Here is a 57,671-nt window from a genome sequence, read left to right as displayed (position 1 = left end):
ATGGATTGGTCAAGTAGCGCCGTCTTGATGGCGCGGACGTTCATCCGGCTCAGCCGTCTGTGTAACGCTTCGGCCGTGACATCCGGATCGAACGGCTCGAGCGCGAGAAGCGACAGCGGGGGTGTGACGAATAGTTCCTCATTCGTCTTCAACTCCATCGTCCCGAACTTTCGGACGTCATTGTAATGGAGCGTCGTCCCGTCCGTGAACGTGAAGACGACATGCGAATGTTTGACCGGACTGACTCTTTCGTCATGCGGGAAGAATTTCCCTTCCATCCGTAAGTGCGAAACGAGATATCCGTTCGTCAATTTGAATAAGATGAACTTTCCACGCCGCTCGACGTCTAGAATCGTCTCACCGAGCAAGTGCTCGACGAACTGATCCGGCTCGTGCCCACGGATGATTTTTGCGTCAAACACGTCTACGGCTTCAATCGTTTTTCCGGAGACGAACGGCCGTAATCGACGACAGACCGTCTCCACTTCAGGTAGTTCAGGCATAACAAGTTCCTTTCTAGTCTTTATTTTGTATCAAACCACGTCTCGCCGAACGAGCCGTCGGCGCGAAGCGGTACATCGAGTTGAATCGTGTGCTCCATCGCCTGTTTGACGAGCTTCTCGAGCGCCTCGGTCTCTTCTTTCGGTCCTTCAAAGATGAGTTCATCGTGCACTTGTAACAATAACTTCGACTGGAGTGTCGAGGTTCGAAGCGCCTGATCGACGTCAATCATCGCTTTCTTGATGATATCAGCCGCTGTCCCTTGAATCGGGGTGTTGATGGCTGTCCGCTCCGCGAACCCACGCAGATTGAAATTGCGTGAATGGATGTCTGGGATGTTGCGACGACGCTTCAGCATCGTCTCGACGTATCCGTGTTCACGTGCCCGTTCAATCGCCTCGTCCATGAATCGTTTCACGCCCGGGAACTGTTCGAAATACGTGTCGATGAACGTTTGCGCTTCTTTTCGACTAATCCCAAGGTTTTGTGACAATCCATAATCACTGATGCCATAGATGATGCCGAAGTTGACCGCCTTCGCTTGGCGGCGCATGAGTGACGTCACATCCTCTTTGGCGACTTTGAAAACGTTCGCTGCCGTCGAGGTATGGATGTCTTCGTCATGCAAGAACGCATCGAGCATCTTCTCGTCTTGGGACATGTGCGACATGATCCGTAACTCGATTTGTGAATAGTCGACAGCGTACAGTACCCAGCCCGGTTCGCTTGCTGTGAACGCCTTACGAATCCGGCGTCCCTCCTCGAGTCGAATCGGGATGTTCTGTAAGTTCGGGTTGACCGAAGAGAGACGCCCGGTTTGCGTCAGCGTCTGCGTGTAACGGGTATGAATCTTCCCGTCTTCCTTCACGACTTTTTGCAACCCTTCGACATAGGTCGATTGGAGTTTTCCGAGCTCTCGGTAATGCATGATGTGTTCGATAATCGGATGGAGCGGTGCCAGCTTCTCGAGCACGTCCGCCGCCGTCGAATAGCCGGTCTTCGTCTTCTTGACCGGCGGGAGCGCCAACTTCTCAAATAAGATGACGCCGAGTTGTTTCGGCGAGTTAATATTGAACGCTTCGCCGGCAAGATGGTGAATCTCTGACTCAAGTTGTTCGATCCGGCCACCTAAATCTTGCTCCATCGCCTGCAACGTCGCCACATCGATGTGAATACCGGCCCATTCCATTTCGGCGAGGACCGAGACGAGCGGACGTTCTAAGTCTTCATAGAGCGACGTCTGTTCGTTCTCGACGAGCGCCGCGGCGACATGGTCGAAGAGCGACAAGATCGCCATCGCTTTCTCGGCGAGATGTTGCTCGAGCACGTCACGTTCCGGGATGTGGCGCTTCGCCCCTTTGCCGTAGACGGCATCGTCTTCCGGTAACGTGTGTTCGAAGTGGGCCGCAATCGAATCGAGCGTCGTCCCACCTGACAAGTTGAGCAAATAACCGGCCACGAGCAAGTCCTCGTACCCGACAAGCGTGAGCCCGTTTCGTTTCAGCTGGATGATCGTCTGTTTCGCATCGAGACAGATCGTCCTGCGCGCTTCATCCGCCAGCCATTCTTTAACGATATCGGTCTTAAGGAGCGAGGCGTCACCGACCGTCACGCCCGCACTCGAGGCGATGGCGACACCGATCATCGGTTCTTCGAAATAATCTTCACGCAGTTGCTCGAGGAACAACACGGCACGCGACAAGTCCTGGGCGTCGAGCTCGATGTGCGTCACCTCCTGCCTCGGGGCAGGTTCGACTGCATCTTCATCCGTTTGAAGCTTGCCGATTAGCGATTTGAATTGCAGGCTCATGAAAAGTGGTTTCACTTTCGAGACGTCATACGGGTGGAACGCCAGCTGGTCGACGTCGACCTCAATCGGTACGTCCGTATGGATCGTGGCGAGCTGTTTCGACAGCTTCGCTTCATGCTCGTTCGCCTCTACCTTCTCTTTTTGTTTCCCTTTTAGTTCAGCCGTGTGGGCATACAACCCTTCGACCGATCCGTAGGCGTTCAATAGCTTCAGCGCCGTCTTCTCTCCGACACCCGGGATACCAGGAATGTTATCCGACTTATCGCCCATGAGTCCTTTTAAATCGATCATCTGGCGCGGGTTCAGACCGTCATAGCGCTCTTTAAAGGCCGTTTCATCCATCGTCTCGACATCGGTGATGCCCCGCTTCGTCAAGTAGACGGTGACGCGGTCATCAATCAGTTGTAACAAGTCTTTATCCCCCGTCACAATCGTCACGTTGTCGAACTCGTCTCGCTTCGAGAGCGTCCCGATAATATCGTCAGCCTCATAGTTGTCGAGCTCGAGCACTTGGATGCCAAACGCCTCACAAATCTCGCGGACGATCGGGAACTGTTCACGTAGCTCACCCGGCGTCTTCTCGCGTCCCCCTTTATAGTCCGCATATGTATCGTGGCGGAACGTCTTCTTCGAGGCATCGAACGCGACAGCGAAATGCGTCGGTCGCTCATCTTCCATCAATTTCAATAGCATCATCGTGAACCCGTACACCGCATTCGTGTTCCGGCCCGATGCATCCGTCATCGGAGGCAGCGCGAAAAATGCACGGTACGTCAGAGAATTCCCATCAAGGAGCAGCAATTTATTCATTCTAGTAACCTCCATTCGCTTCTGACTCCATCATATCATACGGGCACATGCGTTCGAAAAAAAAGACCCTTTTCTAGTGACTAGAAAAGGGTCTCCTTCGCGCCCGTGTGGAGATGAGCACCGGACACGACACGAGATGATGAAGAGGTCTCGTCTATAGAATAGCAAGTCTTTGTTAAGACGGTATGAACAGAACGTGAACTCCTTGTTAAGGCAAGGGGAATTCAATCGTGAACGTCGTCCCTTCCCCTTCCACGCTATCGACTTGAATCGTCGCATGATGGAGGTCGACGATGTGCTTGACGATAGCGAGTCCGAGTCCCGTCCCACCGGAGTTCCGACTCCGCGCCTTATCGACGCGATAGAACCGCTCAAAGATGCGGCTTATCTCTTTCTCGGCGATACCAATGCCATTGTCTTTGACGATCAACCTTCCTATCGCGTCATTTCGTTCGACAGCGATTTCGACCCGGCTGCCTTCCGGTGAATAGTTGATCGCGTTCGCGACGAGGTTTAAAATCACCTGCTTGATGCGGTTCATGTCGGCTTGGAGCATCACTTCCCCGTCGTGCCGCGTCTCGAGTTGAATCGATTTCCGCTCAGCCTTCTGGCTCAAGACGAGACTTACTTCTTCTACAAGTTGATTCAACTGCACTGGCGTGAACTCCAAATGAAAATCTTCCCGTTCGAGCCGCGACAATTCGAGTAAATCTTCGACGAGCATCTGCATCCGAGTCGCTTCTTTTTGAATGATATCGAGGAACTGGTCTCGCAGCTCCGGCACTTCTTTCGCCCCGTCGAGGAGCGTCTCACTGAAGCCACGAATCGACGTGAGCGGCGTCTTCAACTCGTGACTGACGTTGGCGACGAAGTCTTTGCGCATCTTCTCGAGCCGCTTCAGTTCACTAATATCGTTGAACAAGAGAGTCGTGCCACGGAGCATCCCCGTATCGCTGAAGATCGGCGCCGCCGATACCATATACGTCCGTTGATTGAATCCGGTCCGAATCGACAATTGACGCCGATGCGGTTCTTCGGTCAAATAGACGTCTTCGATTAACGTCTCGACGTCCGGACTCGGTAAAATCCCGTGATAAAACTGGCCAATCATCAACTCATCGTATTGGAACATGTCCCGATACGACCGGTTCACGAGTGTGACGATGCCGCGTTCGTCGACGAGTAAAAGACCGGCCCCCATATATTCGATGAGCGATTCGAGCCGTGCCCGCTGGACCGCCTCTCCGAGTGAAATCGTTTCGAGGTTCCGCGCGAGGACGTTAATCGATCCGGCCAGACTCCCCGTCTCGGCATCGTTTCGCAACTCATAGACGCGGGCCCGATAGTTCCCATCGGCGAGTTCGCGCAAGACGATCGTCGCCTCATCGATTGGCCGAATGAATTGGTTCGTCAAATTGTGGAGCACGAACAAGATGATGAAGAATGAAAAGAACAAGGCAAAAGCGATCGTCATCCAAATGCGGTTGTATACACTCTCTAAATCCGAGACGTAACGGATGAAGCTGAGGTACACCGTTTCCTCCGACGACAACGTGATCGGTTTCGTGAACTGAATCAAGTCGTCACGTGTGGCGTTCCCGAACTCCCCGTCACTCGAGATCGTCTCCGGGTCAACGCGATATTCGAACGACCCGACACGGAACGGGGTACCCGCGATGACTTGCATGTTTCGATTGAGCAGTAAGATATCGAAACTGCTCTCGTCATCGATTTGGCCCACATAATCTTGAATCTCGTTCAACTCCCCGCCATCGAGATATAGGGCGGCGAGTTTCGTATCTTCTTTCAAACGGTCGCGCTCCGAGTCCAAGTAGAAATCTTTGAACAGCTGACCGAGCACGATCCCGAGCGTGAGCAACACACCCGTGACAAGCAGGATGAGCGTCGTTAAAAAGCGCGAGCGATACGTCTTCATTCGGACATCGGCTCTTCCATCTTATAGCCGAGTCCACGAATCGTCTTAATATACGACGGTTTCTTCGTCACCGGCTCAATCTTTTCGCGCAAGTGGCTGATGTGCACATCGACGATTCGCGTGTCCCCGACAAAGTCGTAATTCCAAATCGCAGACAAGAGTTGATCTCGCGTCAAGACACGCCCTTTGTTCTTCGCCAAATAAGCGAGGAGTTCGAACTCTTTCGGGGTCAGTTCGAGACGTTCCCCTTTTTTGAACACCTCGTAATTCGATGTGACGATCTTCACGTCACCAATCTCGATGACATCCTCATCGACCGCGGCGACCTCGGCCGGGGCCGAACGTCGAAGAATCGCTTTCACGCGGGCGACGACTTCTCGTGGGCTGAACGGTTTCGTCAAATAATCGTCCGCCCCGAGCTCGAGACCGAGCACTTTATCAAACTCATCATCCTTTGCTGTCAGCATCAAGATTGGAGTATTTACTTTTTGTTGACGCAGTCGCTTGCATACCTCGAGCCCGTCCATCTCCGGCAACATCAAATCGAGCACGATGAGTACCGCGTCTTGTCTCTCCGCAAGCTCAAGACCGGTCTTCCCGTCATGGGCAGTCTCCACTTCAAATCCTGCTTGCTCCAAGTTAAATTTCAACAACGTCGCAATCGACACTTCATCATCGACAACAATCACTTTATCGGCCACACGTGTTCCTCCTCTAATGTCTTCTTCATGTTCCATTTTACAAAGCAATCGCGCCCGACACCAACTTCAAAGCAAATCTTTACAAAAACAAAACAAATCCACGTTCTATCCCAAGTGTAGCACGGTCCAATCCGTTTCATCTCCACAAAAAAGTCCTGCCCACGATTGTGGACAGGACTTCCTCGTCATGTAAGGACGTTCAAGACAGACCGGACGGAGTCGGCTGAACGCTGAAGCGCAGCCGTCTCGTCTTCCGTCAACTCAAGTTCGAGCACACGCTCAATCCCGTTCGCGCCAAGAATCGTCGGGACACCAAGGTAGAGGTCGTGGAAACCGTATTCGCCGTCGAGATACGCGATGGCCGGCAAGATTCGACGCTGGTCTTTTAAAATCGCTTCGACCATCTCGACGATGGCGGCAGCCGGCGCATAGTAGGCCGACCCGTTCCCAAGGAGCTGGACAATTTCTCCGCCACCTTTTCGAGTCCGATTCACAATCGCTTCGATTTGGTCATGCGACAACAGTTTCTCGAGCGGGATGCCCCCTGCATACGAATAGCGGATGAGCGGGACCATGTCATCCCCGTGCCCACCGAGCACGAAGCCGGAGACGTCTTTCACCGAGACGTTCAACGCCTCGGCGACGAACGTCCGGAATCTTGCCGTATCGAGGACACCCGATTGTCCGATGACACGTTCTTTCGGGAAGCCCGACTCTTTGAACGCGGCATACGTCATCGCGTCGACCGGGTTCGTCAAGACGATCAAAATCGCATCTGGTGAATATCGTGCCACTTCTTTCGTGACCGCTCGCATCACGTTGGCGTTCGTCGAGACGAGGTCGTCCCGACTCATGCCTGGCTTGCGCGCGATGCCTGCCGTGATGACGACGATATCTGACCCGGCCGTGTCCGCATAGTCTGACGTCCCGGTGATCCACGAGTCAAACCCTTGAATCGGCGCCGTCTCTTGCATATCGAGCGCCTTTCCTTTCGTCGGGTTTTCGTTGTCTTTCATATCGAGCAGGACGACGTTACCGAGTTCTTTTTGAGCCAAATACAGTGCCGTCGTGGCGCCTGTGAATCCGCTACCGATCACCGAGATCTTATTGCGACGAATCATTGTGCTCTCCCCCTTGGTTTGGCTGATGTCTTACATGTTTTTGATCAATTCATCCGCAAACTCTGAACACTTCACTTCTGTCGCGCCGTCCATGAGACGGGCAAAATCGTACGTGACGACTTTTGAAGCGATCGTTTTCTCCATCGAGTTGATGATGAGGTCAGCCGCTTCGTTCCAGTTCATATGACGGAGCATCATTTCTCCAGACAAGATGACCGATGACGGGTTGACCTTGTCGAGGCCGGCATACTTCGGTGCCGTCCCGTGTGTCGCTTCGAAAATGGCGTGGCCTGTCACGTAGTTGATGTTCGCTCCAGGTGCGATCCCGATTCCGCCGACTTGGGCAGCGAGTGCGTCCGAGATGTAGTCACCGTTCAAGTTCATCGTCGCGACGACATCGAACTCACGCGGACGTGTCAAAATCTGTTGCAAGAAGATGTCGGCAATCGAATCTTTTACGATGATTTTACCTTCTGCCTCGGCTTTAGCTTGTGCATCGTTTGCAGCCGCTTCGCCTGACTCTTCTTTGATGCGGTCATACTGTGCCCATGTGAAGACTTTGTCGCCGTATTCTTCCTCAGCGAGCTCGTAGCCCCAGTTTTTGAAGGCGCCTTCTGTGAACTTCATGATGTTGCCTTTATGGACGAGCGTGAGCGATTTACGGTTGTTCGCAATCGCGTACTCGAGCGCGGCACGAACAAGGCGTTTCGTTCCTTCAGACGATACCGGCTTGATGCCGATACCAGATGTTTCTGGGAAACGGATCTTGTTGACGTTCATCTCTTCTTTCAAGAAAGTAATCAACTTCTTCACTTCGTCGCTGCCTGATGCGTACTCGATCCCTGCGTAGATGTCTTCTGTGTTCTCGCGGAAGATGACCATGTCTGTATCCTCTGGGCGTTTGACCGGTGAAGGAACGCCTGTGAAGTAACGGACCGGGCGCAAGCATGTGTACAAGTCGAGTTCTTGACGGAGTGCGACGTTGAGTGAGCGAATCCCGCCGCCGACCGGCGTCGTCAATGGACCTTTGATGGCAATCAAATATTCACGGATTTCATCAAGCGTCTCGTTCGGGAGCCATTCACCTTTTTGGTTGAACGCCTTCTCCCCAGCGTACACTTCCATCCATTCGATTTTCTTCTCGCCGCCATATGCCTTCTCGACAGCTGCATCAAAGACGCGAACTGCTGCGTTCCAAATATCAGGACCTGTGCCGTCCCCGATGATGAATGGAATCGTTGGTACGTTTGGTACGTTGAGCGCACCGTTTTCTACAGTAATTTTCTGACCTTGTGTCAACATATGAATCCCCCTAAGTACATTACTGTAGGCCGACGCTTGCGCCGACCTACGTCACTTGTTAGTTTACCAAAGTTTATGTCTAAATTGTGACTCGATCTTTTTCGTTCGCCTTAGCGCTCGTTGACCGGCACGTAAGAACGATGCGCTTCGCCGACATATTCCGCACGTGGACGGATGAGACGGTTGTCTGCGTATTGCTCGAGGATGTGGGCGATCCACCCAGACATCCGTGACACGGCGAAAATCGGCGTGAACAACTCTTCGTCAAGACCGAGCGCATAGTATGTGGATGCCGAATAGAAATCGACGTTCGGCTTCAAGCCTTTTTCCGTCTCGACGAGGTGGTCGATTTTCTCCGACATTTCGTACCATTCCGGCTCACCGATTTGGGCTGTCAATTGACGGCTCATCTCTTTCAAGTGTTTCGCCCGTGGGTCGCCGTCCTTGTAGACGCGGTGACCGAAGCCCATGATTTTCTCACGACGCTCGAACTTGCCGCGAACGTAATCCTCGACTTTATCGACCGATCCGATTTCATGCAACATCTTCATGACCGCCTCGTTGGCACCGCCGTGGAGCGGGCCTTTCAATGCACCCATCGCCGCCGTCACGCCCGAATACATATCCGAGAGTGTCGCGACACAGACGCGGGCCGTGAACGTCGATGCGTTCAATTCATGGTCGGCGTGCAAGATGAGCGCTTTGTCGATCGTCTTCTCAGCGACTTCACTCGGCTCTTCTCCGTTCAACATGTAGAGGAAGTTGGCCGCATACGACAAGCCTTGCTTCGGCGCGACGGGTTGCTCCCCTTTACGAAGTCGTGCGAACGCCGTCACGATCGTCGCGATTTGCGCTTGAAGCCGAATCGCTTTACGCATGTTCGCCTCGTCACTCATATCTTCTGACTCGTCGTCATAAAGAGCGAGTTGCGAGAGCGCTGTGCGAATCGTCGCCATCGCGTTCGCCGATTTCGGTGCCCGCTCGAGCGTCGCGATGACGTCTTCCGGTAACTTCGCCTCCTTCACGAGTGCTGCTGAAAGTGTATTTAATTCGTCCGCTTTAGGAAGACGATCGTTCCATAACAAGAAGACGACTTCTTCAAACGTGGCGTGGTCCGCCAAATCATCAATTGTGTACCCTCCGTAAGTCAATTGTCCATCGATAATCGAACTTACTTTCGAGGCTGCTGCCACAATCCCTTCTAACCCTTTTGTTGTTGACATCCATAACTCCCCCTCAGTCTTTAAAAGTGGTCGACCGTATGAAACCAGTCTATGTGTAGGGAATAAGAACGGCCGCCGAACGCTTTCCCCACGATCGTGTTTCGACGCCAACCCGTCCTGTCCTCCATTCAGTATAAACAATTTACTGAAAAAAAGAAATGTAAGCGTATCCAGTCGTCAAAATTTGTCAAAACCATTTCTCAAGCAGTTGATAGCCGCCTAAAATGAGGGCGGCGATCCCTGCCCCGACGAGCGGCCCGACCGGTACACCTTTCATAAAACCGACCGCTAAAATCGTTCCGGCAAGGAGCGCCGTCGTCACGACCGGGTCGACGCGCATGAGTTGAACGCCCTGGCCAGCAGCGACGGCGACGAAGATCCCGGAAGCGAACGCGATGACCCCGACCGGCCCTTTAATACTATTCCACAATTCACGAAAACCTATGTCTCCCGTTGCAATCGGAACGAGGACGGCGATGGTGATGATTGTCACGCCCCAATGGATCCCTTTCGAGGCGAGCGTCGGGAACAGTTGATCACCGAACCCGACCGCCTTGATAATCAACAAGACGCTGCTGGCGATGATGACCGATTGGTTATGCGAGACGATCCCAATTAAGACGAGCAACAATAAGAATAGATACGCACTCATATGACTCCTTCTTTCTGAATGGAAAAAGAACCGACCTCATCGCTAAGGTCGGTTCGATTGGCATTCGATTACGCGTTGTAGATTTTACCAGTGAGTGGGTCGATCGAAATCATCTGACCATCACGGAGCGTTGATGTCGCAGACTCGACACCGACGATGACTGGTTTACGAAGCGATGGTCCGACGATGCCGGCATGGCTCGTCAATCCGCCGTCTTCCGTGATGATTCCAGCCGCTTTCTCGATCGCTGGCATCATTTCTTTATCTGTGAACGGTGCGACGAGGATCATACCCTCTTTCGCTTTCGCGTTCGCTTCTTCCGCATTGTTCGCAACCACGACTTCGCCGACGAGACCGCGCTCACCGATGCCGCGTCCGTTCGCGAGGGCGTGACCGACGATGTGAACTTTCATCATGTTCGTCGTTCCAGCAGTCGCAGCCGGGATTCCTGCTGAGATCACGACGAGGTCGCCATCTGTGACAAATCCAGCGTGACGTGCTGCCTCAGAAGCCTGTACCAACATCTCATCCGTGTTGTTCGGCATCGTGTCGGCGACGATCGGGTATACGCCCCAAACGAGGTTCAATTGACGTGCCACGCGCTCTGATTCCGTCACCGCGATAATGTTCGCCTCTGGACGATACTTCGCTGTACGGGCAGCCGTGTAACCTGATTGTGTCGGCGTCAAGATTGCTTTCGCGTTCAAGTTGATTGCCGTGTAGGCAACCGCTTGTGAGATTGCATCCGTCACCGTGTGCTCGCTGCGCTTCTGGCGATCTTTGAGCAAGTTTTTGTAGTCGAGCATTTGTTCCGTGCGAACAGCGATCGCTGCTTGCATTTGAACTGACTCGATTGGGTAGTCCCCGGCAGCCGTCTCACCAGAGAGCATGACTGCATCTGTCCCATCAAGGATGGCGTTGGCAACGTCCGACGCTTCCGCACGTGTCGGGCGTGGGTTGCGTTGCATTGAGTCGAGCATCTGTGTAGCCGTGATGACTGGTTTCCCGAGGTCGTTACATTTCTTGATCAATTCTTTTTGGACGGGTGTCACTTCTTCCGTCGGGATCTCGATACCGAGATCTCCACGAGCGACCATCAAACCGTCAGAAATCGCCAAGATTTCGTCGATATTGTCGACACCTTCTTGGTTCTCGATTTTCGGATAGATTTTGATGTGTGACGCGTTGTTGCGTTCAAGAAGTTGACGAATCTCAACGACGTCAGACGCACGGCGGACGAACGATGCCGCGATGACATCGATGTCTTGTGAAATCCCGAACTCGATGTCGGCGATGTCTTTGTCTGTAAGGGCAGGAAGGTTTACCTTGACGTTAGGCAAGTTGACACCTTTCTTCGTCTTGATAACGCCTTCGTTTTCGATGACGCAGCGAAGATCACGGTTCGGGAGCTTCTCAACGACAAGGAGACCGATGAGTCCGTCATCGAGCATGATGCGTGACCCGACTTCAACGTCTTCGTAGAGACCTTCGTACGTGACCGAGAAACGATCTTTCGTTCCGACGATTTCTTCTGTCGAGACGATGATGACTTCTTTTCCTTTTTCGAGGAGTGCTTTTCCGTCTTCAAACGTATGTGTACGGATTTCAGGACCTTTCGTGTCAAGAAGAACCGTCACGACTTTGCCGGCAGCTTTTGCTGCTTCGCGGATGTCGCGGATACGTGCGCCGTGCTCTTCATAGTCACCGTGTGAGAAGTTGAGACGGGCGACGTTCATACCGGCTTCAATCATTTCCGGAAGACGTTTCTCTGAAGCTGGTCCAATCGTACATACAATTTTCGTTCTACGCATAAATAAAAACCTCCTAGGGGATGTATTACATTTACACACAGAAAACGGGGGGTCAACCGACCTGATCCCGTCTCTGTGGAGTTCACTGGTACTCGTTAAATCGAAAGTTGGTTCGAAAGATCGATCAACTGCATATCGAGCGTGTGCTTGTTGTGATCGAGCGCTTCGTCGATATCGAGATCCATCAACTTACCGGCACGAATGCCGACGACACGTCCTGCCTTGCCTTCGAGCAAGATTTCGACGGCGTAAGCACCCATGCGGCTCGCAAGCACGCGGTCCGCAGCAGTTGGGGAACCGCCACGTTGAATGTGTCCAAGAATCGTCACGCGTGTCTCTGAGTTTGTCTTCTCAGCGATCATTTTTCCGATCTCTTCCGCACTGCCGGCGCCTTCAGCGACGACGACGATCGAGTGTTTCTTACCGCGAGCCACACCATGGTTGATGCGTTCCACGATCGCACTCAAGTCTTCTGGACGTTCTGGGACGAGGATTGACTCGGCACCACCGGCAAGACCGGCATAAAGTGCGATATCACCTGCGTCACGGCCCATCACTTCAATGACATACGTCCGTTCATGGGATGATGCCGTGTCGCGAATCTTGTCGATTGCGTCGAGCGCCGTGTTGAGCGCCGTATCGAAACCGATTGTCGCGTCCGTTCCTGGGATGTCATTGTCGATCGTACCTGGAAGTCCAATCGTCGGGAAACCGAGTTCCGTCAACTTTTGGGCGCCACGGTATGAACCGTCTCCACCAATTACTACGAGCGCGTCGATGTCGAATTTCTTCAACTGCTCGACCGCTTTCGCACGACCCTCTTCCGTTCTAAACTCAGGGCAACGGGCCGAACGTAAGAATGTTCCTCCGCGTTGAATGATATCGCCGACCGAACCGAGGTTCAATTCGACGAGATCTCCTTCGATTAGACCTTGATAGCCGTTATACACACCGTACACTTCTAGACCTTCGAAAATTGCTTTTCGGGTCACGGCACGGACTGCAGCGTTCATTCCAGGGGCGTCTCCCCCACTTGTCAATACCGCAATACGTTTTAAATTCACGTCACTCACCTCTTATGTGTTTTAACGAAATCTGAAAATAAAATACCATGTCTGACCTTTGTTTTACAACACAAGTATGTGAAAAAAAAACATGGGGTACGTTCGGAAACGGTCAACCGGTGAACGATTGAACGGTTTGGCTATGCGGTTGTTACCGTTTTCACGAGCCAATTGTGCCAATTTGATGATATTTGGCGGCACGACCGCTTAACAGCTCGTCTCGGCTCTGTTGTCCTAAGTCTTTGATGTGTTGTGTTAATACAGGCTTCAGAAGTGAAGACTGTAATGACACATCCATATGCGCGCCTCCGAACACTTCCGTGACGACTTCATCGACGATCCCCAATCCATACAAGTCTTGTGCTGTAATCTTCATCGTCTCAGCAGCACGTTCCGCAAGTTTCGCATCCTTCCAGAGCAATGCGGCCGCCCCTTCCGGCGAAATGACGGAGTACGTGCTGTTCTCGAGCATGAGCAGACGGTCGCAAACACCGATGCCGAGCGCACCGCCAGATCCGCCCTCCCCGATGACGACCGAGACGATTGGCGTCTTGAGCGTCGCCATCTCGAACAAGTTGCGCGCAATCGCTTCACTTTGTCCGCGTTCTTCGGCGGCTCTACCCGGATACGCCCCTTTCGTATCGATGAACGTGATGATCGGGCGATTGAACTTCTCCGCTTGTTTCATGAAGCGCAATGCTTTTCGATACCCTTCCGGATGGGGCATCCCGAAATTCCGCGCCATGTTCTCTTTCGTGTTCCGCCCGCGTTGGTGTCCGATAATCGTGACCGGTGCACCGTCGAGCGTCGCAATCCCTGCGACGATGGCCGCATCGTCATATCCGTGCCGGTCACCGTGAAGTTCAATGAAATCTGGGAACAGTTGATTGATGTAATCGAGCGTCGTCGGCCGTTTCGGGTTCCGAGCCAACTGGACGCGATCCCACGGTTTCATATTCCCATAAATGTCTTTTTCTAATCGGTGTAACTTCGCTTCGAGATGGCGAATCTCACGAGACAAATCAATCCCTTTCGTCTCGGCCGTCTCGCGAAGTTTATAAAGTTGTTCGTTCACTTCTTTGATTGGATCAAACACGGTTCACACCTCCACCATGTAACGTGATCATGTTGTGTAAAAACGTACGCATCTGTTCACGATGAACGACGGCGTCAAGCTGACCCGCCTCTAATAAAAACTCAGCGGTTTGGAAGTTTTCCGGAAGCTTTTCACGAATCGTCTGTTCGATAATCCGGCGACCGGCGAACCCGATGAGCGCGCCCGGCTCGGCTACGTTCAAATCGCCGAGCATCGCGAAGCTCGCGGAGACCCCGCCCGTCGTCGGATGCGTTAAGTAAGCGATATAAAGAAGGCCGGCCTCATCATGTTGCTTCAATGCGATTGACGTGTTCGCCATCTGCATGAGGCTGACCATCCCTTCTTGCATACGCGCGCCGCCAGAAGCGGTGAACAAGACGACCGGCAAGCGTTCGGCGGTCGCTCTTCTTACGGCTGAAGCGATCGCTTCCCCGACGTAGGCGCCCATCGAACCCATCCGGAAGCGTGCGTCCATGACGCAGACGACGAACGGTTGACCAGATATCGTTGCCCGTCCGCAGACGATGGCTTCTTCGATTCCGGTCCGCTCTTTGTCTTTCGCCAACTTTTCTTCATATTCAGGAAAGTCGAGCGGATTTCGCAACACATTCGGTCCTGCAAACTGTTCAAACGAGCCGCTGTCGACGAGCATCGCGATGCGTTCATCGGCACTGAGCGGGAAATGATACCCACAGTCGCATACTTTATGATGTTCGTTCAACTGTTTCGTGTAATGCATATATTTACAAGCTGGACATTTTGTCATCAACCCTTGCGGCGCATCAATCTTTGGTTCTCGTTGGCGCAACGGCATGTATCGTTTTGGTTTCTTGAAAAAAGCAGTCATCGCTTCCCCCTCGTTCATTCCGGCATCCCCACTTTACGCCACATTTCAAACAGTTCAGTTCGTTCGTCTAAGCTATATAAGTCACCTGTCTCCGTCCCATCATAAAAGCGGTTGACCTCGCTCCAAATGCGGATGAACAACTCGTTCTTCAAACTGAAGATGAGCTGTTGACGGAACAAGCGGTCCGAGGTCAAGACCGCTTCGAGCGCCTGCACGCGCTCTCTCGTCGGTTCGACTTCTGAGAACGCCAATCGTTCGAGCAAACGGAGCATCTCGACAATGTCGGTCGCTTTCGTCTGCTTCGTCACGATAAACTCAGACAAAATCTCGATGTAGCGATGTCGATCTTGCTCACACAAGAACGTGCCGCCACCGTGCCGCGTCTCGACGATCCCTAAAAAACTGAGGGCGCGCAACGCTTCTCGGACCGAGGACCGGCTAATCGACAACGTCTCGGCGAGTTCGCGCTCTGACGGGAGACGATCTCCCGGTTTCAATGACGCCTGAACGATTAACGAACGTATTTTCGAAATGTTTTCGTGAAATGAGGATGCGTGTTTTCCATGCATCTGACCGTTCAACTCCCTTATTTAACATGGCATTCTCTCTAAAGTGGTCAGACCAATTAATCAGATTATACCACTTTTTATGACTTGGTACTAGTTTTCGTACCAGCCATTTTCGAGTCCACTCGTTTCAAGACGACTTCCGTCTCACCGAACCGTTTCTTCAACGCCTGCATCAACGATTCCGTCGGATTGACCGAATACGCGGAAGCGAGCTGCTTCACTTCTTTCGAGTCCGAAAAGCGACAGACGACCGGCACATCGCCCGGTGACGCATGTAGCAACTCTTCGAGCTCCGCGAACGTCTCGCGCCGAAGACGGACGAACAACGCCTGCCCGTGCAATGGCCGCACGCGTTCGACGATCCATTGGCGGCGGCCGTCCCGCTCATTCGAATGGACTTCGAGCAATAGGACGTTGCCGCTATAGAGCGATCGGCCGAACGCTTGGAACACGCGCGGGAAGATGACGACTTCGTCTTGGGTGACGCCGTCGTCGACCATCATCACACCCATGTCCTCATGCTTCTTCGTTTTGAACGTGCGAATCGCATCGACGTATACGACGACAAATCCCCTTTCCCCCACTGATACTTCATCGAGCGTCACGGTCGTCACATTGAGCGGTGCGACTGTCATTAATGGTGAATGGACGATCCACGTCCCGAGCGCCTCCCGCTCTTCTTCCGACCAGTTCGGTTCGACCGGCTCTGTCCGTTTCAAACCGAGCGCGGACAGTTCATCCGGCAAGAGATGGGTATCCGCTTGTTCGCGTAGACGCGTCACGGCGAGGAACGCTTGTCTACGCTCACCGTGATAGAGGCGATCGAGCGCACCGGCACCGAGCAATCGCCGCAGCTTCAACTCGTCTTTTGCGCCCCACTCCATCAACTCTCGCAACTGTCCTACATCCTTAAACGTTTCATGATGCGCTATTAAACGCTCGACGTCCCGCTTCGTCAAGCCTAGGATCGCCTTGAGCCCGAGTCGCACGCCCGGACCTTCAAGGAACGGGCCGGCTTGTCCGTGTAACACGTCAGGCGGATAGATTGGGATTTTATCTTTTCGCAACATCCGTACGAGTTGACTCGTCTTGTCATAGGTCGTGACATAAAACACCCGTTGAAAATGGGCTTTCACATAGGCGAGCCGGTAGCTGATCAGGCTGTATGCGACCGCGTGCGAACGGTTGAATCCGTAGCCGGCAAACTTCTCGATCCACGAGAACACTTGACGCATCGAGTCCTCTCCGTAAGAAGCGGCAGACCGCTCGAGAAAACGCGCCTTCTCGACTTCGATCGTCGCGACATCTTTTTTGGCGATGGCCCGTCGTACCAAATCCGCCTCGGCGTACGAGTAACCGGCCAGTTCACGCAATAGACGCATCACTTGCTCCTGATAGACGAGGACGCCGTGCGTCGTCGTCATCAGTTCACCGACGACCTGGTGGACCGGCTGATAGGGCATGCCGTGCTTGCGCTTCGCGTACGTCTCGATAAACTGCATCGGTCCCGGACGATAGAGCGACATCGTGACGACGATATCTTCGAATGCGGAAGGCTTCACTTGACGGAGCGCCTGTTTCATCCCATCCGACTCGAATTGGAAAATGCCATCCGTGTCACCACGGGCCAACAGACGAAGCGTCTTCGCATCGTTGAGCGGGATCGTCTTCAACGAGAACATCGCGTCGGACTCACGGATGAGCGTCTCCATCTGCCGGAGCCGGGTCAAGTTCCGCAAGCCGAGTAAATCAATTTTCAAAAGACCGAGCGCCTCGAGATCCTTCATATTATATTGCGTCACTTGTTCGCCATCCGTCGGTTGGAGCGGCGTGACGTTCTCTAACGCCTCCCGGCTGAGGACGAGTCCGGCGGCATGGATGGAGGCTTGGCGGGGCAATCCCTCGAGCTCCGAGGCGATCTTCAATAACTGGGACCGCTTCTTACTGCCGGCGAACCATTTCATCTTCGTCGGATTAGACCGCACGCCTTGAAGACCGTCATCGCGCACTTGTTTGCTGGCCGCCTGCCCTTCTTCGAGCGTCATGCCGAGGGCACGGGCGACGTCGCGGAGTGCCGCTTTCGCCCCGAACGTGGCAAGCGTCCCAATCTGGGCGGCATGATGTGCCCCGTACTTCTCGAGCACGTAGCGGACGACTTCCTCACGGCGCTCGTCTTCGAAGTCCAAATCGATATCAGGCATCGATACACGTTCCGGGTTCAAGAAACGCTCGAACAGCAAGTCAAACTGAACCGGGTCGACCTCGGTGATGTCGAGGGCGAAACTAACGAGCGAACCGGCCGCAGATCCGCGCCCCGGCCCGACTTCAATCGCTTCACCCTTGGCGAAACGAACGATGTCCTCGACGATGAGGAAGTACGAGGCGAAGCCGGTCCGTTCGATGACCTCGAGTTCATAGCGCGCCCGCTCGAGATACGGTTCACGGAGCAACCCCTTCTGCTTTAGCCGTTCGGCGACGAGCCGCTTCAATCGTGGATAGGCTTCCGACAATTCAGGGATGGCAGCAGCCGCTTCCGGCAACTGAATCGGCTCGACGCCTGCCTCGAAACGCTCCAATTCGGCGAGCTCGTCTGCATCGAACCAATCGTTCATCTCGCTAGGCAGACGCACATGGCGCCCTCGGTGATGGATGTCCTCTTCCGAGATGACGTCCCCTTCCCCGATCGCTACCAAAGCGCGATACGCCTCAAAGTCGTCCTGGCGCATATACCGCGTCTCCGGAGCGGGGATGAGCCGGACACCGAGTTCCTCACGCATTGCCCGCAGCTGCTTCAACACGAGGACGTGCTCTGTCGTCTGCGGTGCAGGCAGACCGAGCCATAGTCGGTCCTCTTTTACGTGATTGAGCAATTGATGGAAGAGGCGACGACGATGCATCGGATCGCTCGTCTTCCAATTATCAGGTAAGACGACGATGGCGAGTTCCGTCGCTTCGGTGATTGCCCCTCCCCCAACGTACCGGTACAACTGTTCGATGTGGCTCGCCTCGACAGCGTACGCGAGCACCGCCACGTCCAGCCCGCCGACCCGTAGCACCGTACGCAAACCGATGACCGGTTTGACGTTATAACGCGCACACAGCCGAAAAAATTGAGGGACGCCGTAATATGCTTCGTCGGCGAGCGCCACGGCACGGCTACCACGTTCGGCCATCTGTGCCACATAGGCTTCCAACCGAACCGTGCTCTGCATCAGACTATACGCCGATTGGACATTCAAATGAAGCATCTGACCCCTCCTCTCTTTTTTGATTATTGTCAAACTCCTATCACCACTTCTCTGATACAATAATTATAGACAAAAGTCATCGTAAAAGGGGGTAAAAGCGTATGATTATTAATCGGGGACAAATCGCGCGCGATAAACTGGCAGATTTGCAAAATGGACAGACCGTGTTCGCCGACAGCCCGGAGATCATCGAACGGCTCCGCAAGTACATCATCGAATATCAACTCGATGTCGTCGAGGACGTGACCGATCGCGGCACGTGGTTCATCCCAAAAGCAGACGAGACAAAATGAAGAGAGCTGACCGCGGTCAGCTCTCTTCATTTTCGAACGTATACGGATGCGCCACCTCGTCAAGCGCCGCAATGACGTCCTCCATCTCTTCCCACTTGTCAATCGTCGCTCCGGCGGCCATTTGATGCCCGCCGCCACGATACCGCTTCGCCACCTCGTTGATGACCGGGCCTTTCGAACGGATGCGGACGCGAATCTCATCCTTGTTCTCGACGAACATGACCCAACACTTTAAGCCTTCGAGCCCCGAGAAGCTGTTGACGAGTTGTGACGCCGCCTCGGGCGTCGCATGAAACGTCCGGAGCACATCCGCATCGATTTTCACATAGCCGACCCCCGCGTCCGTCACGTGGACGTTTTGTAAGACATAACCTTGAAGTTGCAACGTCGCCAAATCGGTCTTATACATTTGACGATATAGCCGGCCCGTGTCAATGCCGAACGATAACAGCTTCGCCGCCACTTCGAACGTCCGTGGCGTCGCGTTACGGAACTGGAAACGCCCCGTGTCCCCGACGATGCCGGCAAACAAGAGGAAGGCTGATTCTTCGTCGAGCGCGAGCCCCCACGCCTCTGCGAGCTCAGCAATCATCTCAGACGTCGAACTGACCGACGTGTCGACGATCTGTTGTGTCGCGTACGGATCTTCATCCGGGTGATGGTCGATTTTGACGACCCTCTTCCCTTTGAGCGCATGTGGCCCGTCAATTCGCTCGTGGTTGGCCGTATCGAGGACGAGGACGAGCGCTTCGTCGTACATCTCCGGTTCGACGTGTTCCATCTTCCCTAAAAACTCTAAATCGCGCACGATTCCACCGACGACATACACGTCCTTCTCTGGATACGCGCGTTCGATGATGCGTTTTAGCCCCAACTGACTGCCAAGGGCATCCGGGTCCGGACGGACGTGGCGGTGAATCAAAATCGTCTTCGCCTCTTCGATTGCTTGTTTGATGCTTGCTGCTTCTGGCCAATGTGCCATAGCCATTCCTCGCTTTCTTGAACGTTATTCTATGGTATGATGATAACAGATTACTTGTCTGAAAGGGGTTTCTTCACTTGGCTCAACTTGTTCTGATCGGGCTCATCCTGTTTGCCCTCGGCGCTTACTTCGTCTATAAACGACGTGCCTATCTTACGAAAACGCCGTATCGAAAAGCATTGTTCAACACGCAGGCCCTCATTTGGCTCAGCATGTTCCTCGCCTTGTTCGCGATCAACCAAATGATTGGCGGGTTCATTCTCGACTCGACCGTCGGCTGGATTGTCAGCATCGTCATGCTCGTTCTCGGTGTCGGCAATGCCATCGTCGGGTTCATCCGCTACCGGAAACTCTATCCGCTCGCTGCCGATGAACCGATTCACCAATCGTGATGATATAAAAATGAGCTGATGAATCCATCAGCTCATTTTTATTAGCGGTCAATCAATTGTGCCGTCACGAGCGCCTTGGCGACGAGTTGCGTCCCTTGCGTCATCTCGACGTCAACTTTCCCGAACTTCCGTCCGAGATCGAACACGTTGGCCGAGACGCGGATTTGACTCTCGATTTGAATCGGCTTCATGAAATAGACGGTGATGTTCTCGACGACGAGATCCCCTTTTTTCATGTGACGCAAGCTTCGCGTCGCCCCCTCGACGAGGAGCGTCGTCAACACGCCTGACGATGCCGTCCCCATATGGCTCGTCATCTGCGGTGCCACTTCGACGGTGAACGCCGTCCCGTTCGAGGTCGGGTCTTCTTTCAACTGGTTCGTGATCATGTTGTCGAACGTCTCGCCGACTTGTGGCTGCCGGTTGGCGAGCTGGAGCGCTTTTAACACATCCTGTCGACTGATGATGCCGAGTAGACGGCCATAGTTGTCGACGACCGGCAACATCTCGATGCCTTCCCATACCATCTGATGGGCGGCGTTTGTCACGCTCGTCTGGACGCCGACGGTGATCGGGCTTCTCGTCATCACTTTCTCAATCTCCGTGTCATGAGACCGATCGATGATGTCCTTCGCCGTGATGACCCCGACGACTTTCATTTGGTCATCGATGACGGGATAGCGGTTATGTTTCGTCCGCTCGTTCAATTCGTGCCAACGCTTCACCGTATCGTCCGCCTTCAAGTAGAACGTGTCGTGCAGCGGGATGACGATATCGGATACGAGTAAAATCTCCTTTTTAATCAAACGGTCGTAGATGGCCCGGTTGATCATCGTCGCCACCGTAAAGCTGTCATACGACGTCGAGATGACCGGCATGCTGTATTTATCGGCCATTCGCTTCACTTCGTCCGTCGTATCGAAGCCCCCGGTGATGAGGACGGCTCCGCCAGACTGCAAGACGAGCTCGTGTGCTTTCTCCCGGTTCCCGATGATGACGAGCGAATCGACGTCGATATAACGCATCATCGCCTCGAGCTTCATCGCACCGATGACGAATTTCGAGAGTGTCTTATGAAGACCGTCGCGACCGCCGAGCACTTGCCCGTCGACGATGTTGACGACTTCGGCGAACGTCAGCTTTTCAATGTTCTCTTTATGCTTCCGCTTGATGCGAATCGTGCCGACCCGTTCGATTGTCGAGACGAATCCCAAGTTCTCGGCTTCTTTGATGGCCCGGTAAGCCGTTCCTTCTGAGACCGCCAACTCTTTTGCGATTTGGCGAACAGAAATCTTGGCTCCCACATCGAGCGACTCGATATGTGCAATGATCTGTTCATGTTTTGTTGTCATGTCACGAGTCCCTTCCCTTAATACATTTTCTGTCACTTTTAGTATACTGTATCAGTCCAACTTGTTCAAACTGTACTAATGAAATGGTTACATTTCCTTTCTGATTTTGAAAACGATATAATGAGTTCGAACATCATTGAACGAGAAGGAAGGGATCGACTTGAACCAACGAACGAACCAAATCGCACAATCTTTGGCGACGAAAGGGTTGGACGCCGCGTTCATCACCTCGAAAGCGTCCGTCTTTTATTTCTCAGGCGTCTACGCCGAGGCCCACGAACGGCTCATTGCCATCCTCGTCTTGAAGAACGGGACGACGGCCATCGTCTGCCCCGCCCTTGAGAAAGGGATTGTCGAGGCGAGCGACTGGACGGGCGACATCGTCACCTATATGGACCATGAGAACCCGTGGGACAAAGTCGTCAAACTGTTCCTCGACCAACAAATCGTCCCAGAGCGCATCGGCATCGAAGGCGAGCATTTGACATATAACCGGGTCGAACAACTCCGGGCCGGTTTCGCCGGACTTTCAATCATCGATTTGACCGAGGAGTTGCAAGCGCTCCGCATGATCAAGTCGCAAGACGAGGTCCGTGTCATGAAGCGCGCCGCCGAACTCGCCGACATGGCCATCGAGGCGGGGATTCGCGCCCTCCTTGAAGGCGTGACCGAGCTCGAGGTCATTGCCGAAATCGAGTATGCGATGAAGAGACAAGGCGTCCGTGAGATGTCCTTCGACACGCTCGTCCTCTTCGGCGAGAACAGCGCCGACCCGCACGGTGTACCGGGAAACAACCGGTTGAAGCAAGGTGACTTCGCCTTGTTCGACCTCGGTGTCGTCTGGCAAGGGTACTGCTCCGACATTACGCGGACCGTCGTATATGGCGAGGCCAGCACGAAACAGCGCGAGATATACGAGACGGTCCTCCAAGCAGAGCTCGCCGCAATCGACGCGGCGAACCTCGGCGCGACGCTCGGCTCGATTGACATCGCAGCCCGTCAAGTGATCACGACGGCCGGATACGGTGAATACTTCACGCACCGCGTGGGCCATGGGATTGGCATCGAAGTCCACGAGTTCCCATCGATGGCAGCCAACAACGACATGACCGCCCAAGCCGGGATGACGTTCACAGTCGAACCTGGCATCTACCTTCCAGGCGTCGGCGGTGTCCGTATCGAGGACGACGTCGTCATGACCGAGAGCGGCCCGATCTTGTTGACGAGTTATCCGAAAGCACTTCAAGAGATCAAATAAAAAAACCAGCCCGCGCGGCTGGTTTTTCTTATGGACTTAATAAAACAAACGATACATGACGTCCCGTTGTGGCACATCAAACCGTTCCATCCGTTCGAGAAACGCACGCTTATCATACGGTACGGCCTGTAGCGCGATCGAGACCCCGGACTCATCGAGTGAGAGGATGCCGTATCGAGCCAAGTCGTCCCGCGCGACGCCGAGCGCACCTGGGTTGAGGTAGCGCTTCGACTCGTCCTCGAACGAATGGATCGGGTGATGATGTCCGAAGCAGATGATGTCCGCCTCATAGTCGCCGAACAGTTGTTGCATGTTCGGAAGCGTCGCCTCGAGAATCTCATGGAACGGGTCCTCGACAATCGGCGCCGCTCGCTTCGCCAAAGGAATATGATAATGGATACCATAAACCCGCTCGTTGCCTACGACTCGGTCTATCGTTCGCGGTAACTGAAATAAAACATCGGCGTACTCCGGAAGCAACGTCCGGGCGACCCACTCGTGGTGCGGGCGCGTATGCGCATAGCTCGCAGGATGGCCTTTCCCTTCAAGGAGCGACAGCACGGCCTCATCGTGATTCCCCGTGATCATCTGGACGCCGCGGTCGAGCAGACGGGCCATGACCTCGTTCGAGTCCGGCCCCATCGCAATCATATCCCCGAGACTCCACACGTCCGTGACGCCTGCCGCGTCCAACTGGTTGAAGACGGCATCGAGCGCCTGGACGTTCCCATGGATATCCGTCAAGATGGCCAATTTCATCTGAATCCCCTCACTTCCGGTATTGATGGACGACGTTCACGCCCCCGGTCACATCGATGACTGCTCCCGTGACCATGTCCGACTCTTCGGCGAGCAAGAACAAGATCATCCGGGCGATGTCCTCGCCTGTCCCGTGCCGACCGACCGGTGTCTGGTCGTCGGCCTCGGCTGCGTCAATCCGCATTTCTTTTTGCGCCCCGACGATGTTCCCCGGGTTGATCATATTCGCCGTGATTCCATGGGCCGCCTCTTCGAGCGCCACCGACTTCGTCAAACTGACGAGACCGGTCTTCGCTGCGGCGAAGGCGGAGCGATGCAGCCAGCCCGGGGCCGTCGCGCTTTCCGGAAAGCCGTACGTGATGATGCGCCCGAACCGTTTCGCGCGCATTGCGGGGATGGCCCGCCGCATGAGCCAAAACGAGGCCGACAAGTTCCCAGTGATGACCTCGTCCCACTCTTCGTCCGATAAGTCGATGAGACATTTGCGGTCGAAGATGTAGGGCCCTGCATTCAAGATGAGCGCATCCGGCTCACCGAACCGCGCCACCGCCTGCTCGAAACCGTCAAGCACCGCTTCTCGGTCCGTGAGCGGCGCTTCAATCATATGTAGCCGTTCGTGCGCCCAATCAATCGGACTCCGTTGTAGCACGCTGACGTGCCATCCTTCCTCTAACAACCGTTCTGTCACAACCCGGCCGATCCCTTTGGCCCCGGCCGTGATGACCACGTGTTTCATCGTCATCCCTCCTCTGTAACATCTTACCCGTTCCCGCGCCCCATTTCCAAACTTCAACCTGCTCGCGAAGAAAGTTGTGAAATTTTCACACAATCTCGCCAGAAGCGGGCGTGAATTTTTATAGAAGTGGTATACTATACATGTAAGCCGCACGTACATTTCAAGCGAAAGGTTGGGATTTACATGGCAATTGTCTACAAACATATCCTCTCTGCCGTCGACGGCTCGAAAGAGGCGGAACGTGCATTCGAAACAGCTATCGACGTCGCGCTTCGTAACGATGGGAAGCTGTATATCGGTCACGTCATCGATACGCGGACGTTCGCCACGGTCGAGGCGTATGACCGGACAATCACCGAGCGCGCCGAGACGTATGCGAAAGAGTTGCTCGATGACTACGTCAACCGTGCCCGTGAGCGGGGCGTCAAAGAAGTCGAGACCGTCATCGAGTACGGCTCCCCGAAAGTGACGATCGCCAAGAAGATTGCACCGAACAATGAAATCGACCTCATCATCTGTGGCGCGACTGGTTTGAACGCCGTCGAGCGCTTCTTCATCGGTAGCGTCTCCGAGAGCATCGTCCGCTATGCCAAGTGCGACGTCCTCATCGTCCGTCAATAAAAAAGAGATCAGCGCCGGCGAACCGCACCGGCGCTGATCTCTTTTTTATTTATAACACTTTGACGGTGACCGTCTTGCGCCCAAACTTGAGCGCTGCACTTTGCGAGTACATCAAGATATCGATTTTGTTCCCTTTAATCGCGCCACCCGTGTCTGCCGCCGTGTAAGTCCCCATCAACTTCCCGCCGACGTACACTTGTACTTTCGAACCGAGCGGGATGACGCGCGGGTCGACCGCGACGACGTTATGTTTTTGCGTGCGAACGTTCCAGCCGAGTGCCGTCTTGCCCGAGCAGCCTTTGCAGTAAGGCGTGTAGGCCGATGCGTTCATCGTATACGTTTTCACGCTCGACTTGGCGACCGGTTTGACCGTGCGTAAGTATTTCGTGGCGATCCAGGCCGTCTTCCCTTTATAGTTGACGCGAATCCAAGCGCCCTTCGAACCGGTGCGCTCCAACTGGTGCCCTTTATTGATCTTCCCGAGTACTTTCCCTTCCACGTGCGCCGCCGCCCGAACGTTCAACCCGTTCACTTGGCTTTGGACATACGTTTTAGAAGCTGCCTCGACTTGTTGTTGTGGTAATAGCATGGCGAATGTCATGACCGTCAGTAATAAGACCGTTCCAATTTTTTTTAGCATGTGGTTCGTCCTTTCCTAGTCGGTTTGTTTGTCGTTGTTCATGTTGTCATGTTCTAAGGTGTTCGATACGCGTACAGTAATCCGATGAGTCAAGACGAGTATGTTTCGTCCAGATAACTATATGACGAATCTAGTCGATGTGCGTTTACAACTAAACTTCATTTGAGTGACATGAAAGTTACGGTTATGTTACAAAAGTTCTTGTTTTTAAAGAATGATGACGTTATTACATCGAGGAATGAACTTTCGTAATATTAATTTACATTTAATGGCTTTATTATGACGTGAGCGTTACAAAGTTTCGTTTTTTCGTCCTGATTGTTACAAACGAGGATCACTAAGCTGACCATTCTCCTATCGAGAATTTGCGCGAATTAGGTCCACAGCACTAAAAAAGGCCATCTTGTTCCATGTGAACAAGATGGCCTTACGTTACGATTGATTAGGCGTGTGTCTCGACGAGGTTCGCGATGCGGACCGTGTCGCGCGCGATGACCAACTCTTCATTCGTCGGGATGATGATGACTTTGACTGGTGAATGCGGATAGTTAATAAACAACTCTTTGCCGCGTGCACCGTTGTTGAGTGATGGGTCCCAGTAAACGCCCATGAACTCGAGGCCACGGAGGATACGCTCACGGATGACGTCCGAGTTTTCCCCGACGCCGGCTGTGAAGATGATGGCGTCTACACCGTTCATCTCTGCCGCGTATTGTCCGATATAGCCGTGGATGCGGTTCGAGAAGATTTTGAGTGACACTTCGGCACGATGGTTGCCTTCAGCTGCCGCCTGCTCGATGTCACGCAAGTCACTCGAGATTCCCGAGAGACCGTAAACGCCCGACTCTTTGTTCATGACGTTCAAGACGTCTTCAGCTGACTTGCCCGTCTTCTGCATGAGGAACGGGATGAGGGCCGGGTCAAGCGATCCCGAGCGCGTTCCCATCGTGATTCCTTCGAGTGGTGTGAAGCCCATCGTCGTATCGATTGAACGACCACCGGCTACCGCTGCGATTGACGCACCGCTGCCGAGGTGGCACGAGATGAGGCGCAAGTCTTCGAGCGGACGTCCGAGAAGCTCGGCCGCACGTTGCGTCACGTACTTGTGGCTCGTCCCGTGGAAACCGTATTTCCGGACACCGTGCTCCGTGTAATACTCGTACGGGAGGCTGTACAAGAAGTTCTCTTCCGGCATCGATTGGTGGAACGCCGTATCGAACACCGCGACTTGCGGGACGTTCGGCAAAATCGTCTGGAATGCACGAATCCCTGTCAAGTTCGGTGGGATATGGAGCGGTCCGAGTTCAACGAACGATTCGATATTCTTCATGACTTCATCGTCGATGACGACCGAATCTGCGTACAACTCTTTTCCGTGAAGGACACGGTGCCCGACCCCTGCGATTTCATCGAACGATGCGATGATTCCGAGATCAATCAATTTTTCGAGCGCGAGCTCGACCGCTTCTTTGTGCGTGTGAAGCGGTGTCACGACGTTGAACTTCTGTCCTTCGCCGTATTTGATTGTGAAGATTGCATCGTCTTTCCCGACGCGCTCGACGAGACCGACCGCGAGCATGTGTTCAGACGGCATTTCGAGAAGTTGGAACTTCAATGACGAACTACCTGCGTTGACTGCCATAATTTTTGTCATGTCATACACCTCTTACCTTTCGATTTAAACGGGTATCTTTATCTGTTCTTTTGAAAACCGATAACTGTATCATAATGAAGATACTTGATATGACATATGTTTTTCAAGTCTTTTGCCTAATAAAATTATGTTGTTTTAAACCAATCATCAATCTGTTTCACGATATTGGCGACAGCGCGGACGTCCGTGAACGATGGCAGTTCGACGAGGAGCGCTTGTTTCGGTCGTTTGACGCCTTCTCCGAGCTTTTGAAGCAGGAGCAAACTCTTCGCATACCGCTCGTCTTTAAACATCGTCGTAGGCAACTGAAGCACGCCTTTGACGACGGCCTCTCGGTCCATCCACTGTTTTAATTTCCCTTCGTCATCTTGTTCAAACAAATTGTTCGGGATGACGAAAAGGCCGTGACCACCCGGAACCGTATGCCGCATCGCCTGTTCCATCATCAGAAAGTGAGCGTACGCGTGGCCGTCGGTCCGGTGCAGATCGTACGTCTTCGCCACCTCATCATTCGGATAATAGCCGATTGGTAAGTCGACGAGCGTCAAGTTTGCTGGTTCAACGAACAGCGGCTCGAGCGCGTCTTGATGGAAATAGGAAACCGGCTTCTCGAGCAGGTTACTGATGGCATAAGACAAGCGGAGCATCGTCTCATCGACTTCGACGGCCTGTGCCGTCGCCTCGTTCAATTGCGACAACACGGCATGGACGAGCGTGCCCGTGCCGCTGCCGAGCTCGAGTAGCGTCGCCTTGTCCTCGACGAGCTTCGTCGCCAAATACCCGATAAACAGACTGACCGCATCCGGCGTCGGCTGATGGTTCGGGGGGAGCGTCGTCGTCTCCTCGAGGACGAGCAGGCTGACCGCCTTCCGTACATCATCCATGTCCTCTGACGCCACGTCGACGCGCTCTAGCACTTCAATCAACGCTTCGAGCGGTAAGACATCTAGGTCAGCCACCAATTTTTTCACATCTTGTTTCCAATCTCGGTACAGTTGTTCGAATCGTTCCATCTTCGTTCATCCTTTCCATACAAAACCGGCTCTCTAACTGAGAGCCGGTCGTTTCACTTCTATTAGTGTAGACGATTCCGGAGAATTCGCCAAGCGAATCAGTTTGCTGCCGCGAACGCTGCGAGCGCTGAATCGAAGTCAACTTCGTCCGTCATCTCGTCCATATACTGCACGTATTGGACCGTGCCGTTTGAATCGACGACAAAGACAGAACGGGCCAAAAGACGAAGTTCCTCGATCAAGACACCGAACGATTTTGCAAAGGAGAGATCACGATGATCCGAAAGCGTGACGACGTTATCAATTCCCGCTGCCGAGCACCAGCGACGCTGTGCGAACGGCAAGTCGTTCGAGACGGTAAGTACCGTTCCGCCAAGCGATGACGCCTTCTCATTGAACGCACGCGTCTGCGCATCGCACACACCTGTGTCGATTGACGGGATGACGCTAATCAGCTTTTTCCCCGGATAGGCCGCGAGTGTCACTTCGTCTAATGAAGTCGTCAGTGCCGTGAAGTCAGGCGCTTGGTCGCCTACTTTCACTGGATTCCCTTGAAGCGTTACGTTGTTCCCTTTAAATGTTGGCATTGTTCCATCCCCTTTTAGCGGAATTGTACGTCCCCATCATATCGATGGCACACGCGTCATGACAAGCATCCTGCTTCGACGCTGTTTCAGTTTTTCCCTATATCCAATTAACAAAACACGGTATAATAGGGAAGACACATACGACAAAGGGGATGACTCAAATGAGAAACAACGTGTATTTGTATCACCGAAACGTCAACGATTTCACAAAAGAAGTGAAAAAACTACGGGAAATCGGGGAAAAGCACGGCTTTAACGTCGTCGAACGCCCTGAGGATGCCAACATCATCGTCGCCATCGGGGGAGATGGCGCGTTTCTCCAGGCCGTCCGCTATACCGGGTTCCGCCAAGATGCGATTTACGTCGGCTTCGGCCGCGGCTTGAACGAGTTTTATTGTGATTTCGACATACATAAACTCGATGAAGTCGACCGCTTGTTCTCGGACAACACGGCCCGCATCGAGGCCGGGCTCGAAGTGCGCAAATATCCGCTCCTTTCGGCTTCCATCAACGAATCGACACCGCTTCTCTGTCTGAACGAGGCGTCAATCAAATCGAGTATCATCAAATCGCTCGCAATCGAGGTATACATCGACGATCTTCATTTCGAGACGTTCCGTGGAGATGGAATGGTCGTCTCGACACCGACCGGTTCGACGGCTTACAACAAATCGCTTACAGGCGCCGTCGTCGACCCGCTCATCCCATGCATGCAAGTGAGCGAGATTGCCTCGGTCAACAACAACCGTTACCGGACGCTCGGTTCTTCGTTCATCGTCCACGAGTCACGCAAACTGTCGCTCCGCATCATCGAGGACGGCAACGACTATCCGATTATCGGCATGGACAATGAAGCGCTCAGCCTGAAGTATACCGACCGCATCGACATCGAACTGTCGGACAAGGTCGTCAAGACAGTGAAGCTCCGCAACAACTCGTTCTGGCATAAAGTTCAACGTTCATTCTTCTAATCCCTAAAGAAAGAGCCTCCTACGCGGAGGCTCTTTCTTGTTACGTCGTGATGACGTCCGCTTCATATACCGGCGTCCCTTCGACGACGGTCATGACGAGACGGTTGTTCAAGATGTCCATCCCCCGAAGGTCAAAGAAGTCTTCCTCCCACACGGTGAACGTCGCATTATAGCTTTGGATGAGCAAGCCGTCACGTCCGTGCGTGTTCGTGGCGACGCGTGGCGAGTACGTGAAGCTCCGGAGCGCCTCATACATCGACAGACGCTCGTTCGGCGCGAGCGTGCTCGAGCCGGCGAATGACTGGCGGGTGACAGCGGCGTAAAGCCCCTTTCGAACGTCGACGTCCGAAATCGGGGCGTCGCTCCCACCGAGGAACAACGCCCCCGTTGCCACCATCGATTTGAAGCGATAGGCGTTGTCGACGCGTTCGTTGCCGAGGCGGTCGAAGAGTAGTTCCATGTCGTCGGACAGGAAGACCGGCTGCGCATCAATCAAGACCGGCAACGCCGAGATGCGCTTCAACAGTGCGTCATCGAGGAGCGACGCGTGAATGATACGATCGCGCGTCCCCCGTTTGGCCGGATATTTCTCAAGCAAGCCGATGAACTGTTCAGCTGCTGCGTCACCGATCACGTGGGCCGCCACGTTCATCCCGTAGGACCGGGCTTTTTTCACGAGCGCCTCGAGATGGTCCGGCCGATGCACTTCGATGCCACGTTGGACCGGGTCGTCCGTATACGGTTCGGACAAGAGCGCCGTCCGGCCGCCGAACGAGCCGTCGACGAACAGTTTCATCGCCCCGAAGTCAAAGCGCGGTCGCTTGTAGAGCGCATCGTGTTGAAGCACACGGTCGACGATTTGTTCATGGACGAGCAGATGTGCGTGAAATGGGACGTCACCGAGCACGTCTTCATACGCCTGAATCGTCTCGAGCGGGTCACCGTGATAGAATAAGTCCTCGGTATGGGCACCGACGATGCCGTGACTGAACAAGGCGTCGACGGCCCGTCGAATCGAGGCGACGTTCTTCTCTTTGTTGCCACCGAGTTCGCGGTGCAACAAGTCGAGCGCTGCGTCATAGAGCACCCCGTTCAGCTTCCCTTCCGCATCGCGCCCGAGCTTTCCGCCCTCGATGACCGTATGATGAATCAAGCCGAGCCGCTCGAGTCCTTTCGAGTTGACGACGGCCACGTGGCGGCACACCCGTTTCAAGACGACGGGACGGTCCGGGATGACCGCATCGATCATCTCGCGCGTCGGCATCTCGCCGAGCAGCCGATCGTTGAACCCTTCCGCGACGATCCAATCATCCCCGCTCGCTTTTTGTTTCATCGTCTCAAGCAACGCGTTCAAATCGGTCGTCTCCGTCGCATCGACCCGATCGAGCGCTTCCCCGTATCCGATTAAATGGATATGTGAGTCTGTGAACGCCGGATAGACGCTCTTTCCTTCAAGATTGACGATGTCCTGAATACGCCCCGCATATGTACGGCGCAGCTGCCCTTCTTCCCCCATCTTCAGGATGCGGCCATGTTCGACATACATCGCCCGACTCATCTCGCCTTCTTTATTCAACGTATAAATCTTTCCGTTCACCCATAACGTTCCCATCACATAACTCCTCCTCGATTCAAAAAAGATTGACGTCTACGTTAATTCCCGTTTACGTCAATCTTCATGCATAGATTATTTTCGAAGCAATTCTTGGTGCTCGATTCCCTTTTCGACACGTTGACGAATCTGACGCGGCGCCGCTTCATCGAAACGGCCGAGTACGCGCTCGCCGATTTCGACGGCCGTCCCATACTCCCCGTGCAAGAACTTGTTCTCAGCGAGCGTCAAGGCGATGTGCACCTCGTTGTCACGACGGCGATAGCGGTTCGCATACTGTAACAGCTGTTCGGCGTACGTGACTTGACGAAGAAGCGCCTTGACCCGGTCCCGGAAGTTGTCCATCGTCTCTTCGATGTCGTGGCTCAAGCCGACGATGTACGTCATGTTGAAAGGCGCCTTCTCGAACTGCTCATCGAGCGACTGGACACTCTTTTGCAGTTGGCGCATGTCGTTCATCAAATCGTTCGGCACGACCGGCATCGCGCTCTTGGCGAGAAGACGACGATGGGCGGACAGTTCACGTTTCCAGCCTTCGAGCTTGTTGCGCACTTCGAGTTCTTCTTTTCGGAGCGAGTTCGTGTTGTCGATAAACCGTTCATGCATGGCCGCGAATTGATCGAGTGACCGTTTCGCTTCCTGCACTTTCGATTTAACGAGGCTGAACGGAAGCATTTGGGCGCTGAGCGCTTGCTCGATGTCATGGACGTTCGCCGAGAGCGTCGTCCGTTCCCGCTCGAGCTGCTCGAACTCTTCGCCGACCCGGGCGTTAATCTCATAGTTACTGATTAGGCGAGACATCTCTTCGTTCAATCGCGTCATGAGTTCTGTTGTCTTCTCATCACGTTCACGGACGGTCGCGAACTCTTTTTTCACGTATTGGCGCGCGTCGACCTCGGTGCGGAACGCTTCGAACAGTTGATCGATATCCGAGCTCAATTGTTGCATGTCCGTCTCGAAATGGTCGAACTCGAGTCGTTCGATGCGTTCCATAAGCGCTTGACGTCGGTCTTCCGCCTGTTCGATTTCTTCCATTAAACCGAGCGGTTCAAGGGCGTATCCGTCCATCTGCATCTCTTTGTGGCCCGAACGGAGCTGGTTGAGTTGCTGTCGTAAGTCGACTTGAACGGTCCGAACGAACTGCGGGATGACACCGACGAGTTCACGAATGTGCGTCACTTTCGCCGACAAGTCTTGTCCCGCCAAGAACGCCTCTGACACTTGCCCAACTTGTTTGAGCGTCATCATCTCGTTACGCTTCGCCTCGGCTGCTGCAATCTCGGCTTCGACGAGGTGATACGTCGGTCCGAACGCATTGTTTTGTGAGACGAGCGTCTTTCTTAGCTGGTACAGCTCTTTCTCGTCTTTTTTGACGATGTCGAGAAGCGACGAATGGTGTTGATTGAACTCATCCATCTCGTCGAGCATGGCGTGCACCATCGACTCGAGTTCTTCAATCAACTGTTCCGTCGCGTCCAAGTCCGATTTCACTTTCAAGAAGCGGTACTTATCGAGATCTTCTTCCGACCGATAAAGCGATTCATCGATTTGGCCGGTATGGACGCTGACGAGCTCGTCCCACGACTGATGCCAGCGATCGAACTTCTCTTTTGTCTCGCCTTCCATCGGCCACTGCTTGAACTTTTGAAGCTCGGCCGGGATACTCGCACTGAGAATACTTTGTTTGCGAATATCCAAATCATCAATTTTTTGGTAATACTTTCTTCGAATGAGCATACTAGCGAGCATGGCCCCTAGCGCGATGACGATGATTCCAATTAAAATCCCGTATAATCCGTAATCCATCTTTGTCACAACCTCCAAGCCGCTTTCATGGACTTATGTATCGTAAAGAAGAAAATGATGTATTTTATAAGTATAGATATACTTAATCATATTATACAACAGTGGATTTGCATAGGTTTTCCAATGGTTTGACGTGAGAATGTTGCGCGCTCATAAAAACGTTTCGGAAGACAAATTGAAAAAATGCGTGTACGATGATGCATATCTGAGCTTGTATTCATATAGGAGGGAATCATATGTTTCAAACGACTGCTTACTCTGGCGACTTGGCCGCCGGCTATGAACTGCTGAACAAACAACTCGCTGCACTGTTAGAAGGCGAAACGAACGAAGTCGCGAACCTCGCCAACGCGAGCGCGCTCCTTAACCAATTTCTAGATCGGATCAACTGGGTCGGCTTCTATATGAAGAACGGTGACGACGCGCTCATCCTCGGCCCATTCCAAGGTCTCCCAGCTTGCGTCCATATCGCATTTGGGAAAGGCGTATGCGGGACAGCCGCTTCAACGCAAGAAACGCAACTCGTGGCGGACGTCCACAAGTTCCCAGGGCATATCGCCTGTGACGCCGCATCGAACTCAGAGATCGTCGTCCCGCTCGTTCGCGACGGCGAGACGATCGGCGTGCTCGATATCGACAGCCCCGAGTTCGATCGTTTCTCAGAAATCGACCGTCATGGCCTCGAACAATTTTGCCAGACATTACTTCGCTTCATCTGATTGACAAGCTGTTTTATTCATCGTATACTATTTTTTGTGCATGAAATGACGATAGCAGTCATCGACAGACGTATCCACCTTTCGGGCCTCGACGTTGTCGGAGGAGCATCTCGTAGCTTCGCTATCAAGTGAAGGTGCTTGAACCTTGAAAGGGGCGTCACCCGTCTTTGACACCGTTGTTCTTTTGTGCAAAATACATGAACAACAAGGAGGAGTCCAAACATGGCTCGTTACACAGGTCCAGCTTGGAAACTCTCGCGTCGCTTAGGCATCTCGCTTAGCGAAACGGGTAAAGAATTAGCAAAACGTCCTTACGCACCAGGCCAACACGGCAATGGTCGTCGTAAAATCTCTGAATACGGTCTTCAGCTTCAAGCGAAGCAAGCACTCCGTCATATGTACGGAATCAACGAGAAGCAATTCCGTCGCATCTTCAACGATGCAGGGAAAATGCAAGGTATCCACGGTGAGAACTTCATGTTCTTGCTCGAGTCACGCCTTGACAACCTCGTTTACCGTATGGGCCTCGCTCGCACACGTCGCGGCGCGCGCCAACTCGTCAACCACGGTCACATCCAAGTTGACGGTTCACGTGTAGACATCGCGTCTTACCGTGTAAAACCAGGTCAAGTCATCTCAGTTCGTGAGAAGTCTAAAAACTTCAAAGCGATCGCTGAAGCGCTCGAAGTAGCACCAGCTACAAAAGACTTCGTCACGTTCGACGCTGAAAAGCTCGAAGGTACGTACGTACGTCTTCCTGAGCGCGCTGAGCTCAACGACCAAATCAAAGAGCAATTGATCGTCGAGTACTACTCACGTTAATGCTTTTATCCCCTTTCCCGCCTCGGCAGGAAAGGGGATTTTTCATTTCTTTAAAATCTGTTCACGAATCCGGCCCATCTGGGTATCGAGCGCATCCGCCATGTTCGCCGCCTCGGTCAGTTCCGCTCGTGACGACTCAGGAACTTGATGCTGATATTTATATTGAAGCTTATGTTCCGTCGCCGCCCAAAAATCCATCGCCAATGTCCGGATTTGAATCTCGGCCGGTACCCAGATGATTCGTTCGGCCAAATATACTTTCGTCCGGACGATCAGGTGAAGGCTCCGATACCCACTCGGTTTCGGATGTTTGATATAGTCTTTCACTTCATCGATTTGTAAATCATCTCGCTTCCTTAAATGCTCTAAAATCGCATAAATATCGTCCCGAAAACTCGTGACGATGCGAACACCAGCGACGTCATGGACGTTGTCCCAGAGGGCATCCACTTCGAGCGGCAATTCTTTTTGCTTCATCTTCCGGACGATAGACGGAAGCGTCTTCATCCGTGTCTTAACGTGTTCGATCGGTGAGTATCCGAGTCGTGTTTGCCAGTCGAGGTCGATAATCCCAAGGTCACTTTCAAGCTCTGTGATCGCCATCTCATAGTAGCGGAATCGCTCTCGCCATTGCTGAAACTGTTCGCCAAAAAACTCTTCAATTTCCATCTTTCACCCTCCTCGCTTTCTTCTATCGTATCAGACCCGCGTTCGTTCGAAACACAAAAAACCGTCCATTCTCGTAATCAGACGAGAATGGACGGTTGCATTAGACGTGACGGATCACGAAATATTTTTTCTTCCCACGACGGATAATCGTGAACTCACCGAGCGTATCGGCACGTGTCACCGTCTTATCGAGCGCTTGTTCACGCTCGCCGTTCAAATAGATGGCACCGTTTTGCACGTCTTCCCGTGCCTGACGTTTCGATTGGACGATCCCCGCCTCAACGAGAAGGTCGACGAGGTTACGCTCACCATCGAGTTCGTACTGCGGCATCCCTTTGAACGCCGCGTCCATGTCTTCCGGTTTCAGTGACGCGAGGTCTCCGCTGAAGAATGCGTTCGTGATTCGCTCAGCCTGTTCAAGACCGGCTTCCCCGTGGACGAGCTTCGTCATCTCTTCGGCGAGACGGCGCTGGGCAGCACGTTTCTCCGGAGCAGCTGCAACTTCTTCCGCGAGCGCATCAATCTCTTCGTGCGTCATGAACGTGAAGTATTTGATGAACTTGATGACGTCGGCGTCATCGACGTTAATCCAAAACTGGTAGAACTCGTACGGTGTCGTCTTGTCAGCATCGAGCCAGACCGCACCGCCAGCCGTCTTCCCGAACTTTTGACCGTCCGACTTCGTGACGAGCGGCACGGTGAGACCGAACGCCTTTTCTTGATGACCGAAACGGCGGATGAGTTCGAGCCCAGCTGTGATGTTCCCCCACTGGTCGCTCCCACCGACTTGAAGGCGGCAGTTCTCTGTTTCGTATAACTTCAAAAAGTCGAACGATTGCAATAACATGTACGAGAATTCCGTGTACGAGATTCCATTCTCTAAACGCGAGTCGACCGAGTCTTTCGCGAGCATGTAGCTGATCGGGAAATGCTTTCCGATATCGCGCAGGAAGTCGATGATGGACAGTTCAGCCGTCCATTCGTAGTTGTTGCGAATCGTGATCGGGTTCTCTCCTTCTAATGGGAGGAAACGGCTCAATTGATCCTTAATACGGTCCGAGAATTCTTTGACCGTGTCGAGCGTGTTCAGTGACCGTTCGTCCGAGCGTCCAGACGGGTCGCCGATCATCCCCGTCGCTCCACCGACGAGGGCGATGACTTGATGTCCCGCCTCTTGAAAACGTCTGAGCGTCAAAATCGGCAACAAGTGCCCGATATGGAGCGAATCCGCTGTCGGGTCAAATCCCGTGTAAAGCGTCGTCGGCTTCTTCAACTGTTCTTTCAATCCTGCTTCATCCGTCATTTGGTTGACGAGTCCTCGAAATGCTAAATCATTCAATAATTCCATTTGTCCCACTCCTTCGATTGACATAAAAAAACGCCCCTTCTCATATCGAGAAGGGACGGAGATTCCGCGGTACCACCCTAATTGCCACAGCTGTGGCCACTTTACATGAGAGATAACGGTCTCGACCCGGCCGAACGGCATGCTCCAAAAGTGTAATTCATCAGTTGACATTGGCTAGTTCACAGCATCCACTAGCTTTCTGGACAAGCGGTCCACCGACTACTTCGCTTTCTTCATTGCATCGATATAATGACTATGCCATTCATTTTATAAGTTTGGTTTCCACGTTGTCAATAACAAGATTGAAACTTGCAACGAAAGGTCGATTCACGATAAGGTGGGGAAAGACTTGTGCTATAATCGAATATATTACTGTCTGCAATCGATTTACACCATATGAAGGAGGCTGTCATGCTGCAAAAGATTCGAGACTTATGGAACAATCCAACATCCTTGAAAGCCCGCCGTTATGCCAATGTATTTTACGATGTGTCGTGGAACGTACTCCTGCTCACGATCATCTCCGTTGTCCTCATCGGTTTTTTAGGCGCCGGAATCGGCGCCGGGTATTTCGCATCGCTCGTCAAGGACATGCCAACCCCTGCCTATAAGACGATGACGTCCCAAATCAACACGTACTCGTCGACCTCTGACATTTACTTCGGAAGCGGAGAACGGATCGGGAACTACACGACCGATGAAGTGCGTACGCCGATTCCAGTCGATAAAGTATCGCCGTTCGTCATCGACGCGTTGTTAGCGACCGAGGACGTCGAGTTTTACGAGCATGACGGGGTCGTCCCGAAAGCGACGCTCCGTGCCATCTTGCAAGAAGCGACCGGTTCAGAAGAGCGGACCGGCGGCTCGACACTCACCCAACAGCTCATCAAGAACCAGATGTTGACGAACGAAGTGTCGTTCGAGCGGAAAGCGAAAGAGATTTTGCTCGCGCTCCGCCTCGAAAAAGCGATGGATAAAGATGAGATTTTGAACGCCTACTTGAACGTCGTCTCGTTCGGACGCAACTCGATGGGACGCAACATCTCCGGGATTGAAGCAGCGTCTCGCGGCGTATTCAACACGTCGGCAGAGAATTTGACACTCCCGCAAGCGGCATTCCTTGCCGGGATTCCAAAAAACCCGTTCCTCTACACGCCATATTATCAAGGCGGAGTCATTAAAGAAGACGTCACCGCCGGCATCAACCGGATGAAGACGGTACTGAATCGAATGTACGTCGCCGGGAAAATCACACAAGAAGAATATGATGCGGCGTATAACTACGATATCACGCAAGACTTCATGAAGACACAATCGAAGCCGCGCGACCGTTATCCGTATCTCGTCGACGTAGCGGAACGTGAGGCGCTCGCCATCGTGACGAACCACTTCTTACAAGAAGACGGAATCAACCTGAACGACCTCGGACCAAACGAACGGAACGAAGTCCGTTCGACTTACGGGAAACGGGCGCACAACGCGCTCCGTCAAGGCGGTTATAAGATTCACTTGACGCTCGATAAGCAAATCCACGAATCGATGCAGCAGCCGGCTAAAAACGCGGATAACTTCGGACCGAACCAAAATGCGGACGGGACGAGCTATCCGGAACAGACCGCCGCGGTCATGCTCGAGAACAAGACGGGCCGTGTGCTCGGCTTCGTCGGTGGACGCTATATTAACGGAAAGACTGAAGAATATAACCACGCCACGCAGATGACTCGTCAAATCGGATCGACCGCAAAACCGATTCTCGTTTACGCGAATGCGATCGAGGCAGGCATGATCACACCTGCGACGACGATTATCGACGAAGAATACTTCTATCAATATGATTACAGCGAACGGAAAGACCCGGTCAACAACGAAGGGAAAACGTACCGCGGCCCAGTCACTGTCCGCGACGCGCTCAAACTATCATTGAACGTTCCTGCCGTCAAAATTTATGAAGAACGGAACCAAATGGAGGCTGACACACAGAAACTCATCGATATGGGCATCGGCGTATCGGATACGAACCGAAAAGCCTCCTCGATGGCACTCGGTGTCGGTGAAGTCAGCCCGGTCAACCTCGCGTCGACGTATGCGATGCTCGCCAACTACGGCGAACACGTAAACCCGTACTTCGTCGATAAAGTCGAGTTCCAAGGCGAGATCATCTTTGAGGCCCAGCCTGAGAAGAAACGGATTTACTCCGATCGCACGGCCTACCTCGTCGTCGACATGTTGCGTGACGTGTACACGTCAGGTACGGCGACGTACGCCAAGTCACTTTTGAACGCCCCGGGCGACTGGATGGGTAAAACCGGTACGACACAATTGAAACGAGATTCGTATCTCGTTGGCTCGACGCCAGACGTCACACTCGCAGTCTGGTCTGGTTACGATAACCAAAAACTCGGGATGACCGATGCTTACCCATACGGCCCATACTACCAGCGGACGCAACGGATTTGGTCACAAATCGTGAACCGCGTGTATGCGGATAAGCCGGAGACGTTCACGAACGCACGCTTCACGCAACCATCTAGCGTGACGTCAAAAGACTTCCAAGACTCTGGAACGTTCTCAGAGAAGAAGAAAGTCGAAGAGAAGAAGAAGGAAGAGGAAGCGAAGCAGAAAGCAGAAGAAGCGAAACAAGAGGCGGAAGAAGCGAAACGCGAAGCTGCTGAACAGAAAGATGCCGAGGCGAAGAAAAAAGCCGAGGCGGAAGCGAAGAAGAAGGCAGAAGACGCGAAGAAAGCGGAAGAAGAAGCCAAGAAGAAAGCCGAGGCTGAAAAGAAAGCCCAAGAAGAAGCGGAGGCCGAGGCTGACGCGGACGAATAAGCAAGACAAAAAGGTCGACACCGCGGTGTCGACCTTTTTTTTCAATCAATCTTCCATTGTCGATAAATCACCTGTCTCAAGGTTCAATTCCCATGCCTTCAAGACACGACGCATAATCTTACCGCTGCGCGTCTTCGGCAACTTGTCTTTGAACTCGATTTCCCGAGGTGCCGCATGCGCCGCGAGCCCCTCTTTGACAAACTTTTGAATCTCCGCCTTTAACTCGTCGGACGGCTCATAGCCTTTCCGAAGCGCGATGAACGCCTTGATAATTTCGCCGCGGACCGGGTCCGGTTTCCCGATGACACCGGCCTCGGCGACAGCTGGATGCTCGACGAGACGACTCTCGACCTCGAACGGTCCGACACGCTCGCCTGCCGTCATAATGACGTCGTCGACACGGCCTTGGAACCAGAAATACCCGTCCTCATCCATATAAGCCGAGTCACCTGAGACGTACCAGTCGCCCCAGAAGTAGCTCTCATACTTTGCATCGTTCTTCCAAATCTTGCGCATCATCGACGGCCATGGCGTCTTGAGTGCCAAATTGCCCATCCGATGCGGCGGGAGCGGTTGTCCACGGTCATCTAAGATGGCCGCCTCACAACCCGGGATGGCTTTCCCCATCGAACCCGGTTTGATGTCCATCGTCGGATAGTTGCAAATCATCATCGCCCCAGTCTCCGTCATCCACCACGTATCGTGAATACGTAAGCCGAACGACTCATTGCCCCAACGGATGACTTCCGGGTTGAGCGGTTCACCGACCGACAAGATGTGTCGGAGCGACGACAAGTCGTACTTCTCAAACGCCTCGTCCCCCGCACCCATGAGCATCCGGAACGCCGTCGGCGCGCTATACCAGACCGTGACACCGAACCGTTCGATGACCGAGTACCAAAACTCCGGATTGAACCGGCCCCCGACGATGACGTTCGTCGTCCCGTTCAAGAACGGGGCGAAGATGCCGTAACTCGTGCCCGTCACCCAACCTGGGTCGGCCGTGCACCAGTACACGTCGTCGGCCTGCAAGTCGAGCACCCATTTTCCCGTCATCAAGTGCTGAATCATCGCGTTATGGACGTGCAGCACGCCTTTCGGTTTCCCTGTCGAGCCGGACGTATAATGCAGGATCATGCCGTCTTCACGGTCGACCCATGTGATGTCAAGGTCCGTCGAGGCGCCATGTGCCAACTTGCGGTAATCGATGATCTTCCCGCTCTCTGACACGTCATCGCCGACGATGAGAATCGTCTCCAACTGCGGCAACTGCTCCAACGGGATGCGCGGTAACAGCGCCTCGGTCGTCACGATCACTTTCGCTTCCGAGTCGAGCAGACGGTCGTGGACGGCCTGTTCCATGAACGCTTCAAACAACGGCCCAACGATGGCGCCAAGCTTGATCGCACCGAGTAAAATAAAATAAAGTTCTGGACTCCGTGGCATGAAGATGAAGACACGATCGCCTTTCTCCACTCCGACCGATTTCAGAACGTTCCCGGATCGATTGCTTTCTTGTTTCATGTCAGCGTACGTGTAGCGCTCTTCCCGATCCCCATCGAAGTAGAGCAAGGCCAATTTCGTCGCGAGTTCCCCTTCTGCGTGACGATCAATCGCCTCATACGCCATGTTGACATTCCCGGTCAAATTCCAAGACAATAACGCTTCTGCTTGCGTCCACTCGAACGACTGACAAGCATCTTCATACGACGCCAATTGATGTTCCCCTGATAACGCTTTCAATTTTTCCATCGTTAAAGATTCGCCTCCCCTGCAATGAATGGTATAACCACTTTCAGTATAGTGTTAATATTATGACAAATCAATGAATTTCCAAAAACTCCAAAACGGTGTGAAACTCGGGTCGTGAAAGCGCTATAATAAGAAGTGGAAAAGGTGGTGACTCCATGGAAAAACAGTATCATTCAAAAGTGTGGGAAACCTCACTCGGAGCCGTAATCATCGATGGACCGATTGAGAGTGACGTTCTTGCGACGTATCGCCTCGACGAAGGATTGACGGCGTTCCGGGAGCCGGAAGACCAACATAAGGCGCTCGTCGAAATCGCTGCCTTGAAAGAAGGCCGGATCATCGTCGCCCGGGTCGATGAGTTGATTATCGGCTATGTGACGTACTTATATCCAGACCCGTATGAGCGCTGGAGCGAAGGGAACGACCCATACATCCTCGAGCTCGGAGCGATTGAGGTCAGCCCGCGCTATCGCGGCCAACGCATTGGCAAACAGTTGCTCGAAGTGTCGATGATGGACCCGCATATGGATGACTTTTTGATTTTGACGACAGAATATTATTGGCACTGGGATTTGAAAGGAAGCGGGCTATCGATTTGGGACTACCGGAACGTGATGGAGAAGATGATGAATCACGGCGGGCTCGTCTTCTTCCCGACCGACGACCCAGAGATCGCCTCGCATCCGGCCAACTGTCTCATGGCACGAATCGGCAAGAACGTCCGCCAAGAATCGATTGACCATTTCGACTCGCTCCGGCTCCGCCGCCGGTTCATGTATGACTGAGGAGGGCTACGATGCTGATTGAACAAATGATGAATCGCCACGTCGTGACGATTCAACCGACGAATACGATCGCCCACGCGGCAAAGCTCATGCGTGACCATAAAGTGCGTCACCTCATCGTCACGAATCCGGCCCGGCAAGTCATCGGAATCATTGGACAGTTCGAGATGAGCGGAGCGACGAGCGTGTTCCATCCGGAGAGTGAGAGCGCCGACTTTCAAAACCCGGTGTCGAGCATCATGCGGACCGATCTTGTGACGGCACACCCGGCCGACTTTTTCGAAGATGCGGCCGCGCTGTTCTATGAACACCGGTTGACGTGCCTTCCGATCGTCGAACGAGGCAAACTCGTCGGTGTGTTGACCGAGACCGATTTACTTCGTTATTTCGTTCAGCTGACCGGTGCCCTTGAGCCGAGTTCGCAAATCGAGATTCTTGTCGAGAACACGACCGGCACGCTTGAGAAAGTGACGCGCCTTCTCGCCAAGACGAACGTCAACATCATCAACGTCTTCGTCCACCCGACGGAAGACCCGTATAAACGGATCATCTCGTTCCGGGTCCAGACGATGAACCCGCTCCGCATCATCGAACGGTTGAAACGAGAAGGCTATGACGTGCTCGGGCCGGAGATGTCGCAATGAGACCGGCTTACATATTCGGGGAAAACGAGACGTCGTACCGTTTCCATGCGGACCACCCGTTCAACCCGATTCGTTTAGAGCTGACGACTTCGCTCTTGACGACAGCGGGAAAACTGTCACGTGATGAATGCATCGCCCCGCCACTCGCTTCGATTGAAGACTTGGCGCTCGTCCACGACCGCGATTATATCGAGGCGGTCCAAGCGGCGGCAGCCGGCACGCTCACCGGGCTAAAAGCGAACAAGTTCGGGCTCGGTACGGAAGATACCCCCATTTTCCCGACGATTCACGAAGGGGCGGCCCGCCTCGTCGGTGGGACGATGCTTGCGCTCGACCTCGTCGCGAGCGGGAAAGTCGAACGCGCCTTTCACGTCGGAGGCGGACTACATCACGGCATGCAGCGGAAGGCGTCCGGTTTTTGCGTCTATAACGATGCGGCCGTCGCCATCGCCCACGTCTGTAAGCAGTATGGTATGCGGGTGCTTTATGTCGATACTGACGCCCATCACGGGGACGGCGTACAGTGGCTGTTTTATGACGACCCGGACGTCATGACGCTCTCGATTCATGAGACCGGACGCTACTTGTTCCCTGGCACAGGTGCCGTCACCGAGCGTGGGAACGGGAACGGATACGGCTACAGTTGGAACGTCCCGGTCGACGCCTTCACGCAGGACGACTCGTTCCTTCATTGTTATGAGACGGTGTTACGCGAGGCGTGCGCTTGGTTCAAGCCGGACATCATTTTGACGCAAAACGGGGCCGACGCACATGCGTTCGACCCGCTCACCCACCTCGCCTCGACGATTCGGACGTTCGAGCAAATCCCGCAAATTGCATCCCGGCTCGCCGATGAATATACAGAGGGACGGCTCGTCGCCCTCGGCGGTGGTGGTTATGACTGGTTCAGAACCGTGCCACGCGCTTGGGCGCAAGTGTGGGCCGGTCTGACACGCGAGGCACCCTATCATGGTGACATTCCGGCCGATTGGATTGCGCAATGGCAGCATCGGGCCGATCAACCGTTACCGACGCGATGGGACGATACGACCTATTCGTTCGACCACATCCCACGGCGCCAGCAAATCGAGGAAAAGAACTGGGAAGTGACGAAACGGGCGTTCTGGCCGTTCATCTCCAACGACCGTAAATCACTCTACTTATAAAAAAAACACTTAAGCCGTCGACGGCTTAAGTGTTTTTTCGTTCAGTCGTTTCGTAACGAGTCGCGACGTTCAATGCGGTGTGGCAAGACGACGTTCTTCTCTTCAATCTCTTCCGCGTTCAAAATCTTCGTCAAGAGACGCATGGCGACGGCACCGATGTCATACATCGGTTGGACGACCGTCGTCAATTTCGGACGAATCATCGTCGCAAGACGCGTGTTATCGTGGCCGACGACTTCAAAGTCGTTTGGGACCGAGAAGCCCGCGTCTTGAATTGCATGGATGACGCCGAGCGCCATCTCATCCGTTCCAGCGAAGATGGCTTTCGGGCAATCGTCACGCTCAAGCATCTTCTGCATCGCTTCGAGGCCCGAGGCGTACGTGTAGTTACCGAGGATGACGTCGTTCTCCTGGAACGGAAGACCGGCATCTTCAAGTGCCCGGCGATAACCGGCGAACTTCTTCTCGCCGTTGATTTGTTGCTCGAGCGGGCCAGTTATGAAACCGACTTGTTTGTGGCCGTGGCCAATCAACATTTCGGTCGCGTCATATGCCGCCTGCTCATAGTCGATATTGACCGCCGGCAGGTCATAGCCTTGGTTCAACGTCGCGGCCAAGACGATTGGAACCGGTGATTTCTTGAACTCTTCGACGAGATCTTCGTGAAGACGGCCGCCCATGAAGATGATGCCGTCGACTTGTTTCCCGAGAAGCGTGTTCAACAAGTGAATCTCTTTATCCCGGTTCGCATCCGAGTTCCCGAGGATGATGTTGTACTTGTACATCGTCGCGACGTCTTCGATACCGCGCGCAAGGTCGGCAAAGAAAATGTTCGAGATATCCGGTACGATGACGCCGACCGTCGTCGTCTTCTTGCTCGCAAGACCACGTGCGACAGCGTTCGGACGATAACCGAGACGGTCAATTGCGTCCTGGACTTTCTTACGGGTCGTCGGTTTGACGTTCGGGTTTCCGTTGACGACACGAGAGACGGTCGCCATCGACACCCCGGCCTCTCGTGCGACATCATAGATCGTTACATTGTTACTATTCATTAAAACTCCTCCTACAAGCAATGATTTTCAAACGATTTTCAAAAAACGTGTCAAAAAAGGAAGACAGGTATCTGTCATCATTTTACCCTGTCTTCACGCCATATAAAACGTTTCCAATTGGAAAGCTTACTTTTTTACCAAATCAAGTTGAGGGAATTGTGTCGTCAATCCGTTCACAAATTCATCAAACTGGTCGAAATCGAGCTGTTGCTGGGCATCGGACAAGGCGATGGCCGGATTCGGATGCATTTCGACCATGACACCGTCGGCCCCGACAGCAAGTGCCGCCTTCGCAGCCGGAAGCAACAAATCGCGGCGCCCGGTCGAATGGGTGACATCGACCATAACCGGCAAATGTGTCTCTTGCTTCAAAATCGGCACGGCCGTGATATCGAGTGTGTTGCGCGTCGCCCGTTCATACGTCCGGATGCCGCGCTCACAAAGGATGATTTGATGGTTCCCGCTCGCCATGATGTACTCCGCCGCATAGATGAACTCTTCGATTGTAGCCGACAGCCCGCGTTTCAAGAGCACGGGTTTATCCGTCTTCCCGACTTCTTTTAGCAAATCGAAGTTCTGCATGTTGCGGGCCCCGACTTGGATGATGTCCACGTATGGAAGCGCTGAGTCGATCGCACCTGGCGTCATGATTTCAGAGATGACTCGTAAATCGTGACGGTCGGCCGCTTGTTTCAACAGCTTGAGCCCGTCAAAGCCGAGCCCTTGGAAATCGTATGGCGACGTCCGTGGCTTATACGCGCCACCGCGCATAATCTTCACACCGGACAAGGCGAGTTTCTCAGCGACGGCGTTCACTTGTTCGAATGATTCGACGGCACATGGCCCCGCAATCAATTGGGGGCGTCCGTTGCCAATCGTCGCCCCGCCAAGCGTGACGACCGTATCCTCAGCTTGACGTTTCCGCGAGACGAGGAGCGTTTTATCACGGTCCTCCCCTTGCAGCTCGGCAGACGCTTTGAACATCTCTTTAAATAGATGTTGAAGACGTGGCGTCTCAAAAGGACCTCGATTCTCGGCCGCAATAAAATCGAGCATCTCGCGTTCGCGTACGGGATCGTATCGTTCGACGCCTTGAAGACGTTTCACTTTACCAATCTCGACCGCGAGTTCTCCTCGACGACTGAGCAAATCAAGCATTTCTCGGTTCAATTCATCCATTTCACGACGTAATCGGTTCAATTGATCTTGTGGACTCATAATTACCCTCTCATTTCTAAGCCGTTCTTTCCAGAAACCTAATTATATCGAACTTCTCTCGCTTTGTCATAGACAAATGGTCGCCGACACAGATTCCACAAAAAAAATACCCAGGAGACCTGGGTATCACCGTTTATTTCTTGCCGTTCTTCAAATCTTGTTTCAACTCTTTAAGTTCTTGTTTCGACTCGTCATCGAGCAAATCCTTAATCGGTGCTTCAAACTCCGATTCATGGTTCGTTGACTCATCACGACTACTCTCCGGTTTGGCCTGTTCTTGTTTCTTGGCTTGGCCAGAAGATGAGTCAGCTTGCTTCGAGTCATCTTTCGTTGCTTTCTTCGAGTCATCTTTCGTTGCTTCCTTCGAGTCGTTCGATGTCTCGTCTGCCGCTCGATCGAGTTGCTCTTTCACTTCCGCCTCTGCTTCAGCGACGAGTTGGTCGGCCTTCTCCATCGCTTCTTCAATCGACAGTTCATCTTCGTCGACCTGCTGTTTGAGCTCGGCCGCTTCACGGGCTTTGTCCTTCACGAGGTTAAGGACCGGTGCTGCTTTCTCAAGAAGCGGAGCCGACTTGTCGCTTGCGACTTTAATCCATTCTCCGACGACCGGTTCGGCCTTCTCACGGACTTCTTTCGATTTGACCGTCAAACGCTCACGTGAAGTGGCCGTCTTCTCATCAAGGTACGTCCGTACTTCACGTCCACTCTTCGGCGACGTGAGAAGCGCGACCGCCGCCCCGATGACTCCCCCAAGTACGACTCCGGCTAAAAAGCCTCCGCCTGATGACTGTTGTGTGTGTTGTGAATTGTTTTTGTCGTATGTCATGTGTACGTTCCTCCTAGAGATGATTAAGATTTTAATGTGTCATCCGTTGCGACGACACCCGGTGAGACAGACGGTGTTTCTTCTTTCCGTTCACGTCGTCCACGACGACGAGATGGACGTTCGTTGCCAGTCTCGCTTTTGTTTTTCTTGAATAATTCCACAGCGACCGATCCCCATCGGACCGCTTGCGCGATTTGTTCTTTGTTTTCATCGGCTGCCACGTGTACAGACGAAGACACTGTCCGGACTGACTCGGTCACTTCATTGAGTGACGTGCCGAGCTCGTCAAGGGCGTGAGCCACTGGTGCGAGCAATTCTGTTTTCTCTTCTACGTTATCCACGAGACGGTTCGTCTTATGTAAGAGCGCCGTCACTTCCATCGTAATCCCATCCAACTGTCGTTCTAAATTCTCGGTCGTGTTCGCGACGCTACCGAGTGTCCGGTTCACGTTCGATAAGACACGCGCCAAGAAAAAGACGAGTACGACAAACGCGAGTGCAGCAATCAGTCCCGCGATGCCTCCCAATGTGATTTCCATCCAATCATTCCTCCTGTTCAATAATATGGTGGTTTCATTATAGCACCATTATGACTGAAAAGATTTGTCTCAACCGTTTTCGCCATCCGGTCTGATTATTCCTTTACCCGTTTTTATGTTTTCGATTACACTAAAATAGAAAAAAATTAAAAAAGTTAAGGGGTGGACGTATGAGAGATCCAAGAATCACGCAACTCGCGGATGGGTTAATCAACTATTCGGTTGAATTGAAGCCGGGGGAACGCGTGCTAATCGAGAATTTTGGAGTCGAAGAATCGCTCGTCGAGGCACTCGTCGAGAAGGCGTACGAAGCAGGTGGTCATCCATTCGTCTTGTTGAAAGAGAGTCGAATCCTGCGCAAGCTCTACATGGGAGCGAGCCGAGAACAGCTCGAGCTGATGGCAGATATCGAACGGAAACAGATGCAAGCAATGGACGCCTATATCGGTCTTCGTGCCGGGGACAACATCAATGAATTATCCGATGTGCCGGCCGAACAGCAAAAACTTGTCGGCGCGACAATCGGGAAAATGCACACAGAAGACCGCGTCAAAGGGACGCGCTGGGTCGTACTCCGCTATCCGTCGCCGTCGATGGCCCAACTCGCCGGGAAATCGACCGAGGCGTTCGAAGACTTTTACTTCAACGTCTGCACGCTCGACTACGGCAAGATGGACCGGGCGATGGACGCCCTCGTCAGCCTCATGAACGAGACCGACCGCGTGACGATTACAGGACCGGGAACGGACCTCACGTTCTCCATCAAAGACATCCCGGCCATCAAATGCTCGGGCCAAATGAACATCCCGGACGGTGAAGTGTTCACAGCGCCGGTGAAAGACTCAATCAACGGCGTCATCACGTACAACACGCCGTCACCGTATCACGGGTTCACGTACGAGAACGTGAAATTGACGTTCCAAGACGGAAAGATCGTCGAGGCGACGGCAAACGATACGGACCGTATCAACGACGTGTTCAATACGGACGAAGGCGCCCGTTACGTCGGCGAGTTCGCCATCGGCGTCAACCCATACATCCAACACCCGATGAAAGACATCTTGTTTGATGAGAAGATTGATGGTAGTTTCCACTTCACACCGGGTCAGGCGTATGACGACGCTTATAACGGTAACGACTCGTCCATCCACTGGGACCTCGTCAACATCCAACGCCCGGACTACGGCGGCGGCGAGATTTGGTTCGATGACGTGTTGATTCGGAAAGACGGTCGCTTCGTCGTCGACTCGCTCTTGCCACTCAATCCAGAAAATTTGAAATAACAAAAAGCGTGCCCTAATCTGTACCCCTTGTAAAGGACATTAATAAAAAAACTTATGCTGATTCAAGGAGATGATTCCTGTACTGTACGGGAGTCATCTTTTTCATGTTCCATTGATAACGATGATGGTTGTAATAGTTAATGGTTTTTCGGATTTCACGCTGTAGTGAATCGAACGTGGTACAGGCCTTTAACTCGACGATATCCTTGAAATGTCCAAAGAATGATTCCTGGACAGCGTTATCCCAACAGTTGCCCCGTCGGGACATGGATTGACCTAGCTTCATACGCTTCACCTCTTTCTGATAGGTCGGGCTCGTGTAGTGCCCTCCTTGATCTGAATGGATGAATGCGTCCTTGTCCAAGCGAATCCTCCGGTTCTTCCGTAAACGCTTCAACGTATCCAATACAATGTCGAGATTGATGTTCTCAGAGAGTTGATGCGCCAGTACCTCATTGGTCGAACCGTCCACGATGGTCGAAAGATAGGCTCGCTTACCGTTCCCGTAAAATATGTAGGTGATATCGGTGAGAAGCACCTTGTAGGGAGTGCCCTGTTTGAATTCGCGTTTGAGGCGATTCGGCACCACCCGGTGCTCGGCCGTCGCCTTAATGAGCCGTTTGTATGGCTTCGCCTTGCGGATTGGACAAACGATGTTGTATTTCCGCATGATACGTCGGATACACTTCAGGTTCATCGTCACACCGAAATGACCAGACAGCACCATCTTGATCTGCCTAGCACCCTTCTTGCGCTTCTTGAAGTGGAACGCCTTCAGAACGAGGTCACGAAGAGCCACGTCTTTCGATTCGCGCTCCTGTCTGATCTGTCTCCTCCGTTTCGAGAAATAGGCGTGGTATCCCTGACGTGACACCCCGGCCACCTGGCAGAGATGGCTGACCATCCCCTTCATTTTGTGCTTGATGATGACACCTTGAATCAGCTCATACTTTTGCGATGCGTTAAGTCCAGCTTTCCTCTCCCTTCCGCCAGGCGGATCTCCTTTAATAGTTCGACCTCTGCTTTCAACAGTTTGTTTTCGGCCTCGAGCTTCGCGTACCGTTCTTCTGTCGACAGCTCTTTATCCCTCCAACGTCCTGAATTACTTGATCGTGTATCGCGCAGCCCCATTACCCCATCTTTTCGGTAAGCTCGTGTCCAACGATTTTTACAAGAACTCATACGCCGTTCACCGAGTACCTCCACATCGAATCCACATCCCCGGAAGATTTCCACAGGGAACTTTCCTTCCAACGTCTGTGCTATAAAAAGTTCCTTAAACTCATCGGTATACGTGATCCCTTTCGGGCTCACAGATTTAACGTAAGGATTTGCGGCTAGCGCATCTATTTCTTTTGACGTAAATATCTTCTTCGACACTCGAATTCACTCCCAATATGATTTAGTCCAGTGTACACAAAAACCCTGAGCAGTAGACTTTTTTTTAGTGTCTACTACTCAGGGTACAGTTTACCCCGGTGGCACGCTTTTTTGCTTACAGCTTCGTCTTCTTGCCGAGCGCTGCCGACATCATCCAAATCTCTTTCTCGAGACGCTCGATGTGAGAGACGAACGTGTCCTCAATCGCTTCGTCCCCGTCCTCGAAGTTCTCCATCGCATCTTGCATCTCTTGGCGAATCTGTTTGAAGTCGCCGATGATGTCTTTGATCATCTGATCCGTCTCGGCGTGACGATCTCCTTCTTGAAGCGTCGAATGCTCTAAATACTCTTTCATCGTCGCATACGGTTCGCCGTCATTCATGAGCAGTCGCTCCGCCACGTCGTCGTAAAGTTCCGCGACGAGGTTATACAGTTCCTCTAACTTCTCGTGGTACGTGAAGAAGTGTGGCCCGCTAATATACCAATGATAGTTGTGGAGTTTCACGAACAAGAGGCCATAGTTGGCCACTTCTTTGTTTAACGTGTTCAATGCGCCTTGACTTGCCATTCATAACATCTCCTTTTCCGTAATCAGTCGATAGTATTATTTCCGTCTTATAAGAAAATTAAACACGAAAAAACGAGCGGCCGCAGCCGCTCGCAACTTATGCTTCTTGACGAACAATCTCTTCATACTCTCGTTGATACGTCTGGATATCCCCAGCGCCCATGAACAAGAGCACGGCGTTGTCGTGTGCGCGAAGCACCTGTGTGCCGCCACGTTTCAACACGTTCGCCCCTTCGATCCGTGATTGGAGGTCTTCGATTGTGACCGTCCCTTCTTGCTCGCGAGCCGAACCGAAAATGTCACACAAGTAGACCGCGTCCGCTTCAGCGAGCGACGCCGCAAAATCGTCCATGAACGATTTGAGACGGGTGTACGTGTGCGGTTGGAATACAGCCACGACCTCACGGCCCGCGTACTTCTTGCGAGCTGCTTCGACGGTCGCACTAATCTCCCGCGGGTGATGCGCGTAGTCATCGACAAGCACTTGATTCCCGAGCGTCGATTCGCTAAAGCGACGTTTTACGCCATTGAACGTCTCGAGGCGATCTTTGACGAGCTCTTTTGGCAAGTTCTCGTAGTCGCACGTCGCGATGACAGCGAGCGCGTTCAAGACGCTATGGTTACCGTAACCCGGGATGCGGAACGTACCGTAGAAGTCGTCCCGTAGGAACACGTCAAACGTCGTGCCGCGATCGGTCGATTCAACGTTTTCAGCCCGGAAATCGTTGTGCGCACCGAATCCGTAATACACAATTGGTACGTTTGCTTGAATGTGTTGGAGATTCTCATCATCTCCACATGCGATGATTCCTTTTTTGACTTGTTTCGCCATCTCTTGGAACGCGTCAATGACATCATCGAGTCCAGAGAAATAGTCCGAATGGTCAAAGTCGATATTCGTCATGATGGCATAGTCAGGACGATAATATAGGAAGTGGCGCTTGTATTCGCACGCTTCGAAAACGAAGTTTTTAGAGTCTTCGACCCCTTCGCCCGTCCCGTCGCCAATCAAGAACGACGTCGGTTCGATGCCGCGCATGACGTGGGCCAACAGACCTGTCGTCGATGTCTTCCCGTGTGAGCCGGTGATGGCCACGCTCGTGTAATGATCCGCGAGTTCACCGAGGAACTCGTAATATTTATAGATCGTCAATCCGAGCTCGCGCGCCCGGACGACTTCAGGATGGTCGTCAGTGAACGCGTTCCCTTGCACGACGATTTGACCTTCTGTAATATTTTCAGGATCAAACGGCAGGATCTCGATTCCTTTGCGATTCAATGCTTCTTCAGTAAAAAATGCTTTTTCAACGTCCGAGCCTCGGACTTCATTATTCATATCATTTAAAATTTGCGCTAAAGGACTCATGCCCGTTCCTTTAATTCCGACGAAGTGATAACGGTTCATCTGTAAATAGCCCCCCTAATTCATTGCGGTTTGCGAAAAAATGCGACAAACCTTTGTCATTATAGCAAAACTCTAGGTGTCATGCTATTACAGATTATTGTTTTTTTGATCGAGACGCCGCTTGCGATACATCGCCATTCGGTCTTGCGGTGTCATCATGACGTTCAGCGGCGGGCCTTCTGCTTTGTAGGATACGCTAACAGCAGGCGTCAGTTCCGCTCCATCTTCTACTACAGTCTGCTCGGTGTCGGTCTGTAATGTCTTTGCAACATCCTCGACAATCGGTGCGACTTGTTCAACAGAAGTTTCCTCGACGTTGATCGGTTCGGATGACGCGGCCTCTTTCTCGTCACGGATGACGACTTTTGAAGGTGATAACTCAGTCGACCCCATAAATACCGAAGCAAATCCGCCTTCAAGGATGGATACGTCGCCAAGACCCGTCTTCTCCTCAATCTCGTCAACTGGCTCTCCTTGCGTAGCATCGAAGGTCGGTTCTTCAATTTCCGGGGAAATCGTGACCTCGTTCGCCGGCACTTCAACCAATGTCTCCGGCGCAGCTTCTGGCTCGACTGCCAAGTCACGTTCGACGTCTACCGTTTCATCGACCGACTCTTCCGTCTCTGTCTCCTCTTCGACCGTCTCCGAGACGACTGGGGGCGATTGCGCCCCGTGGAACAGCTCGGCCCGATTTACCGTTTCCTCGGTCGCCTCTGGTACGAACGGTTCTGCTGTCGATGCCTCTTCCACATATTTTGAATCAGCGTTCAAATCGGAGCGTGTCTCCGGCGAATGTTCAGATGGCAAATTGATTTTCGGTTTCGGACGCGCGTAGCCGTAAATCGGTGACGGGACGTCCGACGGGATGAACTCTTCTGGTGTCTCGACTTTCGGGACCGGCACCGCCTTTTTTCCTTCTTGGGACAATTCCCGGCGAATACGCTCGGCCTGTTGTTTTAATGAACGTTCATATGCATCCATACTCGATTCCTCGCTTTTTCACTCAATCCTATTTAGCAAAAAATCGGTCGAGTTTAGCGACCGATTTCAAATGCTTTCCCTACTTCATATTCGTCATCTAATACTAAAATCCCTTTTTCTTGCGGTGCGTCAGGCAAATTGAGTTCGCGGGCCGAACAAATCATTCCCTGTGACGACTCACCACGAAGTTTAGACGGACGAATGATCAACCCTGACGGCATGACCGCTCCCGGCTTGGCGACGACGACTTTTTGTCCGGTCGCGACGTTTGGGGCGCCACAGACGATTTGGACGGTCCCTTGGTCGGTCTCGACTTGGCATATCGACAATTTATCCGCATCCGGGTGTTTCTCTGCCGATTCGACGTACCCGACGACAAACTTCGGCGTGAAATCGACGCCAGAAAGATCGGCCTCGATGTTTTGCTTGCGCAAGATGACACCGAGCGTTTCAATCAGTTCTGCCGTCAATTCGACCGGCCCGTGCCAGTCGGCCACGTTAAAGTAATTGCTCGCATTGAAAATGTTGTATCCGTTCACTTTTCCATTTGTCGACTTGACGATGGCGACATCGTCTTTCCGTTCGACGATTTGGCGATGACGATCGCCTTCTCTCAATAACACCATGAGCACATCGCCGATTCCTTGACGGTTATAAAAAGCATTGATTTGCATACGTAAATACGCCCCTTCTTTCAAACTAGACACACATAGTTTAGCAGATTATGCGTCGGTTGGTGGGTTCTTTTTTCCAACAATGAAAATTGGTTCGAGTGTCCCGGCCTCATAATGGAACGCGAGCGCCGTGACGGGGATGCGTCCGTTCGTGAAAAAGTCGAACATGAGCTGTTGCATCGCATCGTAGCCGGCATCATTTTGAATGTCAGCGATGATCAACACGTCTTGGTGCGGGACACCGACGAGCATGTCCCCCTCCATCCGTCGCTCCATGACCCGTAAAAAATCATCGTTCAAGATTCGAGACGCCTCGTACCCGTCACGGGCTGCCAAGAAATAAAACGTATTCCCGGCAACCTCGTCTCGTTTCAACTCGGTCGGCAACGTCATGACGTTGTCACGCGCGATGTCCTCAAGACGCTTGCGCGTCATCGATTCCGTCAAATGGCGCTCTTCAATCAAACGATATCCGTTCCCGAAATCGAGGGCATAAAAGATTGCCGTTTCGGCCGTATGCGGTGTTGTGACGAGCGCCTCGCCTTGTTTCGTCTCTTTCGCGAACGAGGCGGCCCGGATGACCGGATAGATGTTTTTCTCATTACCAATCAGCGTGACCGACTCATCTGCCGCGAGGGCCGTTTGAATGTATTCGACGACTTCCTCGATGGCGACGACGCCACGCACTTTTGCTTTCGCGACGAGTGGGGCAAGTCGGATGTTGACGCCGACGCGATCGCTCGTCCGTTCAATGCGGAGCACTTCGTTCTCGCGATCATAAGACGTCCGGTACCCTTCCGCGAAATGACGTTTGATGTGTCGTCTCAGTTCATTCCGTTCCATGGGATCACCCTAATCCGTTCAAGAACGCTTCGACCTGTTCCGGTGTCTTCCGTTCACGGCCGACGTAACGATCGACCTCTTGCCCGTTGTTGAAAGCGACAAAACTTGGAATCCCGAAGATGTCATGCTCTTGTGCGAGTTCCATCCATTCGTCGCGGTCGACGTAATAGAACGTCCAATCGGAGAATTTTGCTTCAATCTCCGGCATGAACGGGTCGAGGAAACGACAATCGCCACACCATGTCGCCGAGAACATGAAGACGCTCTTTTCTTGTTTCGCATTCGTATACTGTTCTAAAGATGTCAATTGATTCATTTTTCACCACTCCTGTTCTTTTTTCCTCATTCATGATAGCATATGTCCGTTCTTACATTCCGCTCTCACGTTTTGCTATAATCGAGGGCGAAGACTATTAGAAAAAGGTGACGATATGACTAAATGGACGCGGGAACAATTGAACCCGGAAATGAAACATCCGCTCGAGCAACTCGTCGGCGTCGTCGGTATGCTCGCCATACTCCGTTACGGCTATTTGTTCATCGATACGGACAAGAGTCGGACCGAGATTTTAATATGGCTCGTCGTCGGCTTCGCGGTCATTTACGTTGTCGAGAAGGCGTTCAAAAAGGCGGCCCGTTATTTACCAATCGTTCGGAAACGGTTCCTCATCCCCGTCTACGTTTTGCTCCTCGCCCTCTTCTTAGCGAGCTTTCGTGTGCCCCGCGAGACGGTCGAGGCGGTTCGGCAATTTTTTGGAATCTAAAAAGCGTTTCTGCTCAAGAAACGCTTTTTTTGTGCTCAATATTCGATTTTCATATCGTTCGGCCGGATTCGGTTCATACGAGTGAGCACTTGATAAACCGCAAAGCTGAGAAGCGCCGGTCCGACGAACAGGAAGCCTGCGACGACGATGACCGTATGCCAACTGAATCCCATCGTCTCGAGCATCACGATTGGTCCGACAAGGCCACTCGTCCCCATCCCTGCGCCCGCCGCGACGCTTTCAAGTTCGAACAATAAGATGGCGATTGGTGCGAGCACGGCTCCAGCGAGCGTCGGTGGCAAAAGAATCCATGGATTTTTGACAATGTTTCCGACTTGGAGCATCGACGTGCCAATCCCTTGGGCAACGGCCCCGCCGATACCGTTATCCCGATAACTAGTGACGGCAAAGCCGATCATTTGAGCGGCACATCCGACGGTGGCGGCCCCAGCGGCGATTCCACTCAAACCGAGCATGAGGGCGATGGCCGCACTCGAAATCGGCGCCGTCAATGCGAGTCCCATGAGTGTGGCAACGACGACCCCCATGAACAGCGGCTGTTGTTCCGTCCCCCATTCAATCCACGTCCCGAGCTGCGTCATGAATAGACCGACATACTTTCCGATATACGTCGCGCTCATATAGCCGACAGCGATCGTCGTGAACGGGGTCACGAGAATATCGAGTTTCGTCGATTTCGAGACGAGTTTTGCGACTTCGACGGCGAGAAGCGTCGCCACGTAGCTTCCGGCCGGTCCGAACTCATAGCCGAACGTCCCGACGACGAGCGCGGCGAACAAGATGAGCGGCGGTGCCTGCAAGGCATAGGCGATGGCGATTCCGATGGCCGGCCCGGTCAAGCTGATCGCAACGTCTCCGATGGCGATGAGCGTCGTACCGAACGGACCGATTCCCGCCTCACTCAGTTGTCCCCCAATCGTCTTTATGATCAGCCCGATAATGAGCGTGCTGAATAGACCGAGCGCCATATAACTGAGCGCCGTCACGAAATACAGCGACGGGCTTAACGTAATGCCTTTCTTCTTTAACATGGACCTTCCTCTTTTCATTGTCTTGTCAGTCGTAAAGTTTATGTCTTCACACGTTTTTTAGTATAAGCGTTTCTAGGCAAATAGCAATAAAAAAAACGCCACTTTAGAAGTGACGTTCCCCTTTTAACGTGAGCCGCGCAGCGTCTCCATCGTCGAACGATCGAGTCGCTTGACGAGCGCCTTGAGAAGCGCCTTCGCTGCGTCGTAATCATCCGTATGCAAAATCGAGGCATGCGTATGGATGTATCGCGCCGCGACACCGATGACCGCCGTCGGCACCCCTTGTCCGCTCAAATGAATCCGTCCGGCATCCGTCCCGCCTGGTGAGACGAAATATTGCGTTTTGATGTTCTCGTCCGACGCCGTATCGAGCAAGAAATCGCGCATTTCCGGTGACATGACCATGACGCGGTCAAGGATTCGGATAAGCGCCCCTTCCCCGAGTTGGCCGAACTCCGTCTTGTTGCCTGACGCGTCATTCGCGGGTGACGCATCGAGTACGAGCGCGACGTCCGGTTGAATCATTTCGGCAGCCGTCTGCGCACCGCGAAGGCCGACTTCTTCTTGAACGGTCGCTCCTGAGAAGAGGATGTTCGGGTGGTCGGCTTTCGTCGTCTCCTCGAGCAACTCGATGGCGAGCCCGACACCGTATCGGTTATCCCACGCTTTCGCCATGATTTTTTTCGGATGTTTGAGCGGCGTGAAGTCGCTCGTAGGCACGGCCGGAAGACCTGGTCGGACGCCCCACGATTCCGCTTCCTCTTTCGAGTCGGCACCGATATCGATGAACATTTGTTTCATGTCCATCGGTTTATTCATCGCATCCGGTCCGAGCAAGTGCGGCGGTGTCGAAGCGACGACGCCAGGGATTTTGCCATCGTTTGTCACGATGTCGAATCGTTGCGCCATGAGCACTTGGCTCCACCAGCCGCCGAGTGGTTGTATGTATAGCATGCCGTTGTCCGTAATGCGCGTCACCATGAAC

Annotated in this window: 53 protein-coding genes and 1 other annotated feature (2 of these 54 cut by a window edge); of the genes, 13 read left to right on the top strand and 40 right to left on the bottom strand. The window is 53.0% G+C overall.

Features of this window, described 5'->3' with window-relative positions; translation table 11 throughout:
* The 14 genes from mutM to dnaE form a co-directional block, all read right to left on the bottom strand.
* Nucleotides 1-503, bottom strand: the 5' portion of a protein-coding gene (mutM, locus tag RT52_RS02035) for a DNA-formamidopyrimidine glycosylase (protein WP_034814787.1). The gene continues 322 nt to the left of window position 1, outside the view; only the first 503 of its 825 coding nucleotides appear in the window; the start codon lies at nucleotides 501-503; its stop codon lies beyond the left edge, outside the window.
* A gap of 20 nt (nucleotides 504-523) precedes the next feature.
* Complete coding sequence (gene polA / locus RT52_RS02030; RefSeq protein WP_034814785.1) at nucleotides 524-3,121, bottom strand: DNA polymerase I; 2,598 nt, start codon at nucleotides 3,119-3,121, stop codon at nucleotides 524-526.
* 208 nt (nucleotides 3,122-3,329) lie between these two features.
* Nucleotides 3,330-5,057, bottom strand: a complete 1,728-nt coding sequence (gene pnpS, locus RT52_RS02025; protein ID WP_034814784.1) for a two-component system histidine kinase PnpS — start codon at nucleotides 5,055-5,057, stop codon at nucleotides 3,330-3,332.
* On the bottom strand, nucleotides 5,054-5,758 hold the full coding sequence (locus RT52_RS02020; RefSeq protein WP_034814782.1) for a response regulator transcription factor: 705 nt from the start codon (nucleotides 5,756-5,758) through the stop codon (nucleotides 5,054-5,056). The genes pnpS and RT52_RS02020 overlap by 4 nt, the downstream gene beginning before the upstream one ends.
* 185 nt (nucleotides 5,759-5,943) lie before the next feature.
* The gene (mdh, locus tag RT52_RS02015; protein ID WP_034814780.1) at nucleotides 5,944-6,879 is read right to left on the bottom strand and encodes a malate dehydrogenase; all 936 of its coding nucleotides are present in this window, start codon (nucleotides 6,877-6,879) and stop codon (nucleotides 5,944-5,946) included.
* 30 nt (nucleotides 6,880-6,909) lie between these two features.
* Complete coding sequence (gene icd, locus RT52_RS02010) at nucleotides 6,910-8,178, bottom strand: NADP-dependent isocitrate dehydrogenase (protein WP_156028763.1); 1,269 nt, start codon at nucleotides 8,176-8,178, stop codon at nucleotides 6,910-6,912.
* A gap of 113 nt (nucleotides 8,179-8,291) precedes the next feature.
* Nucleotides 8,292-9,404 (bottom strand): citrate synthase, encoded by a 1,113-nt coding sequence (citZ, locus tag RT52_RS02005; RefSeq protein WP_034809309.1) that lies wholly within the window; start codon nucleotides 9,402-9,404, stop codon nucleotides 8,292-8,294.
* Between the two features lie 187 nt (nucleotides 9,405-9,591).
* The gene (locus RT52_RS02000) at nucleotides 9,592-10,056 is read right to left on the bottom strand and encodes a DUF441 domain-containing protein (RefSeq protein WP_034814776.1); all 465 of its coding nucleotides are present in this window, start codon (nucleotides 10,054-10,056) and stop codon (nucleotides 9,592-9,594) included.
* A 68-nt stretch (nucleotides 10,057-10,124) separates the two neighbouring features.
* Entirely contained in the window at nucleotides 10,125-11,867 is a 1,743-nt protein-coding gene (gene pyk, locus RT52_RS01995; RefSeq protein ID WP_034814774.1) for a pyruvate kinase, read from the bottom strand.
* Nucleotides 11,868-11,962: 95 nt separating this feature from the next.
* The gene (gene pfkA, locus RT52_RS01990) at nucleotides 11,963-12,931 is read right to left on the bottom strand and encodes a 6-phosphofructokinase (RefSeq protein ID WP_034814773.1); all 969 of its coding nucleotides are present in this window, start codon (nucleotides 12,929-12,931) and stop codon (nucleotides 11,963-11,965) included.
* A gap of 160 nt (nucleotides 12,932-13,091) precedes the next feature.
* The gene (locus RT52_RS01985) at nucleotides 13,092-14,027 is read right to left on the bottom strand and encodes an acetyl-CoA carboxylase carboxyl transferase subunit alpha (RefSeq protein ID WP_034809302.1); all 936 of its coding nucleotides are present in this window, start codon (nucleotides 14,025-14,027) and stop codon (nucleotides 13,092-13,094) included.
* Nucleotides 14,020-14,874 (bottom strand): acetyl-CoA carboxylase, carboxyltransferase subunit beta, encoded by an 855-nt coding sequence (accD, locus tag RT52_RS01980; protein ID WP_034814881.1) that lies wholly within the window; start codon nucleotides 14,872-14,874, stop codon nucleotides 14,020-14,022. The genes RT52_RS01985 and accD overlap by 8 nt, the downstream gene beginning before the upstream one ends.
* Before the next feature lie 14 nt (nucleotides 14,875-14,888).
* Nucleotides 14,889-15,443, bottom strand: a complete 555-nt coding sequence (locus RT52_RS01975; RefSeq protein WP_034814771.1) for a FadR/GntR family transcriptional regulator — start codon at nucleotides 15,441-15,443, stop codon at nucleotides 14,889-14,891.
* A gap of 77 nt (nucleotides 15,444-15,520) precedes the next feature.
* Nucleotides 15,521-18,691, bottom strand: coding sequence for a DNA polymerase III subunit alpha (gene dnaE, locus RT52_RS01970; protein ID WP_034814769.1), 3,171 nt, complete (start codon nucleotides 18,689-18,691; stop codon nucleotides 15,521-15,523).
* Between the two features lie 101 nt (nucleotides 18,692-18,792).
* On the opposite strand from dnaE, the gene RT52_RS01965 reads away from it, so the two are divergent.
* Nucleotides 18,793-18,984, top strand: a complete 192-nt coding sequence (locus RT52_RS01965) for a YtzJ family protein (RefSeq protein WP_034814767.1) — start codon at nucleotides 18,793-18,795, stop codon at nucleotides 18,982-18,984.
* A gap of 16 nt (nucleotides 18,985-19,000) precedes the next feature.
* Here the strand turns inward: RT52_RS01965 and RT52_RS01960 are convergent, their stop codons facing one another.
* On the bottom strand, nucleotides 19,001-19,966 hold the full coding sequence (locus RT52_RS01960) for a DHH family phosphoesterase (protein ID WP_051690242.1): 966 nt from the start codon (nucleotides 19,964-19,966) through the stop codon (nucleotides 19,001-19,003).
* A gap of 77 nt (nucleotides 19,967-20,043) precedes the next feature.
* On the opposite strand from RT52_RS01960, the gene RT52_RS01955 reads away from it, so the two are divergent.
* Nucleotides 20,044-20,358 carry a YtpI family protein gene (locus RT52_RS01955; protein ID WP_034809293.1) on the top strand — a complete coding sequence of 105 codons (315 nt, stop codon included), beginning with the start codon at nucleotides 20,044-20,046 and terminating at the stop codon, nucleotides 20,356-20,358.
* Nucleotides 20,359-20,399: 41 nt separating this feature from the next.
* Here the strand turns inward: RT52_RS01955 and RT52_RS01950 are convergent, their stop codons facing one another.
* Nucleotides 20,400-21,710, bottom strand: a complete 1,311-nt coding sequence (locus RT52_RS01950) for a DRTGG domain-containing protein (protein ID WP_034809290.1) — start codon at nucleotides 21,708-21,710, stop codon at nucleotides 20,400-20,402.
* 160 nt (nucleotides 21,711-21,870) lie between these two features.
* On the opposite strand from RT52_RS01950, the gene RT52_RS01945 reads away from it, so the two are divergent.
* Complete coding sequence (locus RT52_RS01945; protein ID WP_034814879.1) at nucleotides 21,871-22,968, top strand: M24 family metallopeptidase; 1,098 nt, start codon at nucleotides 21,871-21,873, stop codon at nucleotides 22,966-22,968.
* A gap of 36 nt (nucleotides 22,969-23,004) precedes the next feature.
* Here the strand turns inward: RT52_RS01945 and RT52_RS01940 are convergent, their stop codons facing one another.
* Nucleotides 23,005-23,727 carry a metallophosphoesterase family protein gene (locus RT52_RS01940; protein WP_034814765.1) on the bottom strand — a complete coding sequence of 241 codons (723 nt, stop codon included), beginning with the start codon at nucleotides 23,725-23,727 and terminating at the stop codon, nucleotides 23,005-23,007.
* A 10-nt stretch (nucleotides 23,728-23,737) separates the two neighbouring features.
* Nucleotides 23,738-24,463, bottom strand: a complete 726-nt coding sequence (locus RT52_RS01935) for an SDR family oxidoreductase (protein WP_034814763.1) — start codon at nucleotides 24,461-24,463, stop codon at nucleotides 23,738-23,740.
* 183 nt (nucleotides 24,464-24,646) lie between these two features.
* Between RT52_RS01935 and RT52_RS01930 the strand changes: the two genes are divergently transcribed.
* A complete protein-coding gene (locus RT52_RS01930) occupies nucleotides 24,647-25,084 on the top strand; it encodes a universal stress protein (RefSeq protein WP_034814761.1) in 438 nt (145 codons plus the stop codon).
* Between the two features lie 49 nt (nucleotides 25,085-25,133).
* On the opposite strand, the gene RT52_RS01925 is transcribed toward RT52_RS01930, so the two are convergent.
* From RT52_RS01925 to tpx, 4 genes are all read right to left on the bottom strand, one after another.
* Nucleotides 25,134-25,724 carry a 3D domain-containing protein gene (locus tag RT52_RS01925; RefSeq protein ID WP_034814759.1) on the bottom strand — a complete coding sequence of 197 codons (591 nt, stop codon included), beginning with the start codon at nucleotides 25,722-25,724 and terminating at the stop codon, nucleotides 25,134-25,136.
* 442 nt (nucleotides 25,725-26,166) lie between these two features.
* On the bottom strand, nucleotides 26,167-27,378 hold the full coding sequence (locus tag RT52_RS01920; RefSeq protein WP_034814757.1) for an acetate kinase: 1,212 nt from the start codon (nucleotides 27,376-27,378) through the stop codon (nucleotides 26,167-26,169).
* Between the two features lie 125 nt (nucleotides 27,379-27,503).
* Nucleotides 27,504-28,391, bottom strand: a complete 888-nt coding sequence (locus RT52_RS01915) for a class I SAM-dependent methyltransferase (protein WP_034814755.1) — start codon at nucleotides 28,389-28,391, stop codon at nucleotides 27,504-27,506.
* Nucleotides 28,392-28,489: 98 nt separating this feature from the next.
* The gene (gene tpx, locus RT52_RS01910) at nucleotides 28,490-28,978 is read right to left on the bottom strand and encodes a thiol peroxidase (protein WP_034814753.1); all 489 of its coding nucleotides are present in this window, start codon (nucleotides 28,976-28,978) and stop codon (nucleotides 28,490-28,492) included.
* Between the two features lie 152 nt (nucleotides 28,979-29,130).
* Here tpx and RT52_RS01905 point away from each other — a divergent pair, with 152 nt between their 5' ends.
* Nucleotides 29,131-29,949 carry an NAD kinase gene (locus RT52_RS01905; RefSeq protein WP_034814752.1) on the top strand — a complete coding sequence of 273 codons (819 nt, stop codon included), beginning with the start codon at nucleotides 29,131-29,133 and terminating at the stop codon, nucleotides 29,947-29,949.
* A 40-nt stretch (nucleotides 29,950-29,989) separates the two neighbouring features.
* Here RT52_RS01905 and RT52_RS01900 read toward each other — a convergent pair whose 3' ends face one another.
* Together RT52_RS01900 and ezrA are read right to left on the bottom strand one after the other, a co-directional pair.
* Entirely contained in the window at nucleotides 29,990-31,561 is a 1,572-nt protein-coding gene (locus RT52_RS01900) for an amidohydrolase (protein ID WP_034814750.1), read from the bottom strand.
* Nucleotides 31,562-31,636: 75 nt separating this feature from the next.
* On the bottom strand, nucleotides 31,637-33,367 hold the full coding sequence (gene ezrA, locus RT52_RS01895; protein ID WP_034814748.1) for a septation ring formation regulator EzrA: 1,731 nt from the start codon (nucleotides 33,365-33,367) through the stop codon (nucleotides 31,637-31,639).
* Nucleotides 33,368-33,603: 236 nt separating this feature from the next.
* On the opposite strand from ezrA, the gene RT52_RS01890 reads away from it, so the two are divergent.
* Together RT52_RS01890 and rpsD are read left to right on the top strand one after the other, a co-directional pair.
* Nucleotides 33,604-34,086 carry a GAF domain-containing protein gene (locus tag RT52_RS01890; protein ID WP_034814746.1) on the top strand — a complete coding sequence of 161 codons (483 nt, stop codon included), beginning with the start codon at nucleotides 33,604-33,606 and terminating at the stop codon, nucleotides 34,084-34,086.
* 222 nt (nucleotides 34,087-34,308) lie between these two features.
* On the top strand, nucleotides 34,309-34,908 hold the full coding sequence (gene rpsD, locus RT52_RS01885; RefSeq protein WP_034814744.1) for a 30S ribosomal protein S4: 600 nt from the start codon (nucleotides 34,309-34,311) through the stop codon (nucleotides 34,906-34,908).
* A 42-nt stretch (nucleotides 34,909-34,950) separates the two neighbouring features.
* Here the strand turns inward: rpsD and RT52_RS01880 are convergent, their stop codons facing one another.
* Both RT52_RS01880 and tyrS read right to left on the bottom strand, forming a co-directional pair.
* Nucleotides 34,951-35,577 (bottom strand): GTP pyrophosphokinase, encoded by a 627-nt coding sequence (locus RT52_RS01880; protein ID WP_034814742.1) that lies wholly within the window; start codon nucleotides 35,575-35,577, stop codon nucleotides 34,951-34,953.
* A gap of 100 nt (nucleotides 35,578-35,677) precedes the next feature.
* Nucleotides 35,678-36,925 carry a tyrosine--tRNA ligase gene (gene tyrS, locus RT52_RS01875; RefSeq protein ID WP_034814740.1) on the bottom strand — a complete coding sequence of 416 codons (1,248 nt, stop codon included), beginning with the start codon at nucleotides 36,923-36,925 and terminating at the stop codon, nucleotides 35,678-35,680.
* A gap of 48 nt (nucleotides 36,926-36,973) precedes the next feature.
* Nucleotides 36,974-37,171, bottom strand: a binding site (T-box leader).
* A 165-nt stretch (nucleotides 37,172-37,336) separates the two neighbouring features.
* Here tyrS and RT52_RS01870 point away from each other — a divergent pair.
* Nucleotides 37,337-39,751, top strand: a complete 2,415-nt coding sequence (locus RT52_RS01870) for a transglycosylase domain-containing protein (protein WP_051690241.1) — start codon at nucleotides 37,337-37,339, stop codon at nucleotides 39,749-39,751.
* A gap of 45 nt (nucleotides 39,752-39,796) precedes the next feature.
* Here RT52_RS01870 and acsA read toward each other — a convergent pair whose 3' ends face one another.
* The gene (gene acsA / locus RT52_RS01865) at nucleotides 39,797-41,503 is read right to left on the bottom strand and encodes an acetate--CoA ligase (protein WP_034814738.1); all 1,707 of its coding nucleotides are present in this window, start codon (nucleotides 41,501-41,503) and stop codon (nucleotides 39,797-39,799) included.
* Between the two features lie 155 nt (nucleotides 41,504-41,658).
* On the opposite strand from acsA, the gene RT52_RS01860 reads away from it, so the two are divergent.
* From RT52_RS01860 to RT52_RS01850, 3 genes are read left to right on the top strand one after another with little or no spacing between them, the layout of a single operon-like run.
* Nucleotides 41,659-42,288 carry a GNAT family N-acetyltransferase gene (locus RT52_RS01860; RefSeq protein ID WP_034809260.1) on the top strand — a complete coding sequence of 210 codons (630 nt, stop codon included), beginning with the start codon at nucleotides 41,659-41,661 and terminating at the stop codon, nucleotides 42,286-42,288.
* An 11-nt stretch (nucleotides 42,289-42,299) separates the two neighbouring features.
* On the top strand, nucleotides 42,300-42,932 hold the full coding sequence (locus RT52_RS01855; RefSeq protein WP_034814736.1) for an acetoin utilization AcuB family protein: 633 nt from the start codon (nucleotides 42,300-42,302) through the stop codon (nucleotides 42,930-42,932).
* Nucleotides 42,929-44,098, top strand: coding sequence for an acetoin utilization protein AcuC (locus RT52_RS01850; protein ID WP_034814735.1), 1,170 nt, complete (start codon nucleotides 42,929-42,931; stop codon nucleotides 44,096-44,098). Before RT52_RS01855 ends, RT52_RS01850 begins: the two co-directional genes overlap by 4 nt.
* A 41-nt stretch (nucleotides 44,099-44,139) precedes the next feature.
* Here the strand turns inward: RT52_RS01850 and ccpA are convergent, their stop codons facing one another.
* The 4 genes from ccpA to RT52_RS01830 all read right to left on the bottom strand — a co-directional run bounded on the left by ccpA (nucleotide 44,140) and on the right by RT52_RS01830 (nucleotide 47,736).
* Complete coding sequence (ccpA, locus tag RT52_RS01845) at nucleotides 44,140-45,153, bottom strand: catabolite control protein A (RefSeq protein WP_034809255.1); 1,014 nt, start codon at nucleotides 45,151-45,153, stop codon at nucleotides 44,140-44,142.
* Between the two features lie 126 nt (nucleotides 45,154-45,279).
* Nucleotides 45,280-46,371: a bifunctional 3-deoxy-7-phosphoheptulonate synthase/chorismate mutase gene (locus tag RT52_RS01840; protein WP_034814732.1), complete on the bottom strand. Its 1,092-nt coding sequence runs from the start codon at nucleotides 46,369-46,371 to the stop codon at nucleotides 45,280-45,282.
* A 133-nt stretch (nucleotides 46,372-46,504) separates the two neighbouring features.
* Nucleotides 46,505-47,197, bottom strand: coding sequence for a YtxH domain-containing protein (locus tag RT52_RS01835; RefSeq protein ID WP_034814730.1), 693 nt, complete (start codon nucleotides 47,195-47,197; stop codon nucleotides 46,505-46,507).
* Between the two features lie 23 nt (nucleotides 47,198-47,220).
* Nucleotides 47,221-47,736, bottom strand: coding sequence for a DUF948 domain-containing protein (locus tag RT52_RS01830; RefSeq protein ID WP_034814728.1), 516 nt, complete (start codon nucleotides 47,734-47,736; stop codon nucleotides 47,221-47,223).
* Nucleotides 47,737-47,906: 170 nt separating this feature from the next.
* On the opposite strand from RT52_RS01830, the gene RT52_RS01825 reads away from it, so the two are divergent.
* Entirely contained in the window at nucleotides 47,907-49,019 is a 1,113-nt protein-coding gene (locus RT52_RS01825; RefSeq protein WP_034814726.1) for an aminopeptidase, read from the top strand.
* A gap of 52 nt (nucleotides 49,020-49,071) precedes the next feature.
* Here RT52_RS01825 and RT52_RS16115 read toward each other — a convergent pair.
* From RT52_RS16115 to RT52_RS01785, 7 genes are all read right to left on the bottom strand, one after another.
* A protein-coding gene (locus RT52_RS16115) for an IS3 family transposase (RefSeq protein WP_156028762.1) occupies nucleotides 49,072-50,399 on the bottom strand; the annotation gives its coding sequence in 2 pieces (ribosomal slippage) (nucleotides 49,072-50,000 and nucleotides 50,000-50,399; 1,329 coding nt in all).
* Nucleotides 50,400-50,514: 115 nt separating this feature from the next.
* Nucleotides 50,515-50,967, bottom strand: a complete 453-nt coding sequence (locus RT52_RS01810; protein ID WP_034814724.1) for a Dps family protein — start codon at nucleotides 50,965-50,967, stop codon at nucleotides 50,515-50,517.
* A gap of 97 nt (nucleotides 50,968-51,064) precedes the next feature.
* Complete coding sequence (gene murC, locus RT52_RS01805; RefSeq protein WP_034814722.1) at nucleotides 51,065-52,372, bottom strand: UDP-N-acetylmuramate--L-alanine ligase; 1,308 nt, start codon at nucleotides 52,370-52,372, stop codon at nucleotides 51,065-51,067.
* An 87-nt stretch (nucleotides 52,373-52,459) separates the two neighbouring features.
* Nucleotides 52,460-53,353, bottom strand: a complete 894-nt coding sequence (locus RT52_RS01800) for a hypothetical protein (protein WP_034814720.1) — start codon at nucleotides 53,351-53,353, stop codon at nucleotides 52,460-52,462.
* A 53-nt stretch (nucleotides 53,354-53,406) separates the two neighbouring features.
* Nucleotides 53,407-54,027, bottom strand: coding sequence for a YtpR family tRNA-binding protein (ytpR, locus tag RT52_RS01795; RefSeq protein WP_034814718.1), 621 nt, complete (start codon nucleotides 54,025-54,027; stop codon nucleotides 53,407-53,409).
* Nucleotides 54,028-54,075: 48 nt separating this feature from the next.
* Nucleotides 54,076-54,870, bottom strand: a complete 795-nt coding sequence (locus RT52_RS01790) for a DUF1444 family protein (protein WP_034814716.1) — start codon at nucleotides 54,868-54,870, stop codon at nucleotides 54,076-54,078.
* 4 nt (nucleotides 54,871-54,874) lie between these two features.
* Nucleotides 54,875-55,186, bottom strand: coding sequence for a thioredoxin family protein (locus RT52_RS01785; RefSeq protein WP_034809227.1), 312 nt, complete (start codon nucleotides 55,184-55,186; stop codon nucleotides 54,875-54,877).
* 115 nt (nucleotides 55,187-55,301) lie between these two features.
* Between RT52_RS01785 and RT52_RS01780 the strand changes: the two genes are divergently transcribed.
* Nucleotides 55,302-55,634 (top strand): MLKL N-termimal domain-containing protein, encoded by a 333-nt coding sequence (locus tag RT52_RS01780; RefSeq protein WP_081825909.1) that lies wholly within the window; start codon nucleotides 55,302-55,304, stop codon nucleotides 55,632-55,634.
* Nucleotides 55,635-55,669: 35 nt separating this feature from the next.
* On the opposite strand, the gene RT52_RS01775 is transcribed toward RT52_RS01780, so the two are convergent.
* A complete protein-coding gene (locus RT52_RS01775) occupies nucleotides 55,670-56,686 on the bottom strand; it encodes a PTS sugar transporter subunit IIC (protein WP_034814714.1) in 1,017 nt (338 codons plus the stop codon).
* Nucleotides 56,687-56,809: 123 nt separating this feature from the next.
* Nucleotides 56,810-57,671, bottom strand: partial view of a M42 family metallopeptidase gene (locus RT52_RS01770; protein ID WP_034814713.1) — the 3' portion only. Its footprint extends 212 nt past the window's final position; 862 of the gene's 1,074 nt are visible here — the last part of the coding sequence; its start codon lies off the right edge, out of view — the gene reads right to left on this strand; the stop codon is at nucleotides 56,810-56,812.

Source organism: Exiguobacterium alkaliphilum 12/1, from assembly GCF_000714435.1.
GTDB lineage: Bacteria > Bacillota > Bacilli > Exiguobacteriales > Exiguobacteriaceae > Exiguobacterium > Exiguobacterium alkaliphilum.
Note: the sequence above shows the minus strand (reverse complement) of the source record. Positions and strands in the feature narration are given on the sequence as shown.

Bases quoted from the DNA above. Each gene is read 5' to 3' on its own strand.
- polA (WP_034814785.1), bottom strand. From the start codon at position 3,121: ATGAATAAATTGCTGCTCCTTGATGGGAATTCTCTGACGTACCGTGCA.
- pnpS (WP_034814784.1), bottom strand. From the start codon at position 5,057: ATGAAGACGTATCGCTCGCGCTTTTTAACGACGCTCATCCTGCTTGTC.
- mdh (WP_034814780.1), bottom strand. From the start codon at position 6,879: ATGATTCGTCGCAATAAGATCTCGGTGATCGGTAGCGGATTCACAGGC.
- citZ (WP_034809309.1), bottom strand. From the start codon at position 9,404: ATGTCAACAACAAAAGGGTTAGAAGGGATTGTGGCAGCAGCCTCGAAA.
- RT52_RS02000 (WP_034814776.1), bottom strand. From the start codon at position 10,056: ATGAGTGCGTATCTATTCTTATTGTTGCTCGTCTTAATTGGGATCGTC.
- pyk (WP_034814774.1), bottom strand. From the start codon at position 11,867: ATGCGTAGAACGAAAATTGTATGTACGATTGGACCAGCTTCAGAGAAA.
- accD (WP_034814881.1), bottom strand. From the start codon at position 14,874: ATGACTGCTTTTTTCAAGAAACCAAAACGATACATGCCGTTGCGCCAA.
- RT52_RS01975 (WP_034814771.1), bottom strand. From the start codon at position 15,443: ATGCATGGAAAACACGCATCCTCATTTCACGAAAACATTTCGAAAATA.
- dnaE (WP_034814769.1), bottom strand. From the start codon at position 18,691: ATGCTTCATTTGAATGTCCAATCGGCGTATAGTCTGATGCAGAGCACG.
- RT52_RS01965 (WP_034814767.1), top strand. From the start codon at position 18,793: ATGATTATTAATCGGGGACAAATCGCGCGCGATAAACTGGCAGATTTG.
- RT52_RS01960 (WP_051690242.1), bottom strand. From the start codon at position 19,966: ATGGCACATTGGCCAGAAGCAGCAAGCATCAAACAAGCAATCGAAGAG.
- RT52_RS01950 (WP_034809290.1), bottom strand. From the start codon at position 21,710: ATGACAACAAAACATGAACAGATCATTGCACATATCGAGTCGCTCGAT.
- RT52_RS01940 (WP_034814765.1), bottom strand. From the start codon at position 23,727: ATGAAATTGGCCATCTTGACGGATATCCATGGGAACGTCCAGGCGCTC.
- RT52_RS01935 (WP_034814763.1), bottom strand. From the start codon at position 24,463: ATGAAACACGTGGTCATCACGGCCGGGGCCAAAGGGATCGGCCGGGTT.
- RT52_RS01930 (WP_034814761.1), top strand. From the start codon at position 24,647: ATGGCAATTGTCTACAAACATATCCTCTCTGCCGTCGACGGCTCGAAA.
- RT52_RS01925 (WP_034814759.1), bottom strand. From the start codon at position 25,724: ATGCTAAAAAAAATTGGAACGGTCTTATTACTGACGGTCATGACATTC.
- RT52_RS01920 (WP_034814757.1), bottom strand. From the start codon at position 27,378: ATGACAAAAATTATGGCAGTCAACGCAGGTAGTTCGTCATTGAAGTTC.
- RT52_RS01915 (WP_034814755.1), bottom strand. From the start codon at position 28,391: ATGGAACGATTCGAACAACTGTACCGAGATTGGAAACAAGATGTGAAA.
- tpx (WP_034814753.1), bottom strand. From the start codon at position 28,978: ATGCCAACATTTAAAGGGAACAACGTAACGCTTCAAGGGAATCCAGTG.
- RT52_RS01905 (WP_034814752.1), top strand. From the start codon at position 29,131: ATGACTCAAATGAGAAACAACGTGTATTTGTATCACCGAAACGTCAAC.
- RT52_RS01900 (WP_034814750.1), bottom strand. From the start codon at position 31,561: ATGGGAACGTTATGGGTGAACGGAAAGATTTATACGTTGAATAAAGAA.
- ezrA (WP_034814748.1), bottom strand. From the start codon at position 33,367: ATGGATTACGGATTATACGGGATTTTAATTGGAATCATCGTCATCGCG.
- RT52_RS01890 (WP_034814746.1), top strand. From the start codon at position 33,604: ATGTTTCAAACGACTGCTTACTCTGGCGACTTGGCCGCCGGCTATGAA.
- rpsD (WP_034814744.1), top strand. From the start codon at position 34,309: ATGGCTCGTTACACAGGTCCAGCTTGGAAACTCTCGCGTCGCTTAGGC.
- RT52_RS01880 (WP_034814742.1), bottom strand. From the start codon at position 35,577: ATGGAAATTGAAGAGTTTTTTGGCGAACAGTTTCAGCAATGGCGAGAG.
- tyrS (WP_034814740.1), bottom strand. From the start codon at position 36,925: ATGGAATTATTGAATGATTTAGCATTTCGAGGACTCGTCAACCAAATG.
- RT52_RS01870 (WP_051690241.1), top strand. From the start codon at position 37,337: ATGCTGCAAAAGATTCGAGACTTATGGAACAATCCAACATCCTTGAAA.
- acsA (WP_034814738.1), bottom strand. From the start codon at position 41,503: ATGGAAAAATTGAAAGCGTTATCAGGGGAACATCAATTGGCGTCGTAT.
- RT52_RS01860 (WP_034809260.1), top strand. From the start codon at position 41,659: ATGGAAAAACAGTATCATTCAAAAGTGTGGGAAACCTCACTCGGAGCC.
- RT52_RS01855 (WP_034814736.1), top strand. From the start codon at position 42,300: ATGCTGATTGAACAAATGATGAATCGCCACGTCGTGACGATTCAACCG.
- RT52_RS01850 (WP_034814735.1), top strand. From the start codon at position 42,929: ATGAGACCGGCTTACATATTCGGGGAAAACGAGACGTCGTACCGTTTC.
- ccpA (WP_034809255.1), bottom strand. From the start codon at position 45,153: ATGAATAGTAACAATGTAACGATCTATGATGTCGCACGAGAGGCCGGG.
- RT52_RS01840 (WP_034814732.1), bottom strand. From the start codon at position 46,371: ATGAGTCCACAAGATCAATTGAACCGATTACGTCGTGAAATGGATGAA.
- RT52_RS01835 (WP_034814730.1), bottom strand. From the start codon at position 47,197: ATGACATACGACAAAAACAATTCACAACACACACAACAGTCATCAGGC.
- RT52_RS01830 (WP_034814728.1), bottom strand. From the start codon at position 47,736: ATGGAAATCACATTGGGAGGCATCGCGGGACTGATTGCTGCACTCGCG.
- RT52_RS01825 (WP_034814726.1), top strand. From the start codon at position 47,907: ATGAGAGATCCAAGAATCACGCAACTCGCGGATGGGTTAATCAACTAT.
- RT52_RS01810 (WP_034814724.1), bottom strand. From the start codon at position 50,967: ATGGCAAGTCAAGGCGCATTGAACACGTTAAACAAAGAAGTGGCCAAC.
- murC (WP_034814722.1), bottom strand. From the start codon at position 52,372: ATGAACCGTTATCACTTCGTCGGAATTAAAGGAACGGGCATGAGTCCT.
- RT52_RS01800 (WP_034814720.1), bottom strand. From the start codon at position 53,353: ATGGATGCATATGAACGTTCATTAAAACAACAGGCCGAGCGTATTCGC.
- ytpR (WP_034814718.1), bottom strand. From the start codon at position 54,027: ATGCAAATCAATGCTTTTTATAACCGTCAAGGAATCGGCGATGTGCTC.
- RT52_RS01790 (WP_034814716.1), bottom strand. From the start codon at position 54,870: ATGGAACGGAATGAACTGAGACGACACATCAAACGTCATTTCGCGGAA.
- RT52_RS01785 (WP_034809227.1), bottom strand. From the start codon at position 55,186: ATGAATCAATTGACATCTTTAGAACAGTATACGAATGCGAAACAAGAA.
- RT52_RS01780 (WP_081825909.1), top strand. From the start codon at position 55,302: ATGACTAAATGGACGCGGGAACAATTGAACCCGGAAATGAAACATCCG.
- RT52_RS01775 (WP_034814714.1), bottom strand. From the start codon at position 56,686: ATGTTAAAGAAGAAAGGCATTACGTTAAGCCCGTCGCTGTATTTCGTG.